Source organism: Paenibacillus polysaccharolyticus (assembly GCF_023714295.1).
Classification (GTDB): domain Bacteria; phylum Bacillota; class Bacilli; order Paenibacillales; family Paenibacillaceae; genus Paenibacillus; species Paenibacillus polysaccharolyticus_A.
Map to the genome: position 1 here is coordinate 115,343 of NZ_JAMAUN010000002.1, position 57,671 is coordinate 173,013.

Consider the following 57,671-nt stretch of genomic DNA (forward strand, 5'->3'; position numbering starts at 1 on the left):
TATTTGAGAGAGAGTAACTGCCGGTATTCAACAGCCTCCAGAGAGTTCATAAAGGCATTAAGCATAGAAGGTACAAAATTAATGTGCGTAATCCCGTAAGTGTAGATGGCTTTGAGAATTGCAAGAGGTTCTTTCTCTTCTCCTTGCTTGAGAATGACCAGGCTTCCTCCTCGATGAAACCATCCAAACAATTCCGCAACAGATACATCAAAGGTTACAGGCGTTTTGAATAAATAAGCATCTGTCTTCTCCAGAGGGTATTTATCCTGAAGATCCGAGATAATGTTGACTACACTCGCATGCTCAATCATGACTCCCTTCGGTTTACCAGTAGTGCCTGATGTATAGATGACATAAGCTAATTGCTTCGAATCGAGGTTCACGTTTATATTTTCGCCGTCACCTGCATAAATCTCAGGGTTGTCAAGATCAACTGCCTCTGCAACTCCGCTTACCTTATCAGCCAGGCTATTTTGCACCAAAACCTTTCGCACCCGGCTATCATCAATCATATAGCTGATGCGTTCTACAGGAAATGCAGGATCAACAGGCATATAAGCACATCCTGCTTTGAGTACCGCTAGAATACTAATAATCATCATGAAGGAGCGTTCGGTCATGATGCCAATGATTTCATCTTGCTCTAAACCTTGCTGCAGCAAAAACGATGCAAGTTTGTTAGACTGTGTATTCAATTCACTATAGGTCATCCGCTCGCCTTCATATATTAGCGCACAAGAATCAGGCGTTTCCCTTACAGCTCGTTCAAACAAAGTTACTAACGTTTCTCCGTGGTCAACCTCTTGCGTAACCAGAGGGGATTGCCAATCTTCGAGAATCTGCAATTTCTCTTCCGGAGTAATGACCTCATAAGAATCCACTGCGCGGGACGGAGCGCTTACTGCCCCTTCCAGAAGTGTTCTATAATGTTTCAGCATCCGTTGCATAGAAGATTGAACATAAAGATCGGTACTGTATTCCAAGACAACCTTCAATTCGCCTTTATCTTCGAAAACTTGCATGGACAAATCAAATTTGGAGGTCTCATTGTAATAAATATCTGCTTCCATCCTTGCTTCTGTATGGGTTACCGGCTCCATAGGTGCATTTTGAAGGACAAACATGGTTTGAAACAGTGGGTGTCTGGACGGATCACGTTCGACATTTAAGTGCTCTATAATCTCTTCAAACTGAATATCCTGATTTCGTTGTGCATCGAGCACCGTTGACTTTACATCTTTTAGAAATTCACGGAATGTGCCCTGGCATGTTAGTCGTAAAGGCAGTGTATTGGTGAAAAATCCAATAAGCGGTTCTACTTCTCTTCGATTCCGATTGGCAAACAAGGAGCCCATCAGGAGTTCATCCTGGTTGGAATAACGCTTGAGAAGTGCTGCGAATCCTGCCAATAAAACCATGTATAATGTGGCCCCTTCTTCCTGAGCCATCCTTTTTAAATGTTCTGTGAGGCCCTTGCCGATCTGAAGCACTTCTACCGTGCCCCGATAGGTTTGGATATCTGGCCGCGGCTTGTCCGTTGGCAAGTCCAGCACAGGAAGCTCGCCTTCTAATTGCTTTTTCCAGTAAGCCATCTGTTTATGATGCTCATCACTTTGAAACCACTCTTCTTGCCAAAGGGCAAAATCGGCATATTGAATCTCCAGCTCTTCTGCCGGGAGAGGATGCCCATCCAGCAGTAAGAAGTAATTATGCGAAAATTCTTGAAGCAATACACCAACAGACCATCCATCCGAGACAATGTGATGAATGGATATAATAAGCGTGCAGTGGTCTTCTCCTGTTCTAATAATCTGGAATCGGCAAACCGGACCATTGACCAGATCAAATGGAAGCATAGATTCCTTTTGAATAAGAGTATCCACAATCTCGCTTAGGGATTCCTCCCCCATTGAAGAGAGATCACGAATTACAGTTTTAATGGATGATTGCGGTTGAATAATCTGAACAGACTGATCCTCATGAACGTCAAAGGTTGTTCTCAAAATGTCATGACGCCGGATAACTTCTTGGAACGCCTGCTCCATATATCCTGTGTGAATACGTCCCTTCACATGAACACATACCGTGTTGTTGTAGAAGGGATTATTGGGCTCGAGCTCATACAGAACCCATTGCCGTTTCTGTGCAGACGACATCTTGACCATTGAACCGCGAACTCTGGAAACAACAGGCGCTACGTTGCCCCGTTGATCGTTATACAGCCTTTCATTCAGGACATCAGAGAGCACCTTCAGTTCAGGAAAGTTAAATAAGTCTTCGAGTTCCACCTGAACATCAATTTCGCTGCGCAGAACCGAGATTAATTGAGTTGCTTGCAATGAATTTCCACCCAGTTCAAAGAAATGGTCATCTATTGTAATATGGGAATCTTTAAGGATTCTTTTCCAGCACATGATAAGGGTTTGGTCCAAATCATTTCTTGGACTGCTCTCTGCTCGCCTAGTGGGCGTTGAAAGCTCTGCCAGCATTCTTAGATCAACTTCTCCGGTTTCATCAAGAGGTATTCGTTCCATCCGTTTGAGTTCAATCACTGCGATTTCCGTCCCTGCCGATGTTGCAGCCAGTTCTTTAAATCCATCGTTCAGAGCGTGTTGATCAAATTCGACCGCGGTCTGAATAAATATGGTGATCTGATGAACGGGATGAAGATCAACATGACTTAGTTCCTGAATTTCCTTCTTCGCACCGTTTAGACCAATGAATTGCACAGGCTCCGCAGATCTCAAGCCAGCCCACAAGGACAAAATTCCGTTCTGTTTATTGATCGGACTGTATCCTCTGCTCCCCAATTGATTTTTTATAATTAAGCCGCTGCCCATCCCCAGCTCATCCCACAAGCTCCAGGAGAAGCAGTAAGCTTGCATATGAGGAGATTGATTCTGATAAGTCGTGAAAATCTCCATAAATTGATTGGCAGAGCAATACGCGCCTACGGTCATTCCGGAACGTAAGGTTCTGGCTGATGACGACGAAATAAACAAGATATCTTTCTTATCCTTCACAAGCTGATGAAGCACCCAAGTACCGTAAACCTTGGCTTCATACATTTCATCCAATTGCTCTTGAGTCTGATCTTCCATGAGATATTCCTGAATAATACCTGCAAGATGAATAATCCCGCTTAGAGATTGCTCATGTTCTGCTTCAAATTCTGCAATCAGGTTCGATATTTGAATATGATCTGTCAGAAGAGCCGTCTCATATCGGATCGTTCCGCCAGCTATTTCTTTATTTTTCAGACCCTCGAAAGCTTCTTTTTTTTGAGGGTCAGTCAGGAGTGTCCTGCCAATAACCAGAATGTTAGCTGCATATTGTTCCAGAAGCTGTTCGCATACAAGCAGACCAATCCCGCCTAATCCACCGGTCACTATGTACAGTCCTTGTTTCTTAAAGGGAAGTTGGCAACTCGCTGTGGTGAGCATATCCATCTTCTCAATGACAGGAATCAAGCGACAGTGATTTCTGTAGGCAACAACCCGGTTTTGATCCTGTGCAACCGACTCTCGGTCCAAAATTTTCATTAATTCCATATTGTCATTGCCTGTTATATCTATTTGCTTAGAATAAACAAAGGGCAATTCATGGGAAATCGTTTTAATTAAGCCTGGAATAGTCGCTTGTTCAAAATGAACGGGCTCATTCTCTGATGCCCCTACTGCCTGGGAGGTCACCATGAAAAGTTGAATATTTCGATCAGCGCATTTTTTCAACGCTTTACTTAAATACAGCAGACTAATACTTGTATCCAGTTGAGCTTCTTTCAGGTCATGAACCGAGCCAATCTCTTTTTTCGGACCTGTGTTCCACAAATGAACAATGCACTCTATCGAGAAGTCTTCTTCCGCTAAGCAATCCATAAGATACTGATAATCGACTGGATTAGCAGGATTGATATAATAATGTCTGGAATCGATTTGGCGGAATTTTTCCCCTTTTAATATCAGAATTCCTTCCTGAAGTGCCAGAGGTGTTTCCTCTAGCGACTTGGCAAAAACAATCGTATTCGCGGCATTCATTCCGCTAGTTTCTGTTTCACCGAGTTCGCAGCTTATCCACTTCTGTCTATAGCTCCAGTCTGGAAGCGTATTTTCATTTCTTAGCAAGATATCAATTTGTTTTTTTGTCGATATGAAATCACCGTTTTGATACTTTTGAATCAACTCATTGCGTTGAATTTTTCCGCTGTTGGTCTTAGGAAACTCAGCTTTAGATAAGGGGACGATGATGGCAGGATAGAGACCAAATTTTCGACTGACGTCATTTTTAATTTTGTCTATCATGTGAGGCAGTTGGGAATTTGAATCTTGATCCGGGACAAAGAATATGGCGAGTTGGTCTACATGGTGTTCATCTGGAATGGCACACGCAGCTACATAGGTAACCTCAATTCCGTCGATCTCCTCTATAGCTGCCTCAATATCGTAATTATAATGATTGTTTCCGTTTATGATGATAACGTCCTTAGCCCTACCAGTAACCGTAAGTCTTCCGTCGATTAAGAATCCCAAGTCCCCGGTTTCAAACCATCCATCAATAAAAGATTCTTGATTAGCCTTGTCATTCTTGTAATAACCGTTCATGATGGTGGGGCTGCTGACTTGCAAACGACCGATATTTCCTTCATTTAGAATGGTATTCGCGCTGTCAACAATTCGTAATGCCACACCCGGGATTGGCGTACCTGATTCTGTAAACACTACATGATTTGGATTGTCGGCGGAAACATGTCGAATTGTACCATTTAGCGAGTTTTTGTCTATGTAATGGATTCCCGAAGAAGTGTCCCGCATTAGAAGATTGGATTCAACAATACCCGATGAAGTTTCTGACATTCCGTAAGCGGGAATAAGCGCATTGCCTGGAAGGTGAAAGGGTTTTAGCAGATTGAGAAAATGGTGTGCTACCTTACCTACAACTGCTTCTCCTCCATTTAAGACATAACGCATCGAAGACAAGTCCCAGTTTCGTTCACCAGCTGTCGCAACGGCATCGTTTAACATAGAGAAGGCAAAGTTGGGTGCCCAAGTCAACGTTGCTCTATGTTTATCTATCCAATCCAGCCAGATTAACGGGTTATTCACAACACTGTCTATATGGCCAATGACTTGCGTACATCCCAGATAAACATCTCTTACATGGAACATTACAATACCGCCAACATGATCCAATGGCATCCAGTTTAGTGAAATATCCTGATGATTAAACTGATTGTGAACGGAAGTAGCAATGGTTCTCCAAATAATTGAACTGTTACGATGCTGTACACATTTGGGTATGCCAGTACTTCCCGAAGTAAGCAGATTGAGAACAAAGCTGTCTGCAGTGGCTTCGAACCAATTCGTGTCAGGAGCGTTTGCTTTTATCTTTTCAAAACAGGCTACTTGCACTGTACTTTCATTCCAGAGAACTTCGAGTTCTGCCAGCTTTGGTTCAAGTTCAAGCTCCGACAATATGACAGGACGGCCAAGTAAACACCACGAATTATAAATTTTCGTCAGCAAAGCATTCATCTCGGAGTAAATAGGTGCTATCGCTATTGGAGTTGGTAAGAATCCGCCCAATACACAAGCCCAGAAGGAAATAATAATTTTTTTGTTGTCTTTAAACTGGAAAATAACCGAATCGCCAGGCTGCAGACCTTGCTCTTTCAATCCATACAGTAAGCACTGAGCTTCATGCAAGAGTTCAGCATAACTATAGAAGTTCTCTAAACCATCTCGGGAAATAAAGGTTATCCCCCGACTTCCATGCATGTTAGCTGCATTTTTCAACAACTGTTGTAAGGTTGCAGGGTGGCTGGGCTCAATATCTAGAGGAGCCCCATAACTAATGGCAGGTTTGTTTAGATTCACGGCTTCTTGTTCAATAACCGCAGACTTGGGAAGGATGCTATCTGGAATGAATGGATTGCGTATCGCTTCAAAGTAACCATCGGGGAAAAGATCGTTAAGGTGCACCGGGGGGATCGAGTGTTCAGTTTCAGTGACTATGATTCCGGATTTCTCAATAAACGGCAGACTATGAATGCTTTTTTCCAGTTCCTTTACAACCTGTTGTATCTCTTTATTAATAGAAGAGTTCATTGTTCACCTCGGTTATAATATTAGTCATGCTTAACCTTTATACTGGAATGAATAATATGGATTACCTGAGATAAATGCTCATCAATAAAAAAATGTCCGCCATCCAAAGTAACTACAGCACAGGTTCCTGTAGTGTACGTCTCCCACGCTTGAACTTCCTCTTCTGTCATGTAATCATGGCTGCCTCTTAAAACCGTTATAGGGCAATGCATTCTATTACAATTGGTATTAAATCGGTAGGTCTCAACCATACGGAAATCAGACCGAATAACAGGTAGGAACATGTCAATCAGTTCACGATTATTAAGAAATTCCTCTGTAACGCCATTGTATTCTTTTATTTTTTCTAAAAAACGATCATCCGGAAGCGTATGAATATCTTCTCTGCGGGTCATAAATAGGTTAATATGTGGTGCTTCTTTACCTGAAAAAAACATATGTCGGGGAAGAAAATTTTCGTGAAACTGCAGTTTCCGATATAACTCGAAAGCAAGTAATGCTCCCATGCTATGGCCAAAAATAGCATAGGGCTCATCCGAGTCCAGTTCTCTTAATAAGTGATTGTAAAGATCCTCCACCGCATCTTGAAAGTTTTGGTACAGAGGTTCTTCGAACCTAGCTCCCCGGCCAGAGAGTTCCAAGGGGATCAAGACCATATCTCGATCCAATTGTCTCTTCCACTTTAAATAGTAAGTTGCTGAACCTCCTGCATACGGTAGGCAGAATAGTTTCACTTGTCTTCTCTCCCCGTCACCAGTGAATGGATACCATTACAAAGACAGATCTCTTTTTTTGAATATAAAGGATGACGCTGCGAAAAAAATAACAGATACAACAATTAACACAATACTTATGGTCACTGTATTATAAGTTCCCTGAATGATTTTCTCAGGCTGATACAAAGTGAATATCGTAAAATATTTCATCCATGAAAGCTGATCAGACAATTTGCTGGCCATATCAAGTCCATAGAAGAATAGCGTAACTCCAAAGCCTGCTCCAAGCGCCGTTTTTTCTTCATTGAAGATACAGGAGAACAGAAAAGAATAAGATCCGATGACAAGAAATATCAGCATGACTATAATATTCAATTCTGTAAAGACACCTAAATTAAATGCATCGTTCTCAACAAATGAAAGCACTCCGAAATACCCGCCGAGGTAAGTGGATAGACACAATATAAAAAGCCCTGTTAGCAGAATTAACGCTTGTGTATTAATCACTCTCATTCTCGTCACTGGAGTCGATAACAAATATGCCATGGATCCTCGATCCACAAATCTGCTGACTAACTGGCAAGCTGTCAGAATCGTGTAAGCCATCAGTATATACAGATAGAGCGAATTAAAAAAATTCATAGCCATATATTCCACGGCATTTGTCATATTTCCCTGAATTCCAAATGCCTCCATAAGACTCGGGGGTAAGCTGTTAATCACATCATTAAATTGCTGCGAATCGGACAACAACGGGAAGCTCATTACGAGTAAGTACAAACAGAGAAAACTGGAGAAAGCACAAGTAAATAGAAACTTCCCATGGCCTTTAATCATCGCTTTATATAAGGAGAAGTTCATGACTTAAGCCTCCTCGTCATAATAATATTTCATAAATGCGTCTTCCAAGCGCTGCCTCGGTATGTCCAAGGATTTAATAGGAAATTGGCTGATTTGCTTCAAAATCTGGCTAATGTCACGATCCACAGAAATAACTGCTTTATTCTCTGAGTGGCTTAGTATAACAAGCCCAGACTGAATAATCGTCTGAAGATCTTCCTGATTGTAAAACTCAATCTCATAACTATTAGCAGCCATCTCACCTTTTAAAAGGGACAGTTCCTGAACTGTTATTATTTTACCTCTACGGATAATAGCAATAGTATCCGCAGTATCCTCTAGTTCACTGAAAATATGAGATGAGATGAGAATGGTTTTCCCTTTACTCTTCTCCTCATGCAACAGATCTACAAAGATTTTTTGCATCAGAGGGTCCAGACCAGAGCTCGGTTCATCAAGAATTATTATCTCCGGATCGTGCATGAAAGCATTAATGATCGCCAGTTTTTGTTTCATCCCTTTTGACATTTTCCGGATGGGTACTCTCATATCCAAATCAAATGTTTCAATTAATTCCTTGCGCCGAGAGGTTGACTTTAACTTCCTCATGCCTGCCATGGCATCCAAAAAACCTGCCGCAGTCATGCCTTCTACAAAAGAGATTTCACCGGGCACATACCCTAATATGCTATGTATCTTGTCTGATTCTTCCCAGCAATCATATCCGTTGATCGTTGCTTTACCGATGTCAGGCTGCATATATCCCATCAAATGACGAATGGTGGTTGATTTCCCAGCTCCATTCGGTCCAAGATAACCAAATATCTGCCCTTTTTCAACCTGGATACTAACATCAAACAAACCTTTCTGATTCGGGAATTTTTTTGTCAAATGATCAATTTGAATCATGCATGCACCGTCCCTTTTAAGTTCATGAGTAAATCAATCAGCCAAAGAAAAGCCTTCATTTTCCACTTTTAACCTTTTACACACCTCCAGTAACTTATTATGGGATATAGTACCTATTTCTGTCAAGAGAACTATCCTTACCCACATCATAGGGTTTGGCATGTTAAACTCATTAAAAAAACACAATACCTTCTGCCGCTTATAGTTCGGTAGGAGGTATTGTGTTCATTTGTAGTCATTGGTGTCTGCACACCATCCGGAGCCAAGGATAGCTCCACGAACGCTCTATTGCCCGTGGCAGCTTTGCCACATTTTTAAGCATATCCGATGGAATTTCAATACGATCTGCTTAGGTCTTCAAGATTAGTTTTCCTGTTTACCCTGTACTGGATAATGTATCATATTGAAGTTCGTTCTTTAGCTCTATAATGTACCTGATAAAATTTCATAAAAACGTTTCTTATCGACTTCTCGGGAACTCTCCACGTTTCCATTAGGGTCAGCTCTAAATGAGATCGCCCCCATCAAAGATTCCACGCCGTAATATCCATTCATCGCATAGAGTCCTTTTAACAGGGATGGAGCATCGGGATAGGTAGTATTTTTCCATGTGATATCCCCCTGTATTTGAAATAAACTTTACAAGAGAACTGTGGAGTCTCCATACTGCACCTCCAACCTTTGAACTATCTCTGTTTATCATAAATGTTTAACCGGGCATTAACATTTTACACTTGGCTAAGGGCGCAAGCGACTCCCTCGCTCCGTTGTTTCTTCCCCTAATAAAGCAAGGTATTATAGAATAAAGAATAGTGATTACGGTTCTTTGCTGCACAGGAGGATACGACATGTTGAAGGAAAAGTTTTCAAAAGAGAACGCCTCTATTTTTCAGAAGCTGGCACTTGGTCTGGTTTTGATGTTCGTACTAATTATACTGATCTTCTGGTGGATCTATCGATTAAATGTAGACGAAATTCAGCGTGAACTACAGAAGAATAAACTGGGCGAAGTACGGTTCATGTCCTCCCAGCTGTCTAATCAATTTGAGCAGGTACTAATGAATGCGCTGACATTATCCGAGGATCAGTCGGTTAGAGGATATACGTATGCTCTCACTTACGGGAATGATTTTGCTAAATACAAAGCCAAACTCGAGCTGATGGAGAAGTTGGCCCTTAACAGTGCTTCAACGGCTTGGAACAATACGATCATTCTGTATTATCCGGATGAGAAGGCTACCGTATCTTCGGACCGTGAATTTTCATTTCAGCCGTTTGTCATGTCCAAAGATCCGCTGGATAAATGGACGTTACATATGAACAAGGATGGTACGGGGTATTATTCGCATCTTACCAAGGGACATCGAGGACCGATGTACATTGAGATCCGAATATCCTTGGAGGTGTTGCAGAAAATGATGTCTGAATATACTTCCGGAACACCAATGCTCTATGATTCGCATTTTAAGACACCAATCCGGGGGGCAGGCTCCTCACAACTTGCGGAAGCGGATGAACAGGTTATTCCACAACTCAGAGATGATAGCGGTTTCTTCGAAATTGCATATCAGGATCAGAATTATTTCATCAGTTATATGAAAGCAAGTATTCTCGATTTGTACTTTATTGATTACCATCTCACTAATCAGCTTCAACAGTCTATTTCACGTAACAATACGTTGTTTGTGCTGGCTCTTGTGGCATTGCTCCTTCTTTCTCTGCTTTATACTCTAGCGCTGCGGAATCAGATCCAACAACCGATTATTCGTCTGCGCAAAGCGATTGATCGTTTTGACCGGGGAGATTTCTCCAGTCGAGTTGATGAAACACAGACTCTTGAGTTTCGAATATTGGGTCGATCGTTTAATAGGATGGCCGAGAATACCCAAACGCTAATAGAGCAGGTGTTGCTTGGAGAGCTTTCGGTGAAAGAGGCCAGGCTAAAGCAGTATCAAGCCCAGATCAATCCACATTTTCTATACAACTGTCTTAATTATATTCGGAGTAAATCCAGTGTCAAAGACTATGAATCCGTGACCGCCATGACCCTGGAACTGGCTGCCTATTGCCGTTATATTCACCGCATTGAAGATATGGATACAACACTTGGTGAAGAGCTTCGGTTTGTGAATCATTACATGTCTATCATACATATGCGAAAAAAAAGTATTACCTGTGAAATCGATGTGCCAAAACAGCTTCTATCCTTTCGTATTCCTCGCATGATCCTGCAACCGCTCGTTGAAAATGGTGTCAAACACGGGATAGAACCTTCCATGCGTCCTGGGAAAATTACAATTCGTGCAGCGCAGGATCAGGAGTTCATACGTATCACGGTTGCAGACAATGGCGTAGGCATGCCGGCAGAACGGCTTGCACTCATTAGCGGGCATATGGATGAATTAACGCGTCCAGAAGAACAGATTGGAACAGGAGTTCGAAATGTGAATCAGCGAATCAAGCTTACATTTGGCAAACGATCAGGCTTGTCCATACAATCTAACTTATATGAAGGTACCACGTACATCATTACTATACATAAGGAGGATATTGCAGATGCATCAGATTTTGTTAGTTGACGATGAATCCTATGTGATTGACGATCTGGAAATCTCATTTCCATGGGACCAATATCGTATTGAGCGTATTCATAAAGCATACTCCGGCATGCAGGCATTATCCATTCTGGAGGAACAAACGGTAGACATTGTGATCACCGATATTTCAATGCCCGTCATGAATGGACTTGAACTGATACGGCAGATCAAGGCGGTGAAACCCAACCTTCCCTGCATTTTGCTTACCGGTTATGCCGAGTTTGAGTATGCCAAAGAAGCGACGAAATATGGTGTTGTCGAGTATTTATTGAAACCGCTGGATGTCGAAAAGCTGGCCTCCTGTCTGGAGCAAACCGTGCTGTCCATTGAAGAGCAACTTCGCAAGGCCTTGTCCTATGAACAAGCTCTGAACTCATTTCGTGAGCACCTGCCTTCGCTGAAGGACAGGTTACTGAATCAACTGATTGAAGGTCATCGTTATTCAGAAGATGTTTTGAACGACAAGTTGGACCATTATCATCTGCCCTTCCAAGCCCAAGATGAAGTACAGCTTGTTCTGGTGCGGCTGGAAGAGCATTTCACCAGGTATACGACGACCAGTCTGCAATTGTTTGAATACGCTGTGACCAACATTGCGTGTGAGTTATTTAATACGGCTTTTCATACCTGGCATTGCAGGGATCATTACGATTATCTGGTCTTTTTGTTAAAGCCCGCTGGACCTGTAGCCAACGAAATTGATACTTCACCAGAGACGAATCACAGTGAGCAGCTTACGAAGCAAAATCAAGATCTCACCCATCTTTCCCTGCAGTTGCATCACAATGTTAATGAATACCTGAAAGGTGGCATTTCGGTTATTCTTAGCCATAAGGGTGCACTCCAGCATGATATCCGTGACATGTACGAGCAGGCAATATCCGCACTTAAAAAGCAAGTAGGCAACGGTACCGGATACTTCCTGCCACTGGAGGAAGGTTATCGTTCCGTCTCCATACGTTCGCTGCATACATTATATGAACCGCCGACCTTTAATCATCTGCTTGAAACTGGACAATGGGACGTATTCACAGAGCGTTTACACCGAATTAAGACCGGGTATAGCGCGCTACCTGAACAAACGGAAGAACATCTGGATGAGATTCAGATTGTATTGTTATCGGCCTTTCATTACATTGCTCACAAAAATCAAGCGTTGTTGTCTGATCTGGTAGGAAACGAATGGGTTCCTCGCGTGCCCTTTCGTTCGGTATCTCAACTTACGGACTGGGCGGATAACATGCTTGAGCGGCTGCGTATAAAGCTGGAAGAACAGTCATTTGATGAGCAACATCATGTCATTCACCAGATCAAGACATTTATTTCTTCTAATCTGCACTCCCTCAGTCTTCAATCGATTGCAGACCATGTATCCTTGCACCCGGTGTACGTCTCCAAACTGTTTAAACAACTTCAAGGCATCAGTTTAAGTGAGTATATTTTAAGTGTGAAAATGGATCTTGCTCTCTACCTGCTTAACCATTCGCAGGATAAGGTATATGAGATTTCGGAAAAAATGGGGTATGCCAACTCCCAATATTTCATCAAGGTGTTTCGTGATAAATTCGGAATGACACCGCAGGAATACCGGGAACAGTAAAGTAGCGGATCGTGAAGACGTTAGTGTAAAGCAAAAAGCAAAAAACCGCGCTTCACGTACAAAGGTAAATGACCCCCTTGTACATGAAGCACGGTTCGTTTTTTATTTTATCGTGTCATACCATGCATTGACTTCTTCCGTGATCTCTTTACCTCCAGAAGTCATATACTGCTCCGCAAAAGTATCAAATTCCTCAATCGGTGCTTGGCCATAAATGATTTTGTTCAATACTTCCTTCTCCAGCTTGGTCAGCATATCGCCTCTGGCAACCTGTGTTTTCGTTGGAACACCCGTGAACATCTGAGGCATTACAATATCTTTTTGATCAATGACAATTTTGGCTGCCTTAATCTGTTCAGGGACTCGGTCCGCCAGGTTTTTCTCATACTGAGTGGTCGGCTCTTTGCCATTCGCAAGATCAGCTAACGTATTCATCATGAGGTTAGGAATGATCGCTCCATCAAAGGTAAGTGTGTATCGGATCGCATCGATCCAGCCGCCCGGAATTTTGTCGCTTTGCTGCTCTTTATATACCTCGCCGTCAGGGGCGATATCATAATCATAGCCTTTCGCGAACCCGTGTACGAATGTTGTACTGTCCGGATTAGCCCAGTGATCAAACAGATAGTTCTGGTATACAAAGAATGCGTCTTTGTGTTCCATATCTTTGTTAATCAGGACAGCACCCGTACTGATTGGTGTTCCGTGGCGTCCCATTTTACCATCAGGACCAGCAGGAAGTGGATAAGCTTTATATTCAGCGCCTGGCACATTTTGCTGCAGATCCGGGATTGGCCAGCCTGTCATCCAGTAAGGACCAACGATAATACCAGACTTGCCGGCAGTGAATGCTTCAGCGGCCTTAGGCTCATCATACAGTCCCGCTTCCTTATCAATATAACCTTTCTGCATCCACTCTTTCATCTTCTCCAGTGCCGGTTTCATCTCGGGTTGGATAGAGCCGTATGCAAGCGAACCGTCTGCTGCTTTATTCCACTGATTCGGCATCGCTCCAAACATGCCAAAGATCCAGCCGGATTCTGCCATCCATGTGTTCAAATTGTTTTTGAACCCTACAGAGAGAGCAACGGTGTCCTTCTTCCCGTTTCCATCCGGGTCTTGATTGACGAAGGCATCCATTACCGTTTCTAATTCATCTAATGTTGTTGGTGCTTTCAGATTCAACTTCTTAAGCCAGTCTTCACGAATGTACATCACGGGATCATTGTTGTAAGCGTTCTCCAGAATAGGGATTGCCATTCGTTTACCATCACGGATGTAGGGATTCCATACATTCGGATCTTCCGCCATCGCTTTTTTATACGTATCCGAGGCATATTGATCGAACAGTTCTCCTGCATCCACGAATTGACCCGATTCAATTAAATCACTAATTAACGTTTGGCTGCCACGGAAAGAGATAATATCCGGCATTTTTTGACCCGATGTGAGCATCAGACGAAGTTTGGTCTGGTAAGCATTATTTTGTTCACTGACCGTCCATAAGTACTTAATATCGATCCCTAGTGTATCGTGAGCCCACTTTGTATGCACGTTATTTTCAATGTTTTCCCCATTTTTGAATTTCAGGCTGCTAGTGATTGGGAATACCGTCGAAATGGTAACCGGTTCAACATACTTACCATTTTCAAACGGTGCGGAATAAAATTCATTACTGTCGCTCGGATTTTTCTGTGATGTAGAATCGTTACTGCACGCTGCGAGTACACCAGATAACATTGTAGCAGCCATCAGAATGCGAAGCGGCTTTTTCCATGTTTTAAACACGTTGTTTCCCCCATATCATATAAAATTAGTTAACCCTGAATTGGGCTTACTCTTTAACAGCACCAAGTACAATCCCTTTAACGAAAAAGCGTTGCAGTAAGGGGTACACCACCAAAATCGGTGCCATGCCAATAAAAATCTGTGCCGCCTTGATCGTCCGTTGTGAGATATTCTCGAGGTCTTCGGGACGCACGGAAACTTTGCTAAAGTCTTGCTGAACGATGATCGTCTGCAAGAACGTTGCGAGTGGATATTTTTCGTGATCCGTCAGGAAAATCAAACCATCGAACCAGGCGTTCCAGTGCCCTACCATGGAGAACAAGGATAGCGTAGCGATGGCTGGCATCGACACTGGCAAAAAGACAGAGATCAATGTACGAAAATAACCCGCACCATCAATAAATGCAGCTTCCTCCAGCTCTTTAGGCACATTGCGGAAGAAATTCAATAACAGGATCATATTCCACACAGATACGGCACCGGGAAGAATAAGCACCCACATCGTATTAAGCAAATTGAGCTTCTGAATAAGAATGTAGAATGGAATTAAGCCTCCACTGAACAGCATCGTAAACACAAAGTACCACGTATAGATATTACGACGTTTGAAGCTTCGGTTTTCCCGGGATAACGGATACGCTGCCAGAATGACAACAATCATGCTGAGAAGTGTACCCAGAACGGTTCGCTGTATGGCAACCCATAGGGAACGGATGAAGTTTTCATTAGCCAATGTTTTCTCATAAGCATCCAAAGTAAATTCAACTGGAAAGAGTCCAACCAGATTCGCATTGGCAGCTGCTTTACCGCTGAAGGAGACCGCTAGAATGTGAATCAACGGGATAATACAGAGTAACGATAATAAAATTAAGAACGCATAGTTAAACACGGTGAAAACTTTGTAGGATTTTGTTTTATGATACATACCGTGAGGTCTCCTTTCTAGAAAATACGGTAATTTGCAAATTTATAAGCTGCACGGTATGCGAGCACGATTAGCACGAATCCGACAACTGATTTGAAGAGTCCAACCGCAGCCGAGAATCCAAACTTTCCATCGATGAGACCTACCCGATACACAAAGGTATCAATGATATCACCCTTATCGTAAACGAGCGGATTATATAGATTGAAAATCTGGTCGAATCCTCCGTTTAAAATATTTCCGAGCGACAATGTGCCTACGACAATCATGATCGGAATCAGGGCAGGAATCGTAATGGACCAGGTTTGTTGCCACCGGCTCGCTCCATCCACTTCAGCAGCTTCATATAGTGCAGGGTTTATACCTGCCAGCGAGGCGAGAAAGATAATCGCGCCGAATCCGAATTCTTTCCAGATATCACTGGTGACCACAACGATTCTAAACCAGGTACCTTCTCCGAGGAAAAAGATTGGTTCCAGGCCAAACACGGCCCCAAGAAACTGATTGATCATACCTTTTGTTGCGAGCATGTCCAGCAGTATTCCGCCAAGAATAACCCATGACAGAAAGTGCGGCAGATAAACGAACGTTTGTATACTCTTCTTGAAGGTTTCCTTCCGTACTTCATTAAGGAGTAAGGCAAAGACCAAGGGTGCAATCAGACCTCCAATCAGTTTCATTCCCGCAATAATTAAAGTGTTCCAGATCACCTGCACATTCTCCGGCATGCTGAACAGAAATTGGAAATGTTCTAGGCCGATCCAGGAAGATTTGGCAAACCCGAGCCAAGGCTTGTAATCCTGAAAAGCAATGACCAATCCGCCCATCGGTATGTACGCAAATATGAACGTCAAGATGACTGCTGGCAGTAGCATAAGATCCAGTGCCAGTGTTCGTTTAAAGCCTTTTTTGCGTTTGGTGCGCCGGGGACTCGGACGAATCACGTCGGCTTGCGTGGGTGTGGTGGCTTTTGCATTACTCATTCGTGTGCTCCCCTTCTTTCTCTATGTTCTGCAGAGATAGGCATCAGACTCTGTTGCATCTCCGTATATTCAGTATAGATTCACCACTCCGAAGTCAACATGATAAAACGATAACTTCGATAACAAATTGTTAATATGACACGTTCGTTGAACGAAAATAACCCTCATGCCTATAGAGCGTTCACTCCACAGGTAAGAAGGTTATTGATTTACAGGTATCATTCATAGTGAACGACTTCACGTATTTAGTATGAAATGTAAGGTTAGTATTTGAATAAAATAGTCTGGAGCACATCTCCATCAATGTTGCCACCGCTTAACACAAGCGCGACATTTCGACCACCGATTCGTTCCCTCTGTTCCATAATCGCAGCAACCACAGTAGCACTTCCTGCTTCAATAATGTATTTTTCTTCTTTGGCCAGAAAACTCACGGCTCGGCCAATCGAATGCTCTGACACGGCAATCAAATCATCAACATAATCTTTAGCCATCTCGTAACTCAGTTTTCCAACCCCACCAAGGAGTGCGTCACAGAGGGATTCCTCGCTAGAGTATTGTTCATATAAGGTATGATCTTCGTAAGATTTAATCATGGCCGGGCAGGCTTCGGTTTGCACTCCAACAATTCGAACGGACGGCTTGATCGATTTGGCAGCCACCGCAATCCCTGTAATCAGGCCCCCACCACCTACGGGAACGACGATCGTATCAATATCCTGGTTTTGTTCTAAGATTTCAATGCCTATCGTGCCTTGTCCACCATAAATTTCCGGATCATCGTAGTAAGGATCAATATACGTTAAATGATGTTCATGAATGTACTTCATCCCGAGCGTATGAGCCTCGTCAAAATCATTACCTAATTTCATCACTTCTGCTCCAAAATAGTTCATTTTATCAATTTTGCTTTGGGCTGTCGTTTCGGGAACGATCACCTTGACGGGATGAATTCCAAGAATAGAAGCACCGTAGCTCACAGCACTACCATGGTTACCTGAAGAAATGGCGGCAACGCCTCTATTCTTTTCTTCCTCAGTTAACGTCATCATTTTGTTTAATGCGCCTCGGATTTTAAAACTCTTCGCTCGCTGGAAAGACTCCAGTTTGAAAAAGTATCTTCTATTCAGATCGCCTAGATAGAACGACTCTTCAAGCGGTGTTTGCTTCAGATGTTTCTGGATGCGGTCATGTGCTTGTAACACATGTTCATAGCTAAAAGTCATTTCTCTTTATCCCCTAGATGTCAATTTTAACGCCGAGATTTTTTTCCTCTGCAGTCTGTAACGCTATTTTCGCTGCGTATATATCCAGAATCGCCATACCTGTAGCATCAAATATGGTGATTTGATCGTTTGAAGTTCTTCCCTTTGTTTTCCCTAAAAAGTAAATCCCCAATCTCACCGCATATATGGTTTTCTGCAATCTTGCCTTCCTTCAGCGGTATTTCAATCTCGCCCACTTGTAGACAGTGCTCCCGATTATCTACATATAATATGGCTTGTGACACCAGGTTGGAGTCAACCTCCTGTTTCCCCGCCATATCTGCACCTATGCAAGAAAGATGTGTGCCTTCTTTTACCCATTCCCTCTTAATGATCGGCGTTCTGGATGATGTGACGGTGATGATAATATCACTGCTTTTTACAGCTTCTTCTAACGATTCTGCTGCTTCAAGCGTAACGTTCTCTATGTTCATACCAAATTCAGATTGAAGTCTGTGAGGTAAGGCGTGCACAAAAGAGTTCAGCTTCTCTTGGTCCCTGGCAGCAACATAAACCGTCTTCAAGTTCGGAAGCACGGATAAGGCACAAGCGATTTGGAAGATCGCCTGATTGCCAGAGCCTACGACAAGGAGAGTTTCAGAATCCTGCCTTGCTAGATATTTTGCGCCGATCGCTCCGGAAGCGCCCGTACGTATGCCAGTAATAAAGGATGCCTCGGTTATTCCTAGTGGTCTGCCTGTTTCGGCATCATAAACGTTTATAAGCCCCGTCAAAGTAGGGAGCTGCTTCGCTTCATTCTCGGCAAACCATGTGATTGTTTTATGTCCAAATACCTTATCACTCTTCAGGTACCCTGATTTGATGTCCATATCTGCCTCGCCTGGAACAAAATCGTAAAAGATTGTCGGCCAAGTCTTCGTGTTTTCTTCACTCCTAGCCTTGTAGACCGTTTCTACTAAATGTATCACCTGAGGTACGTTCAATCCTTGTCTGACATCGTGATCACTTAAAAATCGCATATGGTACTCTCCTCCTTCTTTATCAAAAAAAGCACTGAATCTCATCCCTCCTACATTACATAGGCCCTAGTGGGGATTGAGACTCAATGCTTTTTAACGTTCTTACCCGGGGATAAAAACAAGCATGATATAAAATTTGTAGCTTTATTTTAGCTGAACTTTGTTGAGAATACAACGATTATTCCGTTTTGATATACAAATGAGACTCAGAGTTCAATTCCTTCGCCGGCTTCTAGAACTTTCCCTACTCCACTAGGCAACAGCGCGACAAAGGAATGCGGGTTTTGCTGAATGAACGGAAAGGTATTGAAGTGAATCGGTACTACCTGTTTGGCTTGAAGCCATTCTGCCGCCACAGCCGCGTCTTCGGGTCCCATGGTGTGGTTGTCTCCAATGGGGAGAAAAGCAAGATCAATGGCATGGCGATCACCAATCACTTTCATATCATAAAACAGGCCAGTGTCTCCTGCATGGAACACCGTTTTTCCTTCGGCGGTAAATAAAATTCCGGTTGGCATGCCGGTATACGTAATTTTTTTTGATTTTTTGTTTACATAACTTGAACTATGGAAAGCTTGTGTCAATTTCACTCGCCCGAAGTCAAACGTATACGCACCCCCAATGCTCATGGCATGTGTACGAACGCCTTCCCATCCGAGCAGGTCGGCGAGTTCGGGTGAAGCAATAACCAGTGCATTGTTGCGTTTTGCAATGTCTACGGTATCTCCCACATGATCGCCGTGCCCGTGTGTCAGCAGAATAACGTCTGTTTCTATGGTGGATGGATTAAGATCGGTATGTGCGTTTCCGGTAATAAAAGGGTCAATTAAAATGATAGTGCCTTGCGTTTCGATCTTTACTACAGAATGTCCGTGGTAAGTTACTTTCATGACTAAATCCTCCTTGAATCAAGATACCCATCCTGCAAATGACGGATGAACCGAAAAATGCGTGATGGGTACAATGAGATGCGATACAAGTTGACGTATTGTAATTCCTGTTTTTACATCGTTATTTTATATCTAGCATTAAAATGTTAGTGCTATGCTACGCGCTTGTTCAATGCCTTCGGCTTTGATCTGTGGTGCACGTTCTCCTGCTGTGGATACACCCTCGATAAACAGATGCTGAACGTCTGTGATGCCTACAAAATGAAGTACTGTTTCCAGATGACGGTTGCCATTCTCACGATCCGCTACAGGACCTGATGAGTATACTCCGCCACTTGCCTGAATGTGGAACGCTTTTTTGTTTTGTAGCAGGCCAACTGGACCGTTTTCGGTATATTTGAATGTTTTGGCTCTGACACAAAAGGAATCGATATAAGCTTTCATTACGGGAGGATAAGAAAAGTTCCACATGGGTGTCACAAAAACATATTTGTCTGCAGCCACGAATTCTTCGAGAAGTTCATTCAATTGAGTTACTTTTTGTTGCTGTATTTCAGTCAATTGATTGAATGTACCGCCTGTTTGCAGTTTGCCCCAAGCATCCAATACGTCTGCATCGATGTGTGGGATATTGCGTTGATACAGATCTACGTGCACGACCTCATCTTGAGGGTGACTTTCACGATAAGCTTGTACGAATTGCTCGCCAGCCGAAAGACTATACGATATCTCGGGGTTGCCGGGATGAGCTGTTACATATAGTAAAGTTGACATAGTTATGACTTCCTCTCTTATATACGGAATGAATGCATTGCTACAGATCTAGACAATAAACGAAGCAATTCCATTGCCGTATGACCAGTTTTCTTTGGTAACTTCAATCAGATTAATGAATAGATCTTCTTTTCGAATCCCCACCTTCTGATGTAACTCTTCAGCGAGCGCTTCATAAAACTCCTTTTTCATTTCGTCAGGACGACCCAGGTTCAAGGTGACCTGAATGATTAGGAAACCCTCACTTCTTTCGATATCCAGACAAGTTGGATCAAAGCTGAAATTTTCTCGATCCAGTTCTTCAATAATCAGAAAACGATCATTTGCGGGCACATGCAGTTTATCCACGATGGTTTGTAAAACAACTTCCTTGAGCTGCGTTTTCTCTTCGTTTGAACGACCTTTCAATGCGACAATGCGAGTTAAAGGCATCGGTGTTACCTCCTTAGTTAATTGGTGTTGATATGACTTATTTTATCTGCTACAATCCAGAACACGAATGTACATGAGTTCGTGTTTGTTCGTGTGCTCAGGTTGCTTAGACTATGAAATTCAGGTGATGTCATGGAAAACGATAAATATACAAACGATTGGCCCCATGAATGGATTAAAAAAATTCGTACAAGGCCTTCTCGGAAAGGCACTTTTAAAAAAATGCGGCAAGTGGATTTGGCCAAGCGAGCTGGCGTAGATCCAAGGACGGTACAGCAATGGGAGAATGGGGATCGTCTGCCCAGTATCGGAAGCCTGAAGCAGATCATTCAGGCTTTTTGGGAAGAAGGACTTTTTCTAGAGGATGCTGCTATAGAGGAAGCTACAATGTTATGGAATACCGTCAAGCGATTCTCGGAAGCGCGTTCGGCGTCAGGTCGTGAATTTGCAGATTTTGATCAAACTTGGTTCAACACCCTCATGGCAAGTGAAACTGTGCAACCTGAGGCTGTGAAAGAAGTGTCCACAACACCGTTCAAGGCAGCAGTACGATTACGCAATCGACCCTCCACCTTTGTCGGACGACAACATTCCAGAGAAGTGCTGACTGAGAAATTGATTGATCATGCTCTGATTTCTATCATCGGACCTGGTGGGATTGGCAAAACGTCTTTTGCTACCGAAGTGGCTTCCACACTCACAGCTCGTTTTTGGCAAGGAATATATATGTTTGAATTTGGTACAATCCATGATGCACATGACGTATATCCTTTGCTTTTATCTACATTGGGGCTGACCACCCAGGGGAAGATGTCGGATGAAGCTGTGATCATTGAAGCGATACGTCATTATGAGCTGCTGTTTATTTTTGATAACTGTGAACATATCATTGATACAATTGCTGAGGTAGCGGAATTCCTTTTGATGGAAACACCAGACCTACGAATAATAACCACCAGTCGAGAGCCTCTTAATATCACTGAAGAATTGGTTTATCGCCTTCCTCCACTCTCTTATCCTGCGGAGGAGGACTTATCGGATGTACATACTGAATCAGAATGGATGAGTTATGAAGCGATCCAGCTGTTTGTGGAACGAGCCAGCGTTCTGGTTCCGCACTTTGTGCCTACGCTTTCACATTTGAAGCAAATCGGTGCAATTTGCCGGAAAATTGAGGGCATACCTCTAGCGATTGAGCTTACGGTAGCACGAATGAACATGTTGAGCTTAGGACAGATTGAAGAACGTCTCACTCAGCAGCTTACCCTTTTGACTTCAGGTAAACGAACCGCCGGTCCTCGGCACCATACACTGCGTTCAACCATTGATTGGAGTTATCATCTGCTGACGGGCAAGGAACGTCATTTGCTCCAAAGGTTAAATGTATTTGCGGGCGGTTTCACGCTGGAGGCAGCAGAGGCAATCTGCATATGTGAACCGGATCTGTCTGGCCAGAAAGACCCTATTACGGTCGAAGATATGCTCGATCTTTTATCGGGCCTGGTTAACAAGTCTCTTGTCTCCACCGGGATTGATTCGCACCATGGCTCCATTCGTTACTCTTTGCTGGAGGCAATCAAGGAATATGCCACAGATAAATGGAACGAACAATCTGATGATGAAAAACGTAGTACTCTCTCTATGCGACATATGGAATATTACAAAGGCTATTTGATTCAGGCTGAAGCCTGCTTCAGAACCATTGAACGAGAGCGCAGTATCGAATCTGTGAGAACGGAATACGCCAACTTAAGTGCTGCACTTCAATGGTGTTATGCTCATGTTTACTCACGTGCATCGGGTCTTCATCTGGCGGCCCATCTGTATGGGTTCTGGCTTCACGAGGGCAGATTGAAGGATGGATTGTTCTGGCTGGAACGATTTTTGCATGTAGAAGAATCAAACGATGGTTCTGCAACGGATTGTGCCAAAGCATGGCACGGGTTAGGCATCATTCAATTTGTTCAAGGGAACATCCAATCGGGAATGGACGCTGCAACACGCAGTGTGGAGCTAGCCCTTGAACAACAAGACAATTCCCTGTCTGCCTCTTCCCTTCGCTTGCTTGCTTTTATCTACATTCGGCAGAACGATCTTCAAAAAGCGGAGGCAATGGCACAACAGAGCGTAGAATTGGCAAGAAGTATCAATGACTCTTGGAATCTTGCTTCTTCACTGCATGCATACGGCAAAATTCGTTTGGAACAGCAACGTTATACAGAGGCTTCCAACTTGCTGGAAGAGAGCGTGCGTCTTTTTCAAATGGTAAAGGACCCATGGGAACTATCTGGCCCGTACGAATGTCTCGGGTATTCCTCGTTGAAACGCGGGGCAATGAATCAAGCGGTTGAATATTTCAAGAAATGTATCGCTGCAAGTCAGATCTACCGCGGTTCCTGGGTTCTTTCTCGTGGAGTTGAGGGTTTGGGAATAACATTATGTGCTCGGGGAGCATTAATGGAAGCCGCATTATTACTCGGCGCTGCCGATAAAGGACGTCAGTCCTACGGCGGGGATAAACAACCGAACTTTCCTGAAGAATATTTGGAATGTGTGGGAGCCATCCGTCAAGGTTTACATGAGCATGAATGGCAGACTTGGTGGAATAAAGGAACCGACATGAACCCAGAGAGAGTCCTAGCCTATGCGCTCGAAGTGTAGGCTCTTGCTACGCAAAAGATGATCCCGTTTAAGTCGCTTTTAAAGCGGCTTTTTAACTCATGACGGACGTTTACGTTTCATGCGAAAAATAAGATCATTCGAGGTTCTTTTCTCCACTATCCTTTTCCGTATATTATCTTTTACGCCGAGCCGTTCTTTCGATTGCATCAACAACGGTTTTGAACAGTTGCTGGTGCAAATCATGGCCCATGCCTTCAAGTAACATCAATTCTGCACCGTTGATAACTTCCGCCGTATCTCTACCGCAAGCGGGAACAAACATCGGATCATCCACACCATGAATCACTAAGGCTGGAACCTTAACTTTTGCCAGTCGCGCCCGTCGATCACCTGAAACCGCAATCGCAGCAATCTGTCGCCCAACACTGCCCGAATCATAAGCTCGCTGTATTTCCTCTCGAATGAGCGAACGATACTCTTCTTCCTCAAACGGGTGACCTGTACCGGCAATACGTTTGGCAAAAGCTACGCTGTGAGCCAAATATCCCTCTTCATCCTCCATCGGATTCGGTGCTGGCCCAGTCATTAGCGCCATAACTTCCGGAGATGTTGGTGGGAGCTCAGGATTACCTGTAGTTGACATCATAGAAGTAAGCGAGAGGATACGCTCCGGATATTGGATGCTCACAAGCTGAGCAATCATGCCGCCCATCGAACGACCAACGACATGTGCTTTTTCGATCCCTAAGGCATCTAACAATGCAACTGTATCGTCAGCCATTGCATCAAGGGTATATGGAAGATCAGGAAGCTTTCCCGACATGAGTGTTTGGGCAAGTGCTTTGAAATCTAATGTTGCATGATTGCTAAAATGTGTTGATAACCCCGTATCTCGATTATCAAAACGAATCACTCGAAATCCTCGTGCTGCTAACATCTCACAGAATGGAACCGTCCAACGAATCATCTGTGTGCCAAGCCCTGCAATTAATAGAATGGTTTCATTTTTTTCGCTGCCATAACTGTCATAGGCAAGATCGATATCGTTTACTCTTAACATATTCATCATCATGTTCTCCTCTATTCCTGCGTGAATGCATTACCGGCCAAAGACTTAATATAGTCTCTGATATCGGGTGTCCACTCTTTAATCGATTCGTAAAAACGATTTTCATCCGCGGCATACAGAGCTCTCAAAGCCTCTTCGTATTGAGGGAAATCCCCCGCCATTGCTGTCATGAAATGATATGTTACTTCCTGCGCCGCACGAACTTGATTTCCGTTCTCCCCTGAACGGCGGGCCTCATCAATCAGTTTCCGCAGGGTTACCGAAGCGCCACCGGGTTGAGCTTTAAGCCAATCCCACTGCCTGGGCAGCAAAGTAACTTCACCAGATACAACGCCTAGTTTGGGGCGGCCGGCTCTGCGGACGGGTCGTTCATTTTCTTCCGTATCCTTTATTCGTCCCGGTTTACGGTTAAGGCGGTCTAATACATCCTCTAAGCTTCTGCGAAAATCAGTATCGATCGGTTTTCCGGTAGAATCGTCAAAAATAAGCAAATCAACAATTTCACTCTCTTCCAATTTTTCTTTTACGACTTTAACAACGTCTTGTAATGTGCCTTTGGCGAAATGTTTTCTGCCTACAAAGGCAGTGCAACGGATTGGGAAAGATGAATCTTGCATGTTACCCCTCCTTTAATGATCTTCTTCACTTATTATACCCGGGTAAAAACAAATAATCAATATTACCCGGGTATAATATATATTTGAACTTGTTTTTTTTCATGAAAAAATCCCCTCACAGCAAAAGAGTGACTATTTCACTGGCTGCCGTAGGAGAGCGTATTGCATTGTAAAAAATATAATACTGTTAAAATTCCAATAAAAATATAAAATAACTGCCGGCAAATATTGCCGGCAGTTATGATTTTAGTCCGTAGTATGCTTCTCTTCATATTCGCTTGATAATTCTTTGAGCGATCTGATTTTACCATGAGGATGCTGTTCTTGCTTACGTGACTTCCAAGCAGCTTCCTGCCTTCTCTTCTGGCGAGCCATATAAGATCTCCTCCTCAGGAAATGAGAATGGTACTACTTCTGTAGGATGTCATAAACAAGTCACTTTCATTCATACAAGCTCCTTATACTGTATAATGGAGCCTTCCTTTGGCTGTTATTTTGCGTATAAAGCGTTCATGTTTCCGTTCTTCACTTGAGTTTGCTCCTTTGTTTACGGATACCTGTAATATGGAAGCCGGTTCTCTTCGATGGACTATTCTCGTCAATTTGCTCCTTCTGCTCGCGTTGCTCCGTATTTGCCGCAGATGATGTCTTTTTGCGCTTACGTTGCACAATGATATCACTCAGAGCGATCAAAGAGATCAACAGTAAACTAATAAAGAAGCCTGGCCGGCTTAAACCATGAAAAAGAGTTCCTGTTATCGCCATGCTGATCAGCGCCAATCCAGTCCAGCGTTTGATGACATCTATGGTGCGAGATTTCAGCAAACGACCTGCGGAGAGTAAGATAAACAGCCAGTTATACATCAGCATTAACCCAGCGGCAGTAGTAACGTATTCATAGACTTTACCGGGAAGCAGTAGCGACATAATAATGGTACCAATCAAACCACATCCAATCAGACACAAGGCTAACAGGGGATATTTTCTCTTCCATTTCTTTGAAAATAACTTTGGCGCATCCCCCTCTTGTGCCAGTGTAATCATCATGGACGTCACCGCATAGAGCGATGCGGTCATCGTAGAGAAACCGGCCACAATCAGGACGCCGTTGAACAAGTGCGGTACAAAAGCGAGGTGATCACTACTCAGCGCAAGTACAAACGGACTTTCCTTCGGATTAAAAGCAGACAGCGGCACCATCGTTAACGCAAGACCAATGGAAACGACATACACTGCAGACAGTGAAATAAGCATGACTTTACCTGCCTTAGGTGCATCCTCCGGCTTTTCCAAGCGGTATGACATGATACCGAGCACTTCAATACCTCCATACGCATAGAACGCAAACAGGAATGCAGACCATAATCCGACCGCCCCTTTCGGAAAAATGGAAGTCATGTCCATCGGTACCTTATGTGCATATTTGGTGCCGCCAATCCAGCCAGCAAGCAAGGCGATCGCCAGAACAAGAAACATGATGATAGCCGCTATTTTAATGACAGCGAGTACATTTTCAACCCGGTCGAATCCCTTGTTTCCAAAAAACACAATACATAAACCGACGATTCCATACCCCGCTGCAAATATCCAGAGTGGCACGCCAGGGAACCAGAAACGCGAAAAGATAGAAAGTGCGGTCAACTGACTCCCCATAATGAGAAGCTCTGAAAACCAATAGACCCAACCACTCGCAAAACCTGCCCATGCGCCATATGCCTTCTTCGCATAAGAACGAAACGATCCTTGCTCCGGATTGTCCGAAGTCATGCGTGCCAATGCATCAAAAACAACATATGTACCTAACGCAGCAAGTGCATAAGCAATTACTACAGCGGGTCCCCCGATGGTAATAGCCAGACTTGAACCGAGAAAATAACCCGTTCCTATGGTGCCCGCAACGCCCAGCAGACTAAGTTGCCACCATTTCAATTTCTTTTCATCCGATGATTTGCTTGAAGCCTGGCTCATTTCGTCAATCCTTTCCACTCTTGATAATCGTCGCAACAGGTAGCATTCCCCAAATAGAGCAAAACATCTCCTTGAATATTTCCTCTAACCTCTCAGCATAATACTCAGGTAAATTCAAACATATAGGAGGCACCATCATGAACCAATTTTCGCAATCACAACAGATTACGCAACTTGCCCAACAACTGACGCAACAAACACAACAAGCTTCCATGCAATATCAACAGTTGCTGAGACAAGAGCAAAGCAATGCTCAACAATTGGAACAACTGGCCCAGCGTGAGCAACAAGCAGCGCATATTATTCAAACGGCACTGCAAGGACATCAGACAGCAATTCAGCAGTTGCAACAGATTTCGAACCTTGCTCAGCAGCTTGCCAATACTTCTTCACAGCATGTATCCTATATCGATCAACCGTACAATACGCCTAACACGACAATCCAAGGCCAAAGTCAGTCATTCGGCAATTTCTCCAATCAACATCGCCAATAGGTTAAGTTTTGGCAAGAAATTGCAAATAACAAGGAGCTCAATACTGAGCTCCTTGTTTGCGTTTCTGCTTAAATTTATTGCTTATAAGAAGAGAGACCCTATAGGCTCTTTCTTCTATTCTTTGTTTGTATTTTGTTTCTCATATCAGAGTCTACGCTATTCGATCATTCCTCTTGCAACTTAAGCGTTTAAATCTTGTGTACCTGGGCTATGTTCATTTGGCAGCTCTGGCATATATGGAAGTGGATGGCCTTGAGGTGGGTCTATAACTTGGAGCTCTCCCCCATTGCGGCTTGGCGTTTGCCCACTGAAAATTTCAGCTATACGTGTATTATCCAAACGGAAATTGAATTGTGCGTTGTGGAAGCCCATATCGACATATTTCCGGCACTCCGGATATTTGTTAATGTCATAATTCGGAATCGGGAATATCCCGCCCCAATCTACACCCAGTGTTTCCAGCGCTTTCGCAAATGCATTCTGATGGGCATTATCCCGAACGATCAGAAAGGCGAGCGTCTCACGGAATGCTTTATTGGTGCTCATCTCATATATTCTTGATTTTTGCAGAACACCAGTGGATTCAAGCACAATGTTATCTAACAGATTACTAATAAGATTTCCATGGTCATATACGTAATTGCCCAGCCACGGATTGCCGGCAGCATCTACAGGTAAGGAACTCTGTGCTCCCATAATGTAATGATGCGGATTGGCATGTTTGATCGCTTCATCCAGTGGAGCACCGTCTACTCCGGCATTTCCAACCCCATCTGCTCCTGCTCCGGTTAGCAACTGGTTAATGGTTTGCTGTACAAGCTCAATATGGCTCAACTCCTCCAAAAACACGCCGCGGATCAAATCTTTATATTGTGTTGCTTTTCCGCGGAAATTGCTGCTTTGGAAAAAAAACTGCATCATGGTTCGCATCTCACCGAACTGACCACCGAGCGTTTCCTGTAGTACCTTAGCTGCTGCTGGATCGGGTTTGTCCGGTACAATCAGATTGATCAGGTCTTCACGATAGAAAAACATGGTAGGCCTCCATTCTATAGTTGCTTGCGTCCCTAGTATCCTGTGAAATTGTTGATTCTATGTACTTTCATAATTAGTAATCTTTAGGGTATCAAAAAAGAATGCCAGAGCAACAGCTCTGCCTCTAGTTTTTTGCCCTCTTCAACAATGTTCTCTTTAATGTTTACTTTTATAAATGGACAGTCACCATTTTGCTTGCAGGCGATATCCTATAAGTAAAAGGAGGCTTACTGATGTCGCTACTGTTTTCTTCTACTGATATGGAAAATGGTGAGCTCCCGCTGGAACTATGGCAGAGGGATGCTTATCGTTTGTTCTCTGCCAAGATGAGTGACCGAGAGGTCAGATTTCCCTGCATTCCTGCAACCCAGGCATACGCACTAGGTCATCTTCGATATGGATTTGTCTTTCAATCCAAACGTCTTCCTCTTGCGGAGCAATTATCAGCTATTGTAACGGAATATGGAGCTTCTTCACGTTCCTTCGGAGATTATTCATCATTGGTCATTTTTTTTGAAAATGAAAAGGAACCTAAAGATGTGCTCTCTTATGAACAATCATTCTGGAACCTGCTAAGTGAGATGCGAACACTCGATACCAAATCATGGCCAGCAGATATCCCGGAAGACCCCGAAAATCCATTATGGGAGTACTGTTATAACGATGAACGGTATTTCGTTTATTGCGGTACACCAGCTCACATCTCAAGACAAAGTCGCCATTTTCCTTATCTCATGCTAGCTATGACGCCTCGCTGGGTCCTTGATTTATGGAATGAGCAGCCTCAGCGGGCTGCAGCCATCGGGCCGAGAATTCGAGCAAGGCTTGCTGCCTACGACGCGATTCCCGCACATCCTGAATTGAAGCAATATGGGGCAGAAGGAAACCTGGAGTATAAACAGTATTTTCTACGAGATGATGATACGGCTCCATCCAAATGCCCTTTTCTACACTCTTTATTGCAACAGCCACAAGCAAAAAAATAACAGCAATCGCATTCTAAACAAGCTCTCCTTCGAATAAGCTGTATACGAGCCGGATTCCGTGAGGAGAGCTTTTCTTTTTTAAATCCCATTCCATGTGAAAGAGGTACATAGACTGCTAGAACAAATATTTTTTTTAAAGTGGACAAGCTTTTGTTCTTCCAGCAGCCCATTTTCTCAGAAAGGATATGATTATGGAGATTTATGTGAAATTCATTCTGATTGGACTTGCTATTGCTATGCCCGTAGGCGCAATCACGGTAGAGATGACCAAGCAGGGACTGCGTAATGGATTCCTCCATGGCTGGGCCGTTGGTCTAGGTGGCATGACACTGGATATGGCTTTAATTATTGCTATGTATTTTGGATTTGCTACACTGTTATCCGTTCCGTTCGTTCAGATACCGCTATGGCTGGCTGGTGCAGGATTTTTGGCTTATTTGGGGTATGACTCCATCCGTAATTCAGAGGTCAACCTCATGACAACAGATCGAAAGACGTCTCCAACTAAACCCTCCTTTTGGCGCACTTATCGTAATGGTTTACTGGTTGCGATCTCCCCAGGGAATTTAATGTTTTGGGTTTCTGTGTTTGGTGTGGTTTTATCCGACTCTTATCAATCGGCAGGCAAACTAAGTTTTATCATTGCGGCAATTGGAATATTATGTGGCATTCTGCTACATGATCTTGGTCTGCTCACCATCGTATCCATCACACGTAAAATGATGAGTGCCAAGATGGTACAGCTCGTTTCGAGCCTGGCCGGAGTTCTTCTGATTGGCTTTGCGTTTTACTTTTTGTATAAGTTTGCCACCGCACTGTGGCAAGTTATTTTTTAAATTTACTACCTATGGCTTCTATGCCATACGTCGCCTGTTATCCGTAACTGCGCACGAATTGCATAGACAACATAAAAAGCTGCTCTTTTATAGAAAAAGAGCAGCTTTTTATTGACGTTCACCACAGCTTGTGGAACTTCGTTAATACGTCACTCGGAGTTGATTGGAGTGGGATGGGATGATGTATAGCAATATAACAATGGAGCACATTTGATTTTCTTATTGTGAATTTTTCACATAATGAAATTTTATAATTTTAGTACAAATCTAAACAATTCCTCCAGTTGTTCATCGACCTCGTACAGTAAATTCATCAGTTGATCTGCGTAAGGCCCAATTGCGGCCCTGCTCTCACTAAAATGGTGCCATTCCAATGTAACTGGCACGGGAACATGCCATACTAAACCTTCCCAGAGAGTATCGATACTTTCGAAATGAGCAGGCTGTAACGAAAATTCGGTCCGAAGTGTACGCTGCAACTCCTCTATACTTCCTATGTTTTTACCATCAATTATTACTTTTTTCATGATCGTGTTCTCCTGCATCCAGTTTGTTTAATGATCTTGATCGACTTTACGCCGATTGGCGATAAACAGAGCAGCAACCATAACCAAAATGGCCATAGACCACCAGAACGTCGACATCGCTTGATCATGGTCAATGATAATTAACCGGATTACCGCTGTGATTCCAATATAAATAAAGTACCGAAGAGGGAAATGAAAATTAGACTTGAAGTACTTTACAATTAAGGCGATAAATTCGAAATACAAAAAGAAAACGAGCAATTCGGATAACATTTCATAATAACTATCCTGACGAGTTACAAAAGACTGGTACACAATTTGAACGATATACCATGTCTCGCTGATTAGAAGCGCGCTTAAAGCCAAGGCCAGAAAGAACAGGCAGATATTCAAAAGCGCTTGTAGAATGTGTGGCGTTTTTTGGAATTTCGTAATTAAATCTTTCATTTGTCATGTCCCCTATTTCAATACGTGATGTCAACTAACTGTTGCTTCATATGTTTTCTTCCTCGGAAGAGATACGTTTTGGCTGTATTTTCAGGGATTTCATTCAATACACTGATATCTTTGACGGTCATCTCCAAGTAGTACCGCTGATAGACGTAGTGCCTCCATTTACCTGGAATCTGATAAAATGCATCATTGATCCGACGTTTGCGCTCGGAAGAAGTCTCGTTCTGAATCAGCCTTTCTTCTGGGCCTAGTTCATGGGACATTAGATCAGATGTGGCATCTAGAGATCTATTTGTATCCTCTACATATAACGAGGTTGTGGCAAGACTCTGTCTCTTTTTCTTGCGCAAAACGTCCAGACATACATTTCTGCCAATAGTATAAATCCAGTTTACGACATTCTTTTGGCTGTTCATTTGTTCGATATGCGTATATACCCGCAGGAATGTCTCCTGCACGATATCATCTCGATCCTGTGGGTCACGGAAATAACGCGAAGCTAATCTCCATACCATCGATTGATAAGTGGCCATAAGTGAGGTGAAAGTGGATTGGGTTGCCAACAAGGCACCTTTCATAGGTTTCTCTATCGGGTTCATTCTGATTCCTCCACAGATGTAGTTAAACCCCTTGTGTTTTTTATTAAAATTAAAATTTCATTCTAGCACTACAGTTAGATCCTTGATTTGCTAAACCTCAACACAACACTATAATGTACGCCATCTTGATTCCTGATAAACTGCCCCTGCATGAGACTCATCATTCGGCTTATGATCTTCTCTCCCAGTCCTGTACTTTCCGGAGAAACCTCAGCACTTTTAATCGTGTTGCTTAATTGAATTTCAAAACTCTCTTCGTTAGAGTTAAACGTGATGAGGATTTCATTCTTCGGTTCGGCATACTTCAATAGATTGGACAAAATATTATCGAAGACGCGTCCGATTTGCTCCAAATTTACCGTGATATAAACTTGAGGGAGTTCTCCAATAATGCGGACTTTGAAATGCTCCTGCCGCAGAATGCTGATTTGATCGGATATCAGATCATAGATGGCTTCTTGGACAGCAATGCTTTCCAGATCTGTTTCATCCTCTTTATCTAGAAGAAAATAATCAAACAAATTATCCGACAACTTTTTGAGTTGGATTGCTTTGCCGTATGCATTGGTAATATAACGACTATGTTCCGTGCGTTGTTCCCCACGTTCTTTCTTGGCAAACTCCAAATACATAATTAAAGATGTCAGCGGCGTACGCATATCATGGGACATTTCAGTGACAAGACTGCGGCTCTCCGCTTGTAAAGCTTCAATGGCGTTCAATTTATCCAAAAAGGCTTTACGAAGTTCCTCAATACTCTCAGCGATCATCGCTATTTCGTCATGCCCCCGAATCGTCATCTCATATTCCAGTTCTCCGCCTTCAAGAATGTGGATCTCCTCATGAATTTTTCTCAAATAAGCGAGGCTTCGACGAATGCCTAGCAGTACAATCAACAGAAAAATCAGCGTGGCACTGACTAGTTCCAGAGTAAAGGCGATATCATAATATCGGGATGAGAAAAAACCGTCTACGGTTACTCTCCCCTCCCCATCACTGAACTTAACCGAAAATGAGTGTTTCTGAGCGTACAACGTTTCCTCCTCTATCCCATATCCATACTCATCTTCCGCTGAGTAATTCGAATCATATTGCAATAGCTGGTCTTTGTAGATCGTAAGCATAATGTAGTTCTCTTTTTTAACCCATTCCCCAAATGCCTTGCGATCGGTTGAAGATAGATGATTCGCCTCAACATATTTGCTAAACTTTGCAATGGATTTGGAAGATTCACTTTCATAGTACGCATTGGAGTTAAGGTATCTGTCAATCAGCCCATTAGTAACCTTCTGCATCGTCAGAAAAACCAAGCCACTTACCGTAGCCGCGAGCAAAATGATTAAGGCCAATTTTTTGGTCAGCGTAAATTTACGGTGTGCCAAAACGGTATCCTCTCCCCCATTCAGTAAGGATATAAACCGGTTGCGCCGGATTATCCTCGATCTTTGCACGTAACTTACGAATGTGAACCATCACTGTATTGTTCGAACAGTAAAAATAGGGTTGTTCCCATACACTCTCGTAAATATTTTGTGCGGAAAATATTTTGCTGCGTTTGCTCATTAAGAGCTTCAGGATGCGATACTCGAGATCGGAAAGCTTGAGCTGCTTTCCATCTTTGGACACATCATTAAAATGCTCATTGACTTTTAGTTTACCTCCAACGAGAAACAAATCCCCGCTCTCTTTTTTTTCCTTGTAAATCTTATATCTTCGCAGTTGAGCAATGACCCTGGCATGGAGCTCCTCTTCTGAAAATGGCTTGGTCATGTAATCATCCCCGCCTGCAAGAAGACCTTCCGTTTTGTCCAGCGTGCTCGACTTCGCCGTTAGAAACAGAATGGGAACGTTGGAATACGTTCTGATCTGCGTGCATGTTTCGATCCCCGAGATTCCTGGCATCATGATATCCAAAATGATCAAATCCAGACCGTCATCCACTAGCTGCAGCGCATCTTGCCCGTCTCTGGCTCTTAACACTTCATAATTTGCCCGTCTAAGGGACTCTTCTAATAAATCCCCAATATCCTGATCATCCTCGACGACTAATATCCGATGGGTCATGTCTTACTCTCCTCATGATTCCTGATGTTATTTAAGTGTCCTCACTATATATCGTCCATAAGAAACACTTACGTAATAAGATAAATCACAAATCTTAACCATTTATGAAAGCAAATACGCGTCACAAATTCGTCATAAATTCCAGAAAATATAGCTCCCTTTCAGAAACTGTTAAGAATCAATCATTATCGTTATTCAAGGTAAGCATGGAAAGGACGCACAACCATGACAGGGCTCGCTGGAGAAAGATACTGAACATAACAATGAAAAGGAGAAATGGTATGAAAGAAAAAAAAGAGAACTTTGCACAACCGCTTAGTCTGAAGGAACGTGTCCATTTTCTAGATATCGTTCGTGGATTTGCTATGCTCGGTATTATTATTGTGAATTACTTTTTGATCGTAGACTCGGTGAAGGGATTTGATATGAATTCAAGCGATCTAGTCCACAACCTAGTTTCCACATTCGCCGAAGGAAAATTCATTACGTTATTTTCTTTTCTGTTTGGTGTTGGATTTATGATTTTTATGGATCGGGCTATACAACGAGTAGAACATCCCCGAAAGCTTTTTGCCCGCAGGTTAATGATTCTATTCTGTATCGGTTTATTGCACATCACCTTTATATGGGTTGGCGATATTTTGACTTTTTACGCCGTGGCCGGATTTCTACTATTCGCGTTCTATGCTCGCACGCCAAAAACGATATTACGCTGGATTATCGCCCTTATATCGATCCAATTTCTAGCTTCCGTGTTTATGATGGTCTATAATGCGATGAAAACTACATCTTCGGACATGCCAATTGATTTCGATTTCACATTAACCAGTCATACCAGCCTTACCTATTGGGACTCCTTGATAGCAAGATGGGCAGACATGGGTATCATGGCAGCTAGTTCGTTTTCTACAGTTTTCTCTATGTTCCTCATGTTCCTGATCGGTATGTATTTTATAAAGATGGACTTCTTCACGAACATGGAAGCAAAGCAATCGACCTGGAAACGAATCTGGCTCATCAGTTTGGCGGCATTTATACTCACTCAGTTAAGCACCATGCTGAATACACTTATTTCAGGTGAAAATACATTTTTGATGGAGCTTTTCATGGTTCTGGCTCAACAGGGGAACTTAACGGGAAGCATGTTTTATATGAGCAGTCTCGCAATGCTGTTTTTGTATATTCCCGCACTCCGAAAAGCATTGATGGTATTTACGAAAGTTGGACGTATGTCGCTGACCTGTTACCTCCTTCATTCCATCATTGGAACCGTGCTTCTGCTCCCATATGGAGTTGGAATGGCTATCTCTATAAAACCTATTGGTACACTTATGCTTAGTATTGCTGTATATGTTGTACTCGTGATTTTTGCCTCGCTATGGCTAACACGCTTCAATATCGGGCCAATGGAATCGATCTGGCGCAAGCTTACCTATGGTAAGGTTAACCCTGTTTCCAAAACAATTCCGGCCACGCTCGTTCAGCCATTGAACAGTGATTTGCGTCAATAAACGTTATTGAATTTAAGTATTTTGGGTAAATCCTCTCCACACCCCAAGCCCCTTCGAGGGCTTTTTCTATCTTACCGAGAAAAAGCATTTGCTATAAACACGGACATGCGTCACTATTATCGTCACTTTTGATCCATGATTTTTTTGGTACGTGTTATATGCTTTTAATGATGTTCTGTTGTGAATTTTTCATATATTAAAAATATAAGATAATCTTGTGGAATGTGTTAGTCATTCGCGCCTGCCTTTCTCCCCGCTTACTCTCCTTTAAACAAAAAAACTGCCCACAAAGGCAGTTTTTCAGTAATCAAAATCCTCACAACACATGATTAAATGATAAGGTAATCTGTAATCATAACCCGGACTAGATACGACCTGTCCAGTCGGGTCGCGCTACGTCCTTCCACCTTGCACGAATGGCATCGTATAACTCCTGCTCAAGCGGCCCCTTCGCTACCAGATCCGCATTTTGCTGCCAACGATCAGGTTTGGCGGTACCTACAATGGCGGTATGCACGCCTTCAGTGCTCAGCGTAAATCGCAATGCGATGTCCACCACTTGTTGTGCTTCCTCAGTCAAAAAGTCATATTTCAGCTCATTTAACCGTTTCCAATAATGATAAGCGTAATCCTCTTTTGTCGCTGCATCATACATCCATGCTACGTTGGCAATCGGCCTTTTGGCGATGATCCCCATATTTCTTTTTCGCGCCTCTGGCAAAGTCAGTTCAATCGCTTCCTGGTCAGCAATATTTAGTGATGTCTCCAGGCTGTCAAATGCCCCTGTCTGAATGGCGTATAGTGCATCTGTCGTATCTCCGCTATATCCGATAAAACGAGTTTTACCAGCCTCTTTCGCTCGCTGCAATACTTCGATTACATCTCCCCTCCGTAGTACATCTTCCGAACAGCTGTGCAGATGCACGACATCCACATAGTCTGTTTTCAAGCGTTTGAGACTACGGTCGATGGTCTGGGCGAGCACTTTGGCATCCCAGTCGGGTCCATCTACACCTGCTGCATGTCCACATTTGGTGAACAAAAAGTACTCCTGGCGGCGATGTCCCAGCACATCACCGATTTTCTCTTCACTGTCTCCATAACATTCCGCGGTATCAATCATATTCAAGCCAGCATCCAAAGCACGATTCAGCAACACTTCTACGTCTGCTTTGGACGCATCCCGAATCTCAGAGCCTCCAAAACCAAGTGTACTGACTTTCATTCCGGTATTTCCGTAATTACGAAGTTCCATCATGATCCTCCTCCAAATCAGGTTTGTCGCTTAAACAAGGCAAGATAATACGAAGAGACTTTTGTATGTACTTTATCGAAGCAAATACATATTTACCTCTCTCCACGTTTGCGTCTTTTCATGTCGTTTCATATGTTATTACCCGTTTAGTCACAAGACGGCACATTTTCTTGAACTTCTATCTAAACCGCCACGGAAACTTCTAGAAACCGTAGATAGACATGCCACCATCAACCAATAAAGTCTGACCTGTTATGTATCCGGCTGCTTCCGAAGCAAGAAAAACAACAGGCCCAACCACTTCTTGTAACTCTCCTACACGTCCAAGTGGTGTGCGGCTAATAATTTCTTGCAAATACTGCGCATCATCAAGCAACTTCTCGGTCAGTGGCGTGCGAAAATACCAGGGTCCAACCGAGTTCACGCGAATACCGTACTTACCCCACTCCAGCGCCAGCACCTTCGTCATATGGATTAAGGCCGCTTTGGTAGAACCATATACGACACCTGTTCGCAATGCGGTATGTCCGCCTACCGATGAGATGTTAATCATTTTTCCATCCCCATACTGCTTCATATGCTGACCTGCCAATTGTGAAGCGAAAAAAGCCGATTTGAGGTTTGTTTGCATGATGGTTTCCCACTGATCCTCCGTTACTTCCAGCGCTGGCGTCCGAATGTTCATACCTGCGTTGTTTACGAGAATATGAATACGTCCCATCTCTGAAATCGCCTGCCGAAAAATCTCTGCCAGCTGTTCCTTAGAAGTGACGTCTGCGCAGAGTGCCAATGCTTTACGTCCTGTCTGTTCAACAATAGTTGCAGCTGTCTCTTCAATCTCCTTCATGGTGCGGGATACAAGCACAACATTGCTTCCTGATTCCGCTAGACCGATGGCAAGCGCTTTTCCAATGCCTCTGCCTGCCCCTGTGACTAGTGCTGTTTGTCCTTCGAGATGAAATGCTGGTGCGGTCATGTTAAACCTCCTTTGTTGTACTATAAAGCTTCAGTTTACAGACATGTTTACAACATCAGGTAACAAAATACTGACTGGGATTGCCCAGTTCCGGGTGGAATTTTTCCCGAAAACGCCCTCCCGTATAATCCCCAATGATTTTGCGCCAGAATGCTTGCGCGATCACATTGTTCCGAACCTGTGTCACTTTCCACCGCCCAGGGAAACGTCTAAATAATTCGTAAGCGGCATTGGTTCCAACGCCGCCGCGTCTGTATTTTTGCATAACAAAAAATTCAGTCAAATAATAGTCATTATCCTTGCTCCCGGGATCTAACTTCTCCACAAGCGCAAACCCCGCTGGAACCCCATCACTCGTGATCAAAAAAGGAAATTTGCGCTCCTTCTCCGTCCAGAACGCATCCAATCCCGGATATTCTGGAAAAATACCATCCTGATCTACATCAATATTCAGATATTTCGTAAAATCATAGAGATAAAATTGCATAAGATGCCGAATTACTTGACTGCGTTCGCGGGGAACCAGCTCAATCTGCATATTCATTTGGTTCGCCTCCTCTAGTCTGTATGTATACATACTGTAAACCTTTATAAGATGAAGGGCAACAAAGTGACAAATCCTAGCCTGTGCATCCTCACGCCTGAACGTTACTCTCAGCATAATCAAACAAGATGACTACATGCAAATTATGGTACACTTAATATACTTGTAGAAAAAATTTTCACATGGAGGTGCCGAACTTGACCAACGTGCAAAAAGAGATTGACCGACGCAAACTTGATGAAAAACTGCCTTCCATGCCCTGGTTTGTTCAGCAATTCATTGACTATAAACTGCCTGATCTGTCTCCGTCTACACTGCTGGAATATTTGAGAGATTATGATACATTTTTCAGTTGGTTGCGCGCAGAAGAGTTGTCCCAAGCCGAGTCGAACCAAGGGATAACATTGACTGAACTGGAAGTGCTGCGTATGGATTCAGTTACTGCGTACCGACTATTCCTGACTACGAGGCGTGAGGGAACGAATTCAAGAATTACGGTTTCACGTAAGCTTTCTTCCCTGCGGTCGCTATTTCATTATTTAAGCCAGATTGCAGAAGATGAAGACTTCTATCCCTTACTTAAACGTAATATCATGGCCAAGATCGAGATCAAACGTACCCATAAACCGAAAGACACTGCCGCGAAACTCAAAGGCAAGATTTTGGAAGAGAATGAATTACTCGAATTTATCGGTTACATTCTTGAAGGTTACGCTACAGATATGCAAAAGAACAAACAAGCTCTTTACTCACATGAGCTGAACAAAGAACGAGATGCCTGTATAGCCAGCCTTATTCTCAACTCCGGTTTACGTGTATCTGAAGTGGTTAACCTGAATGTGGATGACCTCGATCTGGGTAACAAGCTGCTCTATGTTTACCGAAAAGGTAACAACGACGAAACATACAAAACGCCCGTATATTTCAGAGAACAAGCCAAAGATGAACTGGCAGCTTACATGAATCTGCGTCAATCACGTTACCGTACACCCAAACGAGAAAAAGCACTCTTTATTGCACTCCGTAACGGGGAATCCGAAGGCAGTCGAATGACTAAACGTGCAATTCAGGCTATGATCATGAAGTACGCTAAATGTTTTGGCAAACCGTATCTTACCGTTCACAAATTACGCCATTCTTTTGCCACCGACTATTATTTGCAAAATGATATCTACAAAACAAAAGAGCAACTAGGTCACGCTTCTACTGAAACAACCGAAATTTACGCGCATCTGACCGATAAAACGATGTCCGAGGCCATCGAACGTCGCGTGGATGACAACGTTTAAAGCCAGCTAGACTCATATTGTATGTTAAACTTATGCTACGTCTCGATAAATGTATTATTACAAAAGTCTCGCAGACAATTGCACATGTGGTTGACCACTCTTGTCATGAAACAGTGTCCATGTGTTATAAGCGATGAGAAATAGGATCAAAACAAAATGAAGTAACAGGCCATCGAAGAAGAAAAAGGTTTAATTCAGGAAGCTGTTTGAAAGCTGCTTGAAGCTTGATGATGGTTAAACCATTTGACCGATGGCCCTGCCGTTTCGTTTGTGCGTAATGATTTTTTAGAAGTATTGATCAAAAATCAGTTCAATCGGGCGTTATAACTGTTATATATTAAAATGGTTTATCTTCAATCGAAGTTTCGTTTTCGTCATATTTGACATTGGTCAATTGTAACTGAAGCAAAGCCTCCACAATGACTTCACGTTCATGGAAGAGGAAACTGGCCATAGCTTTTTTGCTTATATGCTGGTCCTTTTCAATATGAACATTTAACATTTCCGCTTCTTTCAATAACTCCGGCGCCCAAAAAACAACGCCAACCACCTGCTGAAGCTTACGCACCAAGGTCCGGTCATCGGCTTCACGCACCATCACCAATTTGGGATACGGAGCATTTTTGAAACCTTCAATCACAATCCAGTCATAGTCTGAGAACTGACTTAACATATCGTCAAGCCGGGTGTTGTGCTGCTTGATGATCGCCGTTCTTTTCTCAGACATCACCGCAACAGCTGTCGCACCCGCCTTGCCAAACTGAAACGAGTCCGTACCTTCCTGGTCCATCTCAAAATGGTCATGCCCATCGTGCTTAATCGCAGCCACCTTCAATCCCTTTGAAGCAAGTCCGGCGATTAATGCAGCTGTCATTGTTGTTTTACCTGTATTTTTATATCCTACAACTTGAATGACCTTTGGCTCCGAAGTAGTCTTGTTTTCCATCCCTCTACCTTAGTTGCCCAGTTGGAAGTTTGAGAATTGTGACCTGTTCCCCTGCAGCTATACCCTTTTTATCAGGCGGAATCACAATGAGGCAGTCACTGTCTTTAATGGTAATCATGACACTTGACTCATCCACACGGGATGCAGCTGGAGACGCAAATACTCTTCCGTCTCGGATGATCGTACGTCCACGTACAAAACGAGTGAAATTGTTTACTTTTGCGTAACCATCCTCCAAAATTACATTCCATTCTTCCAAATAAGGATGGGCATCCGCCTGCATCGCACGAAGTGTTGGACGAACAAACAGATTAAATCCAACAAAACACGCACCCGGATTACCTGATAATGCAAATAACAGCTTGTCCTTATATACAGCAGCCGTAGTTACACTGCCTGGACGCATCGTGACTTTGTTAAAGAGAAGTTGCATCTGCTCCTCCAGCACAAGTTCGCCCATAATATCGTAGTCCCCAACGGACACGCCACCTGTTGTTACAACGATATCATTGTCCCTGATCGCTTCCTCCAGTTTCGCCCTGGCTGTATTCACATCGTCTGCGATGGCTCCGTACATGACTGGCTCTCCCCCTGCTTCAACAACCAAAGAGCGTAACATATAGCTGTTGCTGTTGCGGATTCGACCAGGTTGTAACGGCTCATGAACTTCAAGCAACTCCGTTCCTGTAGCAAAAATAGCCACCCTCGGACGTTCAAAGACCGGCACTTCTGCCACACCAAACGTCGCCAGCACCGATTGTTCGCCTGCCCCGATTACAGTACCGGCTTCAATCAGTTGTTGCCCCTCCTGCACTTCAAGTCCGATGGGAGTAATGTTGGCCCCAGACTGGATCTGACGTTTTAAAGCAATCCAGCGCTCACCTTCTTCTTGTTTGCTTTCCGTCATCTCCATCATAACGACGGCATCAGCACCATCCGGTACTTGAGCACCGGTCATGATTCTTGCTGCCGTTCCAGGTGTAATATGATGTTCTGGTGTATATCCGCACGGGATTTCATCAATAACGCGTAACCACACTTGATGATCACTAGCAGCTGACTCAGTATCTGTACTTTGAATCGCGAAACCATCCATACCTGATCTGCGAAAAAAGGGATACGCATGGGGCGCTTCAATCGCCTTAGCAAGTGTGCGCCCATGTGAATCAGCAAGAGGCACATGTTCAATCCGGCCAGCAGATACCTGAGCAGCAATTCTGCTCTGTGCTTCCGGCACTTGTACAGCCGTACGATGGAATTTAGCAGTGTTCATATCATATGAATGGGAACTTTGTTTCATAGTAGCATTCCTCCTGAAGTCTTTTCTCATTTAAGAAAGTGTAGCCCGAATATACGCCGATGACAAGTCGATTGCTCACTGAATCAGAACAGAAAAAATGTATGTTTGATTAGGCCTGAGCAAACAACATGAAATTCCACGCCATTGCACATAATAGCATTCGATAACGGGAGGTGATTACGGTGAATCATTATTGTGAATTATGCGGGAGAGAACCTATTGAGACAACAGTTCATCATTTAACGCCAAAGGAAATGGGCGGTAGCTTTATGCCCACAGCCAATCTATGTATTCCTTGCCACAAACAAATTCACTCGTTATATACCAATCGAGACCTCGTCACGCTGGGACTGACCAATCTGCATTCTCTGCGGACAGATGAACGGATCATTCCTTACCTGCGATGGATACGTAAACAGCCTGCTTCTACGATCCCTCGTGTTCGTAAGTCCCATAACGTTCGCAAATCATAAAAAAAAATAACAGTAACAAGGTGTTCACTGCCGCATTCGCCAGTCTCACCACGTTACTGTTATTTCGTCCTGTATAATAATGATTATCCTTTAAATCACAGTCATTCCTTAAATCAAAACGACCAGGCTCGTTGATAGGTTACCTTCTCCTCATAATCCTGCCGCCACCGACCCTGGTCTTTGGCTTTTTGTAGGATTTTTTTGGTGAATCAAACAAACCTCCCAAGCCTCCGCTACTTTTGTTGCGATCGATGCTTCCTCTACTTTGATCTTTTTTACGGTCAAACAAACCGCTGCCAGAACCAACACTTGTGTCCTTATCACTGCCACGCCGTGTAATAGAGCCTTTTCGCTCGACGGTAATAGGCGGTGCCAGCTTTTTATCATTGCTCGTTGGCGCTCGATAGGATCCCGCACTCGGTTTGTACGTATCCCGTTCCGTGTATCCCCTATAGTTGCCTGAACCGCGTCCACCAAAAGTATCAAACAAATTCCCGATTAACGTTGCCGTCAGATACCCTTGTAAGAAGGAAGAGCTATAGTTCTGACGAACATATTCCTTGGAATCGACTTCGACAAGCGTATCCTCTGGTTTCTTGGGATCTTGCTGCAGGTGATAATATTGGTCTTGATACACCAGGAACATACGCTCTGCATTTTCTGCCGAAATCTGGTCGGGTTTTCGTTGATCGGACAGATCCTTTGCTACTTCAGGAACTGAGCGATCTGCAGCCCGATACACATAAGACGTGGATTGACCGCTGCCACTTACCGATTCGAGAGGATATGTATCCTGTACGGAAGGAGCTGCACCACACGCAGACAGCAGAGACATCACAAGGCTGAGGACCAGCATTAATTTTAATCCATGTGCCAAGCGTTTTTTCATTGGAACCTCTCCTAGTTCGAACGAATCACTTTGATATCCGCAGGAAGAATGGACTCACCCTCGTAAAGGTTAAACCTTCTGTCTTGCCATTCCACACGAAGAAGTTTGTTATCATCCGATTGATACTGCCACACAAGCTGCTCACCAGCCTGACCATAAGGTGTTCTGCCCACAGTCTGAACCATACCTCCGTATTCTTCCTCCAAATGATACACATGATCATCCAGTTCAAGAATGGTTGGCACTTCATCAGGAGCATCCAGTCTCCCATCAATAGGTGTGTACAGGGCGTAACGTGTGATCTCACGCTCCTCCACATGTAAATATCGGAATGAACTACCATCCTGCAGCGTTAATACAACTGCGTTACGAGCCCGATTCTGTACCCTGCCAACCACTTCATAGGTGACCAGAGACACTTCACAGATATCACCAGGGGCAAGCTGGAGCATCGTTTTTTCCGCTTTCGGAGGCTCGGGCTTTGTTAGTATTCCTTTAATACGTTTCCATACACTCATGCCAATTACTCCTGTTCCTTATCTTATCGGCTTACAAGCACGCTGCAATAATCAATGCGCCTACGATATGCAAAGCGCCGGAGAACAAACCATACCCCGTCTTACCTTGCTGTATTCCCGTATCCAGATCCAATGTGGCCCATTTGCGAATCATAAAGTGAACGACACTTTCCAGAATCAATAAAATGATGAAAGATACAACGGAAACAAGCAACGCTTCCCCCAAATGTCCTGCTGTTGAGATAGATGTTGCAAGCACGTAACCTTGCGCAAATAATTTCATCACCATCCGGGTGGTGACCGCCATATTGCCAGCCTTGACTTCAGCAAAATCCTTGTATTTCGTAAAAAGTGAATCTACATACATCAGTACAAACAGCAAAACCGAACCTGAAACTGTCCAGACCAGCATCGCCAAAATGTTCAAATCCATTTACACAGCCTCCACTTATCAACATGATCCGCATTTAAAAGCGAAGGAGAAACGCTGTTCTCCTCCGCTGGTTAACCCTGCTGAACGCCAAGGTGTTAGTTTTTATTCTCGTACTGTTTCATAAGTGCAGCAAGTTCATCCTCAACAGCCGCATCCTTACCAAGTTTCTCGAATTCCTCGTCAAGTGATTTGCCTTTGGAGGACATTTCGTTGCTTGCTTCAGCTTGAGCTTCCATCTGCATCATTTTCTCTTCCATGCGTTTCATGCCTGCACTTGCGGTGTCTGCGCTAAATCCATTCAGCGCTTTATTGATTTCAGTTTGGGCTTTGGCTGCGTTATAACGAGCAACCAGCGTTTCGCGCTTATTTTTCATCTGTGTCAATTGTTTGCGCATCTCATCGAGTTTGCCACGAAGATTGTCTGCGGACGCTTTGTTTTGATCGTAGCTGGCTTTGTATTCCACCATTTTCTCTTCCGCTGCTTTCTTCTCTTCCAAAGCGCGACGAGCAAGGTCCATGTTCTGTGCACGAGCTGCCGTGTGAGCCTGCTCTTCACGTTTCTTCACAAGTGCTTCCTGCTCCTCGAACAATTGCTTGAACTTCTTCTCGATTGCGATTTGTGCGGCTACTGCTTTCTCAGCATCTTCCAGATCCTCTTGCATGTCACGGATATATTGATCCGTCATCTTGATTGGATCTTCAGCTTTGTCGATAATCGCATTGATGTTAGACATGGTCAGGTCACGTAATCTTTTAAAAATGGACATTAGGTTATTCCTCCCAGTGGATTGTGCATTGTATATAAAGATACATACGTTACAATCTGCAACTCGTTTCAATTTTACAAAAAAAAAATTAAAACTTGATGACAACCTCTAAATATAAGGAGGATTACCTCTGAAGTTTATGCTTATCCAGGCACGTGTCGTTTATCCTATAAGATGACCGATTACCAAAACATTACTCTGACTTCTTATTTAAATGTTCATCCACAAGCCTCTCGGCAGTCATTACGATCTCATCGATCTGTACTCGTGTAATGCTATCAAAATGGATGCCCATTATAACAGTTACCGTAACTTTCAGTTGCAAGGCCGCCTTGCGGGCTAGCCGCTCACATAACTCTTGTTCCTTATGTCCCGGGATATGGACCGTCGTTCCACTAACCCGATCATGGTCAACATAGAACGTAGCTACAGCCCCGATATGAACTTTACCCCCTGTAACGAGAAATACCTTGTCCTGCCCTGCGTCAAAAACCTCTAAACGAATGGATTTCAAATCATATGTACTCATCGTCTCTCCACCTATCCTTCTCTATATGTTATATATGGTGGAATTATGGCTTTCATGCCCTGATGATGCAATGAAACTTCTCACACACGCATAAAAGAAACAGGTAACGGGCATACCATAGAGAACGCAATTTTGGAAAAAGGAGGCCGTTAACATGCGAATACGCCTCGTCATGCTCGCACTCGTTACTATTATATGCTCTGGGGTTTATACAGCTCCTTTAGCCCCTGCGCCTGTGTCTGCTACTTCATCTGAGGAACCTTCTTCAACCCTCAGTGATACACCGGCGTCTGGGTCAGATGTTAAAGAAGAACAGTTGACTCTAGGTCAACTTCGTCAGAAATACGCGGATACGTTCAAAACCAATGGCCCTTCCACCAAACAAGTTGCGCTGACTTTTGATGATGTACCTGATCCAAGATTTACACCACAGGTACTTGATGTATTAAAAAAATATAAGGTTCGTGCTACTTTTTTTGTTGTTGGCAGCCGTGCGGAGAAACACCCGGACTTGGTAAAACGGATGGTGAAAGAAGGACATATCGTTGGCAATCACAGCTACAATCATCCTGAATTCAGCAAATTATCAATGACTGCCTTTCGCAAACAAATATTACATACCGGTGATATCACTCACCGCCTGACGGGGTATACGCCCAAAATGATTCGTCCTCCGTACGGGGACATTAACGAAGAACAGTTGAGATGGGCTGCAAAACAGCATTACAGCATCGTGAATTGGAATGTGGATTCGCTCGATTGGAAGGGACTAGACAAGGAAAAGGTAAAACATAATATTCTCACCGCGGTGAAACCTGGTTCCATCGTATTACAACATGCTGGCGGCGGTACAGGTTCGAACCTGAAAGGTACAGTAGAGGCTTTGCCTGAGGTTATTGAGGAATTGCGAAACCGAGGATATGAATTAGTTACATTGGACGAGATGCTTAAACTGCCAAAAGAGAAACAATAATTGAAAGAACAGGGTGTCCCTCTACGTCGTCATGAATTATGCCTATCATGATTACGCAAGAAAGAACACCCTGTTTATTAATGCTCAATTCAACTTATGACCTCACATCCATAAATGAGAGGGTTTAAGCCTTATTTTAAAATGTACAACTCAATATCCTGAAAACCAAACGAACTAACGAACTGTTTGCTTCCAGGGATAAAGATGTCAATACGATTTCCCTTGATCGCGCTACCTGCATCCAAAGCCGTTGCTACGAAAGCCTGTTTCGGCAATCCAGGGTGTGCATGCCCTGTCACTAGTACCTTGGTTCCAAAAGGGATAACCTTGGGATCCACTGCGATTGTGCCGAGTTCGAGCGGGTTGCCAAAATAATCAACGGGACCCCATCCACCATTCTCGGAAGCATCTGCGGAATACGCTGTTGCTTTAACACTAAGCGTTTTGCTGTAGTCGAATGTTTTCCCCCAAGCCTGTACCACTTTATTATCTGTATTCACGTCCAGGCTTGCAGCAGTCACCGTTTTTTCCTGCGACTTCGCTTGAACTGGTGCCGCTTCTACTTTGTTTTCGTTACCTGGGATTGTAATTTTCAAACCACCATAGATGTTATAAGGTGAGATGTCTTTATTCGTTTTAATTAATGTGTTCATATCAACGCCGTATTGCTTGGATAAGGTGAAGAAGGTATCCCCTTCTTTGGCCACATGAACGGAATCCGCGTGAGCCGGAACGGCTTGAATGAATAGAATGGATGTCAGTAGTGCGATGGCAGTTTTGGCTATACGTTTCTTGTTATACATGGTCTTCCTCCCTCATGATGCCTGCGAAGTTAGTTGTCGGATTCGGATGGAGGAGCCCACCCTATAGGCTGTACGTGACATGCTGAAGCATTATGTATTCCTAATTCACCCCAAGCAGCATATTTCTCAAATCATTAACTATGTCTGCATTGTTACGTCCCCCGCACTTCCGCTTCGGAAGTTTCGGCAGTCTTGAATATATCACAAATTTGTAACCTTAAGCTGTAGTAAATGTTTCCATTTGGCGTTTTAATTCATTTTACAGGTAACAGAAAAGTTACTTTTTCAGCTCTACCTTTTCTGCAAACAACAAAAAAAGCGTCACCGGATCTTTCGATCCGATAACGCCGTTATTCATTTGATTCTATATACGGAATGGCATGAATTAAAGTACTTTTGCAAGAAAGTCTCGTGTACGCGGATGTTTTGGCGCCCCAAACACTTCATCCGGGGTACCTTCCTCAACGATGACGCCGCCGTCCATAAACAGAATGCGGTCTCCCACCTCACGCGCAAAACCCATCTCATGCGTTACAATGACCATCGTCATTCCGCCTTCAGCAAGACGTTTCATGACTTCCAATACCTCTCCGACCATCTCCGGATCAAGGGCCGATGTAGGCTCGTCAAACAGCATCACATGCGGCTGCATCGCGAGTGCTCTCGCAATGGCAATCCGTTGCTTTTGACCACCGGACAGCTGGTTAGGATATACATCTTTTTTGTCCGCCAAACCCACTGTCTTCAGGAGATCCTCGGCAATTTTGTTGGCCTCATCCGTGGATTGTTTCTTCACCTTGATTGGAGCAATCGTAATGTTTTGCTGCACCGTTTTATGAGGGAACAGATTAAAATGCTGGAACACCATGCCCATCTTCTCACGTGTAGCATTGATGTTATGCTTCGGATCGGTAATCGAAACACCTTCGAAATCGATCTGTCCCGATGATGGCTGTTCCAACAGGTTCAGACAACGCAGAAATGTACTTTTACCCGAACCGGAAGGACCAATAACTACAACGACCTCACCTTTGCCGATCGTTACGTCGATGCCTTTCAGGACATCATTTTTACCATATGATTTGTGTAATTGCCTAACGTCTATCACTTGCACCCAACTTCCTTTCCAATCGTCCGAGCAGCTTGGACAGAATAAATGTCATCACAAAGTAAATCGCTGCCGCAATAATGAACGGGTTCAGACCCTGGAATGTGAGATTTTTGACTACACTTGCTTGATACATAATATCCACCATACCGATGACCGAAATAATGGATGATTCTTTAATAATCGTTACGAACTCGTTACCGATGGCTGGCAAAACGGCCTTGAAGGCCTGTGGCAGAATAATGTAACGCATCGCTGCGCCTCTGCCCATACCCAATGAACGGGCTGCTTCCAGTTGACCACGATCAACGCCTTGAATACCGGCACGGAAAATCTCGGCGAGATACGCACCGCTGTTAATGGAAAGCGTCATAATCCCTGCTTGAAGTGCTGAGAAGTTAATGCCAAAAGTTAGCGACACCCCGTAATAGATAATCATAAGTTGTACCAGCATTGGCGTCCCGCGGATCACCTCTACATAAGTTGTACCAATCCAGCGAAGAATCGCCATATTATGAAGACGGAACAGGCAAATAATCAGACCGATGATGACCCCGAATATTACGCCTAGCGCTGACAACAGGAGCGTGTAACCGATACCTGTTGCATATAAGCCTTTGTATTCCCAGAACAATTGAAAAATGTTTTGAGATTTATTGACTTTGTCAGCCATCAGGAGACTTGCTTCTGTAACCATCTGGTTGATCTTGTCTTCGCTTTTCAAGCGGTCCAAGGTTTTGTTTACAGAGGCTAATAACTCCGTATTGCCCTTACGAATCCCGACAGCGGCTTCAGCCTGTTCTTCGTCAGGAACTGCTGCCGCAAGACCGATAATGTCATCCAGGTAACCAGCGGCTACGGTATCTTCTACAATAGCTGCGTCAACGCGTTTCGTTTGCAGTTGTAGCACGATGTCGGAGATTTTATCCAGTGAAGTCAGCTTTGCACCAGGAATCTTCTGTCCGATGGTTTCTTGAATGGATCCCTTTTGCACGCCAATCTTGACATTTTCCAGTGATTTCATGTCCGGATATTTGTCTTTGTCGACATTACGAACCATAATCACTTGTTTGGATTTGTAATACGTATCTGAGAAATCAATGCTTTTCTTACGCTCATCTGTCGGCGTCATGCCTGAGACGACCAAGTCTACACGACCACTCTGAAGTGCGGGCAAAAGTCCGTCGAAGCCCATATCCTCGATAACGAGTTCAGCTCCAAGATCCGCCGCAATTTCTTTGGCAATCGCAATATCAAATCCGACGATTTCGTCTTTACCATTGATGACTTTGTGGAACTCATACGGTGCAAAATCGGCACTTGTACCGAGCACCAGTTTTTTACCGCCTGAGCTGTTGTCTGTCGTTCCACTCGCCAGCGCCGCAGGTGCAGCCGCCGTCAGAAAAAGAAGGAACGTTAACAACATTACGGTATAACGACTTATTAATTTCAACCTTGTTCTCCCCTTACAATGCTATAATTACGATTACATACTGATTCGTCAGTCATGTTGATGACTGAGTCATTATAAAGTACAATGCATGATTATGCAATGCATTTTCAAGATCAAATCTTGACTTGTTTCTGAAAAAATACTGCAAACATGTTATACTCATGGAGTTATTTTCATTTTTGCCTAAGGAGTTTAGCCATGACAACAAATAAAACCCAAATTTTTAACGTTATTGATCAATATGCTTCCCGTTTCAAAGACATTTCATCATATATCGGAGCTCATCCTGAACTTGGAAATGAGGAATATCTTGCTTCTGCCCGCTTGAAGGAAGAATTGTCTTATCATGAGTTCAAAGTACAAGCTCCGATTCTCGGACTGGAAACAGCTTTCATCGGTACTTATGCTTCGAGCAAGCCAGGCCCGACCATTGCCCTATTATGTGAATATGATGCTTTGCCCGAAATTGGTCATGCTTGCGGACATCACCTGATCTGCATGATGAGTCTTGGCGCAGCCGTTGGCCTGAAAGCCATTGTGGACGAAGTCGGCGGAACGATCAAGGTGTTTGGTACACCTGCAGAGGAGACACGCGGGGCTAAAGTTCCAATGGCGGAAGCGGGGTTATTCGACGACTGTGATGTCGCACTGATGGCCCATCCATTCTATGCTTATGAAAAATCAGGCAGCTCCCTTGCAATCGATGCCGTACAGTTCGAGTTCCATGGTAAATCCTCACATGCGGCAGCCAGCCCACATGAAGGTATTAATGCCCTCGATGCGGTTATCCAAACATTCACCGGAATTAATGCGTTTAGACAGCAGGTGAAAAGCACCGTCCGTATTCACGGCATCATAAATAGCGGCGGACAAGCAGCTAACATTATCCCGGACTATGCATCTGCTCAGTTTTACGTGCGTGCCGCCACACGCAAAGAACTGAACGTTCTAACCGAACGTGTCGTTCAGATTGCACAAGGCGCTGCACTTCAGACCGGATGTAAACTCGTGACATCCAACTACGAAACATCCTATGATGAGATGGTTACAAATGAGACCTTCTCTGACGCGTTCAGTCAGAATTTAATGGAACTCGGCATTCCACAGGAAGAAATCGTCAGTGGAAACGACCATGGTTCGATGGATATCGGTAATGTTTCCCTGAGATGCCCGGCGATTCATCCTTATATCCGTGTCGTTGATGAAGTTCATACCCTGCACTCCGTTGAATTCCGTGATTTGGCGTTGCAAGAACGCGCGCTGGACGGCATGATTTTGGGAGCCAAAGCGCTCGCCGCTACAGCTTATGATGTTCTAAGCAAGCCTGAACTGTTGCAAGCCATCCGTAAGGAATTTGACCAAATTACTCGCTAAGTGATTCCGGAGTAACAACAAAAGCCGCAGTTATTAAACTGCGGCACTCCATACGATAATCGAAATAAAACCTTACTCTTAGATCACACCTGAATTCGACGATAAATATCCATATATTCTTCAGCCGATACATCCCAGCTGTATTCCCCGCTCATTGCATTTTTCACAATTTTTTTCCAATCAGTCGGTTTACGATAGAACTCTTCTGCACGGCGAATGGTATTCATCATGTCATGTGCGTTAAAACTTGTAAATGAGAAGCCGTTACCTTCTCCTGTGAACTCATTGTAAGCTTGAACCGTATCGTTTAATCCCCCTGTTTCCCTTACCAGTGGTACACTGCCATAACGCAATGCCAGCAACTGGCTAATTCCGCACGGCTCAAATTTGGATGGCATCAGGAAGATGTCACTGCCCGCATAGAAACGACGAGATAATCCGTCATTGAATGTAATCTGTGCTGACATTTTTAGTGGATACCGGTTAGCCGCCTCTCTGAACCAATGTTCATAAGCTGAATCTCCAGTCCCCAGCACGGCGAATTGAATGTCATCGTAGTAGAGCAGTTCATCCAGAACCCGACATACCAGATCAAGTCCTTTGGAATCAACGAGCCTGGTCACCATGACCATCAGGGGTGCATCTGGACGCACCGGAAGTCCCAGTTCTTTTTGCAATTCAATTTTATTTTCGATTTTTTTGGACAAGCTTGATCTGTATTTGACTGCAATTTTATTGTCCGTTGCCGGGTTATAACTTTTGGTATCAATGCCGTTCACAATACCGCTAAAGCGATCACCAAGCGAACTTAGTAATCCGTCCAGTCCATACCCATAATAAGATGTCTGCACTTCTCTGGCATAGGTTGGGCTCACCGTTGTCACATGATCAGAATACACAATACCTGATTTTAAGAAATTGACATTCCCATAATATTCGGCGCCTTCCATCGTAAAATACCGATCATCAAGCTCCAAAATTTCGCTGAACAACTGGTGTGGAAATACACCTTGATACAACAAATTATGTATGGTGAATACCGTTCGGATTTCACTATAGAACGCATCATGGGCATAGTGAGCCTTGAGCAACAACGGAATCATACCTGCATGCCAGTCATGTGTGTGTAGAACGTCTGGTTTAAAATCCAGCTGTGGAAGCACCTCGAGTACAGCGCGGTTGAAAAATGCAAATCGCTCGCCATCATCCATGTACCCATAAACGCCATCCCGTGCAAAATAATACTCATTGTCAATAAAATAAACTGGAATTCCTTCATACTCCAGCATCTCAATGCCACAATAGGCTCTACGCCAACCAAGCGGAACATCCGTCACGAGCACGGGTTTCATAGCTTCTTTGTATTCTTCAGGTATCCCTTTATATTTCGGCAAAATCACGCGTACATCGGCTCCGTTATTTTTCAACGCTTGCGGCAGAGCACCGATAACGTCAGCCAGACCTCCCGTTTTGATAAACGGATGGGCCTCTGCTGCTGCAAATAAAATATTCATGCTTTTGTCCCCCTATTCGGTTTAAGCGTGCTGTTCCCTTTTTTTTCTGTATTTTTTTCAGTCTTTTTTCTTGATTTCACGGAAGCGCTACCTTCGGCGATGGGCTCCGTTTTCCGGCGTGTATTCTTTTTTAAAATAACGATACTTAGCGGTGGTAAGTCCAGTTCCAGGCTGTTTGCATGCCCGTGAAATGGAATCTTTTCCGTAGGGATCAGCATATCATTAATTATCCCTGAACCACCGTAATCCGAATGATCACTATTTAATATTTCGGTATACATACCGGGACGCATGACGCCAATCCGGTAACGCTCCCTTTTGACAGGCTGAAAGTTAATGAGCACAAGGAGTGTATCCGCAGGTTTTTTTCCTTTGCGTACATATGAAATGACACTTTGGCCCTGGTCATCCGGAGTGATCCACTCATAACCGTCAAAGGAATGATCAAGCTCCCACAAAGCTTTTTCACGGACGTACAACTCAGATAGCTCGCGCTCGAACTTGTGCAGGTTGCGGTGACTATCATAGTCCAGCAAAAACCAGTCCAACTGATCTTCATCTTTCCATTCGATGAACTGTCCAAACTCTCCACCCATGAACAACAGCTTTTTGCCTGGAAATGTCATGAAATAACCGAGAAACGCGCGCATACCCGCAAATTTTTGCTCATAACTTCCTGGCATTTTATTCAAAAGGGACTTTTTACCATGCACTACCTCGTCATGAGACAGAGGAAGCACATAATTTTCAGAAAAGGAGTATACCACCGGAAATGTCAGCAAATGATGTTTGGAAGCACGTTCATGAAAATCAGATTCCATGTAGTCTAACGTATCATTCATCCAGCCCATGTTCCACTTATAGTTAAAACCCAGACCACCTTTGTCCACTGGCATGGTAACCATTGGCCATGCACTGGATTCTTCAGCCATCATTAAAGCATAAGGATAGTATTCGAAAACAGTTGTGTTCAACTGTTGTAAAAAAGCGACAGCTTCTTTATTCTCCAGGCCACCTTCATCGTTCGTACGATATTGACCTGGCTGCTTTTCAAAATCAAGACGAAGCATACTCGTCACCGCATCAACACGAAGTCCATCAAAATGATACATTTCCATCCAGTACAGTGCGTTCGAAATAAGGAATGAGCGAACCTCAGGTTTGGAATAATCAAAACTAAGGGTTCCCCAGCCCGGCTTCTCGGCTAACATTGGATCTGCGTACTCGAACAAAGGTGTACCATCAAACAAACGTAGGCCATGCGCATCTTTGGCAAAATGAGCTGGCACCCAATCCAGTAATACACCAATACCCGCCTGATGTAGTGTATCCACCAGATACATCAGATCTTTGGGTTGCCCGTAGCGACTTGTAGGTGCGTAAAAACCCGTATTTTGGTATCCCCATGACAGGTCATATGGATGCTCACTAAGGGGCATCATTTCAACGTGGGTATAATTCATCTCAAGCAAATAAGGAACGAGCAAATCCGCCATCTCACGATAACTATACAGGCTCCCATCGCCCTTGCGCTTCCAGGTACCCAGATGCATTTCATAAATATGTAAAGGTTTGTTGTACATTGAGCGTTGTTTACGCCTCCATGCACCGTCATTCCATTTGTAACCTTCAATGGAACTTGTGATTGACGCCGTTCGAGGACGAACTTCTGCCTCAAATGCATACGGATCTGCTTTGAGAATTTCAGTCCCATCTTCCGTTAAAATGCGAAATTTGTATAAAGTACCTTCTTCAATTCCCGGAATAAAACGACTCCAAAATCCAGATTCGGGTATCTTATATAAAGGTTCCTTTTCCCCTTGCCATCCATTACGGTCCAGAGCCAGTCCCACTTCTACGGCATTGGGTGCCCATACGGTAAAACGGAATCCTTGACGGTGATCGCGAGTCTCAGGATGCGCGCCCAACATTCGATAACTGTGATGAAGATTACCTTCATGAAATAAATAAATAAGATCAGATAACTTATCCGGTTGTACCAACGGTTCAATAGCCAAGGGATCACCTTCTTTTCTCCAGAAAATAGATATAACGTTAACCATTACCCCATTCTAGCCAAGTTGAAAAGAAAAATGCGTTGTTTTAAAAAATGATGTATTTTTTCAGAATTTTTACAATAGCTATCGTTTCAGAGGCTTCGCTTTCGTTTACTAATGTACTACACTGCACAAATATTTTGGGAGGGAAACGATCATGTTTAATAAAGATTGCATCGCTATGCTGTTGGCGGGAGGAGAAGGAAAGCGATTAGCTCCTTTAACCTCGAGGATTGCAAAACCCGCTGTACCGTTTGGCGGGCATTACCGGATTATCGATTTTCCTCTCAGTAACTGCGTTAACTCAGGGATCGACACTGTAGGTGTTCTGACGCAGTACCAGGCGGAATCATTGCACGAACATATTGGTCAAGGAGAGCCATGGACACCTGGCAATTCGAATGAGACCGGAATCTCCTTGCTTCCATCTTATCATACAGGAAATGACGAATACTTGGGAACTGCGGATGCCATATATAAAAATATGGACTATATTGACCAGCAAAACCCCGAAAATGTTCTAATTTTGTCGGGTGACCATATTTATCATATGAATTATCGCGAGATGCTCAAGGAACACAAGGCTAACAATGCCCTCGCTACGATTTCTGTCATGGAAGTGCCTTGGGACGAAGCCCATCGCTTCGGAATTATGGCAGCAGATGAAAATATGCGCGTGACCGAATTTGCCGAAAAACCGGCCGAACCTAAAAGTAACTTGGCCTCGATGGGCATTTACATGTTCAATTGGCAATATCTGAAACGTCACTTGCTTGAAGATGCTGCGAATCCAAATTCCAGTCATGACTTCGGGAAAGATGTCATTCCACAGATGTTAAACGAAACTAATTCGCTTTATGTATATAACTTCAATGGTTATTGGAAAGATGTCGGTACGGTGAAAAGTCTTTGGGATGCGCATATGGATCTGTTATATAACGAAGAAAACTGGAGCTTGCAACGTGAAGATTGGCCTATGTTCACCCGCGAATGGCGCTCCAAACCAAGCGCGATCAAAGCGAGACAAAATCAGATGCAGCATCTGGCTTCCATGGTTCACGACTCTTGCGCTATTGAAGGCCGGGCTGAACGCTCCGTGATTTTCTGCGGTGCCGAAGTTGGCAAAGGCTCTGAAGTGCTTGACAGTGTCATTATGCCTAATGCACGCGTAGGCCGCGGTGTTCATATCGAACGCGCAATTATCGGCGAGGGAGCCATTATCAAAGATGGTGCCATTGTTAAAGGTACAGCCGATGAAATTGTGGTCGTTGGCCCGAATGAGATTGTCGCACCTAAACCAGCCGTACGCACGCAACCTGTACGTATGCTCAAAGAAGTGTATGAAAAAAGTGGTCGTCTCCGTGCTGGTGAATTATCCTCATAAATTCTTTAAGATGTACCTTAAATGTAAAAAGGCGAGCCATAATGGCTCGCCTTTCTGGTTTCGCTGTATAAGATGTCATCGTCTGCTACCACCGTACGTGTGATAATGACGAACTAGCGCTTCTCGCCCTCAGTTGATGAGTCATGAGCCTGTATCTGATCATTCTGGTCTGGCTCCGAAGTTGTATTTGCCGGTTTCTCCGGTGTTCCAGCTTCGATCAGTGCTACCTCATCCGTTATATCTTGTTCAACTGAAGCTATCTCCTGATTAAGCATAGGTAAGGATACGGTCACCGTTGTCCCTGAACCAAGCTCACTTTGCATCGTAATGGTGCCCTCATGCAGTTCCACAAGCTCCTGAGTAATAGCAAGACCAAGTCCCGTGCCTCCATTTTGGTGGTTTACTTGGAAGAAACGATCCCTTACCTTAATCAAATGTTCCTCACTGATCCCAATTCCTGTATCCTGCACAACAGCCACAATCTGACCATTCTCTTCTTTGACCGTAAGGAATATCCACGAGTTCTCATGTGAGAACTTGATCGCGTTGTCCACAATGTTTAAGAACACCTGCTTCAAACGATTCCCATCGCCATATACATTGTAGGCGCGTGTTTCGTCCGTCTCTAACTTCAGATGTACCTGCTTTTGTTCAGCTTTGGCCCATACGTTCAGCATGGTCTCTTGCACAACCTCACGAATATTAACTGTGCCTTTCACAAGCTTCATCTGGTTCTGTTGCAGTTTGGAGAAATCAAGCATCTCCTCTACCAACCCGATTAGCCGCTCTGTTTCCTTCGCGATAATCCCCATACCAATACGTGTTTCTTCCGGATCGTATCCACCTGAATCAAGCGTTTCACTCCAACCCTTAATACTGGTCAGTGGTGTACGCAGTTCATGGGAAATGGACGAAATAAAATCGTCTTTAATCTGGTTACTACGTACAATTTCGTGGGCCATGAAGTTAAGCGTTGACGCTAGTTCGCCCAGTTCATGCTTATAATTCCCTTTGACTCTGACATCCAGCCGTCCTTTCGCCATCTGAGCAGATACCGCTGTGATACTGTTAATAGGCCTTACAATGGAGTTGGCCATTCCAATACTGATAATTAACACGATGGCAAGTACACCAACGCCTACTGCAATAGCCAGTAACCCCATGACAAGTAATTTAGAGTTTACGGATTCGAGCGAAGTCAGATAACGTACAATGTACGTATTTTCACCACCAAGGTCGAATTTGTTGGCAACTGCCATAACCGATTCTCCCGTGTTGGGTTGTCTGCCAATCCATCGTCCCATATCCCCGTTCAAAGCCTGCATAACGTCGCTCGTTTGTAACATCGCTCGATCTGACTCAAAGGCCGTCGAACTCGCCAGCACGCGGCCGTTCAGATCCAGAATCTCCAGTTCAGTATTGTCTAATGCAAGTCGAACAAGGAGTCTGGACAAGTTGTTGTTGCCGTCTTCTCCATTACTAGCTCTGGCTATTGGCTCAAG

Annotated in this window: 51 protein-coding genes and 1 riboswitch (2 of these 52 running past the window's edge); of the genes, 12 read left to right on the forward strand and 39 right to left on the reverse strand. The window is 43.8% G+C overall.

What is annotated here, in order from left to right:
• The 4 genes in view from M3629_RS09235 to M3629_RS09250 are tightly spaced (at most 36 nt apart) and all read right to left on the reverse strand, a layout consistent with a single transcriptional unit that may run on beyond the window.
• Positions 1–6,104 carry the 5' portion of a non-ribosomal peptide synthetase gene (locus M3629_RS09235; protein ID WP_251505020.1) on the reverse strand. Its footprint begins 4,021 nt before the window's first position, so only the first 6,104 of its 10,125 coding nucleotides appear in the window; it begins with the start codon at positions 6,102–6,104; the stop codon falls past the left edge of the window.
• 20 nt (positions 6,105–6,124) lie between these two features.
• Positions 6,125–6,838, reverse strand: a complete 714-nt coding sequence (locus tag M3629_RS09240; protein WP_251505023.1) for a thioesterase II family protein — start codon at positions 6,836–6,838, stop codon at positions 6,125–6,127.
• Between the two features lie 36 nt (positions 6,839–6,874).
• Positions 6,875–7,681 (reverse strand): ABC transporter permease subunit, encoded by an 807-nt coding sequence (locus M3629_RS09245; RefSeq protein ID WP_251505025.1) that lies wholly within the window; start codon positions 7,679–7,681, stop codon positions 6,875–6,877.
• 3 nt (positions 7,682–7,684) lie between these two features.
• Positions 7,685–8,569, reverse strand: a complete 885-nt coding sequence (locus tag M3629_RS09250; RefSeq protein WP_251505027.1) for an ABC transporter ATP-binding protein — start codon at positions 8,567–8,569, stop codon at positions 7,685–7,687.
• Positions 8,570–9,417: 848 nt separating this feature from the next.
• On the opposite strand from M3629_RS09250, the gene M3629_RS09255 reads away from it, so the two are divergent.
• Positions 9,418–11,148 (forward strand): sensor histidine kinase, encoded by a 1,731-nt coding sequence (locus M3629_RS09255; RefSeq protein ID WP_251505029.1) that lies wholly within the window; start codon positions 9,418–9,420, stop codon positions 11,146–11,148.
• The gene (locus tag M3629_RS09260) at positions 11,126–12,766 is read left to right on the forward strand and encodes a response regulator (RefSeq protein WP_251505031.1); all 1,641 of its coding nucleotides are present in this window, start codon (positions 11,126–11,128) and stop codon (positions 12,764–12,766) included. The genes M3629_RS09255 and M3629_RS09260 overlap by 23 nt, the downstream gene beginning before the upstream one ends.
• A gap of 102 nt (positions 12,767–12,868) precedes the next feature.
• Here the strand turns inward: M3629_RS09260 and M3629_RS09265 are convergent, their stop codons facing one another.
• The 9 genes from M3629_RS09265 to M3629_RS09305 form a co-directional block, all read right to left on the reverse strand.
• A complete protein-coding gene (locus M3629_RS09265; RefSeq protein WP_251505805.1) occupies positions 12,869–14,518 on the reverse strand; it encodes an extracellular solute-binding protein in 1,650 nt (549 codons plus the stop codon).
• A gap of 82 nt (positions 14,519–14,600) precedes the next feature.
• Entirely contained in the window at positions 14,601–15,479 is an 879-nt protein-coding gene (locus M3629_RS09270; RefSeq protein ID WP_251505033.1) for a carbohydrate ABC transporter permease, read from the reverse strand.
• Positions 15,480–15,496: 17 nt separating this feature from the next.
• Positions 15,497–16,354: an ABC transporter permease gene (locus tag M3629_RS09275; protein WP_244159223.1), complete on the reverse strand. Its 858-nt coding sequence runs from the start codon at positions 16,352–16,354 to the stop codon at positions 15,497–15,499.
• A gap of 371 nt (positions 16,355–16,725) precedes the next feature.
• Positions 16,726–17,688: a threonine ammonia-lyase gene (locus tag M3629_RS09280; protein WP_251505036.1), complete on the reverse strand. Its 963-nt coding sequence runs from the start codon at positions 17,686–17,688 to the stop codon at positions 16,726–16,728.
• Between the two features lie 13 nt (positions 17,689–17,701).
• Entirely contained in the window at positions 17,702–17,785 is an 84-nt protein-coding gene (locus tag M3629_RS28640) for a hypothetical protein (RefSeq protein ID WP_353056742.1), read from the reverse strand.
• A 10-nt stretch (positions 17,786–17,795) separates the two neighbouring features.
• Entirely contained in the window at positions 17,796–18,707 is a 912-nt protein-coding gene (locus M3629_RS09290; RefSeq protein WP_251505042.1) for an ornithine cyclodeaminase family protein, read from the reverse strand.
• A 206-nt stretch (positions 18,708–18,913) separates the two neighbouring features.
• Positions 18,914–19,597 (reverse strand): metal-dependent hydrolase, encoded by a 684-nt coding sequence (locus M3629_RS09295; protein WP_251505045.1) that lies wholly within the window; start codon positions 19,595–19,597, stop codon positions 18,914–18,916.
• A gap of 138 nt (positions 19,598–19,735) precedes the next feature.
• The gene (locus M3629_RS09300; protein ID WP_251505048.1) at positions 19,736–20,371 is read right to left on the reverse strand and encodes an FMN-dependent NADH-azoreductase; all 636 of its coding nucleotides are present in this window, start codon (positions 20,369–20,371) and stop codon (positions 19,736–19,738) included.
• 48 nt (positions 20,372–20,419) lie between these two features.
• Positions 20,420–20,803, reverse strand: a complete 384-nt coding sequence (locus tag M3629_RS09305) for a tautomerase family protein (RefSeq protein WP_251505051.1) — start codon at positions 20,801–20,803, stop codon at positions 20,420–20,422.
• A 132-nt stretch (positions 20,804–20,935) separates the two neighbouring features.
• Here M3629_RS09305 and M3629_RS09310 point away from each other — a divergent pair, with 132 nt between their 5' ends.
• Positions 20,936–23,464, forward strand: coding sequence for a tetratricopeptide repeat protein (locus M3629_RS09310; RefSeq protein ID WP_251505054.1), 2,529 nt, complete (start codon positions 20,936–20,938; stop codon positions 23,462–23,464).
• Between the two features lie 133 nt (positions 23,465–23,597).
• On the opposite strand, the gene M3629_RS09315 is transcribed toward M3629_RS09310, so the two are convergent.
• The 4 genes from M3629_RS09315 to M3629_RS09330 form a co-directional block, all read right to left on the reverse strand.
• On the reverse strand, positions 23,598–24,491 hold the full coding sequence (locus M3629_RS09315) for an alpha/beta fold hydrolase (RefSeq protein WP_251505057.1): 894 nt from the start codon (positions 24,489–24,491) through the stop codon (positions 23,598–23,600).
• Positions 24,492–24,505: 14 nt separating this feature from the next.
• The gene (locus M3629_RS09320) at positions 24,506–25,111 is read right to left on the reverse strand and encodes a DUF2239 family protein (protein ID WP_251505060.1); all 606 of its coding nucleotides are present in this window, start codon (positions 25,109–25,111) and stop codon (positions 24,506–24,508) included.
• Between the two features lie 246 nt (positions 25,112–25,357).
• Positions 25,358–25,486 (reverse strand): DUF6254 family protein, encoded by a 129-nt coding sequence (locus tag M3629_RS09325; protein ID WP_251505063.1) that lies wholly within the window; start codon positions 25,484–25,486, stop codon positions 25,358–25,360.
• A gap of 150 nt (positions 25,487–25,636) precedes the next feature.
• A complete protein-coding gene (locus M3629_RS09330; protein WP_251505066.1) occupies positions 25,637–27,079 on the reverse strand; it encodes an amino acid permease in 1,443 nt (480 codons plus the stop codon).
• Between the two features lie 137 nt (positions 27,080–27,216).
• On the opposite strand from M3629_RS09330, the gene M3629_RS09335 reads away from it, so the two are divergent.
• On the forward strand, positions 27,217–27,573 hold the full coding sequence (locus tag M3629_RS09335; RefSeq protein ID WP_251505069.1) for an AMP-dependent synthetase and ligase: 357 nt from the start codon (positions 27,217–27,219) through the stop codon (positions 27,571–27,573).
• 180 nt (positions 27,574–27,753) lie between these two features.
• Here M3629_RS09335 and M3629_RS09340 read toward each other — a convergent pair whose 3' ends face one another.
• Positions 27,754–28,608 carry a manganese catalase family protein gene (locus M3629_RS09340; RefSeq protein WP_251505073.1) on the reverse strand — a complete coding sequence of 285 codons (855 nt, stop codon included), beginning with the start codon at positions 28,606–28,608 and terminating at the stop codon, positions 27,754–27,756.
• A 233-nt stretch (positions 28,609–28,841) separates the two neighbouring features.
• Between M3629_RS09340 and M3629_RS09345 the strand changes: the two genes are divergently transcribed.
• Both M3629_RS09345 and M3629_RS09350 read left to right on the forward strand, forming a co-directional pair.
• Complete coding sequence (locus M3629_RS09345) at positions 28,842–29,594, forward strand: YqcI/YcgG family protein (RefSeq protein WP_251505076.1); 753 nt, start codon at positions 28,842–28,844, stop codon at positions 29,592–29,594.
• 191 nt (positions 29,595–29,785) lie between these two features.
• Positions 29,786–30,430: a LysE family transporter gene (locus M3629_RS09350; protein ID WP_251505078.1), complete on the forward strand. Its 645-nt coding sequence runs from the start codon at positions 29,786–29,788 to the stop codon at positions 30,428–30,430.
• A gap of 248 nt (positions 30,431–30,678) precedes the next feature.
• Here the strand turns inward: M3629_RS09350 and M3629_RS09355 are convergent, their stop codons facing one another.
• The 5 genes from M3629_RS09355 to M3629_RS09375 form a co-directional block, all read right to left on the reverse strand.
• Positions 30,679–30,957, reverse strand: a complete 279-nt coding sequence (locus M3629_RS09355; protein WP_251505080.1) for a barstar family protein — start codon at positions 30,955–30,957, stop codon at positions 30,679–30,681.
• Positions 30,958–30,984: 27 nt separating this feature from the next.
• Entirely contained in the window at positions 30,985–31,404 is a 420-nt protein-coding gene (gene psiE, locus M3629_RS09360; protein WP_251505082.1) for a phosphate-starvation-inducible protein PsiE, read from the reverse strand.
• A gap of 17 nt (positions 31,405–31,421) precedes the next feature.
• Entirely contained in the window at positions 31,422–32,009 is a 588-nt protein-coding gene (locus tag M3629_RS09365; RefSeq protein WP_251505084.1) for an RNA polymerase sigma factor, read from the reverse strand.
• 74 nt (positions 32,010–32,083) lie between these two features.
• Positions 32,084–33,391, reverse strand: a complete 1,308-nt coding sequence (locus M3629_RS09370; protein WP_251505086.1) for a HAMP domain-containing sensor histidine kinase — start codon at positions 33,389–33,391, stop codon at positions 32,084–32,086.
• The gene (locus M3629_RS09375; RefSeq protein ID WP_251505087.1) at positions 33,378–34,073 is read right to left on the reverse strand and encodes a response regulator transcription factor; all 696 of its coding nucleotides are present in this window, start codon (positions 34,071–34,073) and stop codon (positions 33,378–33,380) included. The genes M3629_RS09370 and M3629_RS09375 overlap by 14 nt, the downstream gene beginning before the upstream one ends.
• Before the next feature lie 281 nt (positions 34,074–34,354).
• Between M3629_RS09375 and M3629_RS09380 the strand changes: the two genes are divergently transcribed.
• The gene (locus M3629_RS09380) at positions 34,355–35,584 is read left to right on the forward strand and encodes a DUF418 domain-containing protein (protein ID WP_251505098.1); all 1,230 of its coding nucleotides are present in this window, start codon (positions 34,355–34,357) and stop codon (positions 35,582–35,584) included.
• A 364-nt stretch (positions 35,585–35,948) separates the two neighbouring features.
• Here the strand turns inward: M3629_RS09380 and M3629_RS09385 are convergent, their stop codons facing one another.
• The 3 genes from M3629_RS09385 to M3629_RS09395 all read right to left on the reverse strand — a co-directional run bounded on the left by M3629_RS09385 (position 35,949) and on the right by M3629_RS09395 (position 38,359).
• Entirely contained in the window at positions 35,949–36,839 is an 891-nt protein-coding gene (locus M3629_RS09385) for an aldo/keto reductase (protein ID WP_251505807.1), read from the reverse strand.
• A gap of 202 nt (positions 36,840–37,041) precedes the next feature.
• Positions 37,042–37,815, reverse strand: a complete 774-nt coding sequence (locus M3629_RS09390; RefSeq protein ID WP_251505105.1) for an SDR family NAD(P)-dependent oxidoreductase — start codon at positions 37,813–37,815, stop codon at positions 37,042–37,044.
• Between the two features lie 55 nt (positions 37,816–37,870).
• Positions 37,871–38,359, reverse strand: coding sequence for a GNAT family N-acetyltransferase (locus M3629_RS09395; protein WP_251505107.1), 489 nt, complete (start codon positions 38,357–38,359; stop codon positions 37,871–37,873).
• Positions 38,360–38,541: 182 nt separating this feature from the next.
• On the opposite strand from M3629_RS09395, the gene xerS reads away from it, so the two are divergent.
• Positions 38,542–39,648, forward strand: coding sequence for a tyrosine recombinase XerS (xerS, locus tag M3629_RS09400; protein WP_251505111.1), 1,107 nt, complete (start codon positions 38,542–38,544; stop codon positions 39,646–39,648).
• A 337-nt stretch (positions 39,649–39,985) separates the two neighbouring features.
• Here the strand turns inward: xerS and mobB are convergent, their stop codons facing one another.
• Together mobB and M3629_RS09410 are read right to left on the reverse strand one after the other, a co-directional pair.
• Complete coding sequence (mobB, locus tag M3629_RS09405) at positions 39,986–40,594, reverse strand: molybdopterin-guanine dinucleotide biosynthesis protein B (RefSeq protein WP_251505114.1); 609 nt, start codon at positions 40,592–40,594, stop codon at positions 39,986–39,988.
• Between the two features lie 4 nt (positions 40,595–40,598).
• Positions 40,599–41,894 (reverse strand): molybdopterin molybdotransferase MoeA, encoded by a 1,296-nt coding sequence (locus tag M3629_RS09410; RefSeq protein WP_251505117.1) that lies wholly within the window; start codon positions 41,892–41,894, stop codon positions 40,599–40,601.
• Between the two features lie 182 nt (positions 41,895–42,076).
• Here M3629_RS09410 and M3629_RS09415 point away from each other — a divergent pair, with 182 nt between their 5' ends.
• A complete protein-coding gene (locus tag M3629_RS09415) occupies positions 42,077–42,367 on the forward strand; it encodes an HNH endonuclease (RefSeq protein ID WP_251505121.1) in 291 nt (96 codons plus the stop codon).
• Positions 42,368–42,506: 139 nt separating this feature from the next.
• Here the strand turns inward: M3629_RS09415 and M3629_RS09420 are convergent, their stop codons facing one another.
• From M3629_RS09420 to M3629_RS09440, 5 genes are all read right to left on the reverse strand, one after another.
• A complete protein-coding gene (locus M3629_RS09420) occupies positions 42,507–43,256 on the reverse strand; it encodes a DUF4247 domain-containing protein (protein WP_251505125.1) in 750 nt (249 codons plus the stop codon).
• 11 nt (positions 43,257–43,267) lie between these two features.
• On the reverse strand, positions 43,268–43,774 hold the full coding sequence (locus M3629_RS09425; RefSeq protein WP_145331492.1) for a DUF4178 domain-containing protein: 507 nt from the start codon (positions 43,772–43,774) through the stop codon (positions 43,268–43,270).
• Between the two features lie 31 nt (positions 43,775–43,805).
• Entirely contained in the window at positions 43,806–44,207 is a 402-nt protein-coding gene (locus tag M3629_RS09430) for a DUF350 domain-containing protein (protein WP_169481008.1), read from the reverse strand.
• Positions 44,208–44,302: 95 nt separating this feature from the next.
• On the reverse strand, positions 44,303–44,974 hold the full coding sequence (locus tag M3629_RS09435) for a PspA/IM30 family protein (protein WP_251505128.1): 672 nt from the start codon (positions 44,972–44,974) through the stop codon (positions 44,303–44,305).
• Positions 44,975–45,167: 193 nt separating this feature from the next.
• A complete protein-coding gene (locus M3629_RS09440; RefSeq protein WP_251505131.1) occupies positions 45,168–45,503 on the reverse strand; it encodes a hypothetical protein in 336 nt (111 codons plus the stop codon).
• A 154-nt stretch (positions 45,504–45,657) separates the two neighbouring features.
• On the opposite strand from M3629_RS09440, the gene M3629_RS09445 reads away from it, so the two are divergent.
• A complete protein-coding gene (locus M3629_RS09445; RefSeq protein ID WP_251505134.1) occupies positions 45,658–46,476 on the forward strand; it encodes a polysaccharide deacetylase family protein in 819 nt (272 codons plus the stop codon).
• A 131-nt stretch (positions 46,477–46,607) separates the two neighbouring features.
• Here M3629_RS09445 and M3629_RS09450 read toward each other — a convergent pair whose 3' ends face one another.
• From M3629_RS09450 to M3629_RS09460, 3 genes are all read right to left on the reverse strand, one after another.
• The gene (locus M3629_RS09450; protein ID WP_251505136.1) at positions 46,608–47,279 is read right to left on the reverse strand and encodes a 3D domain-containing protein; all 672 of its coding nucleotides are present in this window, start codon (positions 47,277–47,279) and stop codon (positions 46,608–46,610) included.
• Between the two features lie 2 nt (positions 47,280–47,281).
• Positions 47,282–47,478, reverse strand: a riboswitch (cyclic di-AMP (ydaO/yuaA leader).
• A 186-nt stretch (positions 47,479–47,664) separates the two neighbouring features.
• Positions 47,665–48,387, reverse strand: a complete 723-nt coding sequence (locus M3629_RS09455; RefSeq protein WP_123065699.1) for an amino acid ABC transporter ATP-binding protein — start codon at positions 48,385–48,387, stop codon at positions 47,665–47,667.
• Positions 48,374–49,840: an ABC transporter substrate-binding protein/permease gene (locus M3629_RS09460; RefSeq protein ID WP_154890429.1), complete on the reverse strand. Its 1,467-nt coding sequence runs from the start codon at positions 49,838–49,840 to the stop codon at positions 48,374–48,376. Before M3629_RS09460 ends, M3629_RS09455 begins: the two co-directional genes overlap by 14 nt.
• Before the next feature lie 198 nt (positions 49,841–50,038).
• Between M3629_RS09460 and M3629_RS09465 the strand changes: the two genes are divergently transcribed.
• The gene (locus M3629_RS09465) at positions 50,039–51,214 is read left to right on the forward strand and encodes a M20 family metallopeptidase (RefSeq protein ID WP_251505139.1); all 1,176 of its coding nucleotides are present in this window, start codon (positions 50,039–50,041) and stop codon (positions 51,212–51,214) included.
• An 83-nt stretch (positions 51,215–51,297) separates the two neighbouring features.
• Here M3629_RS09465 and glgA read toward each other — a convergent pair whose 3' ends face one another.
• A complete protein-coding gene (glgA, locus tag M3629_RS09470) occupies positions 51,298–52,728 on the reverse strand; it encodes a glycogen synthase GlgA (protein ID WP_251505142.1) in 1,431 nt (476 codons plus the stop codon).
• Positions 52,725–54,746, reverse strand: a complete 2,022-nt coding sequence (glgB, locus tag M3629_RS09475) for a 1,4-alpha-glucan branching protein GlgB (protein ID WP_285888485.1) — start codon at positions 54,744–54,746, stop codon at positions 52,725–52,727. Before glgB ends, glgA begins: the two co-directional genes overlap by 4 nt.
• Positions 54,747–54,942: 196 nt before the next feature.
• Between glgB and M3629_RS09480 the strand changes: the two genes are divergently transcribed.
• Positions 54,943–56,169, forward strand: a complete 1,227-nt coding sequence (locus M3629_RS09480; protein WP_285888488.1) for a glucose-1-phosphate adenylyltransferase — start codon at positions 54,943–54,945, stop codon at positions 56,167–56,169.
• A 113-nt stretch (positions 56,170–56,282) separates the two neighbouring features.
• Here the strand turns inward: M3629_RS09480 and M3629_RS09485 are convergent, their stop codons facing one another.
• Positions 56,283–57,671 carry the 3' portion of a sensor histidine kinase gene (locus tag M3629_RS09485; RefSeq protein ID WP_251505144.1) on the reverse strand. It continues 165 nt past the right edge of the window, so only the last 1,389 of its 1,554 coding nucleotides appear in the window; its start codon lies off the right edge, out of view — the gene reads right to left on this strand; the stop codon is at positions 56,283–56,285.

What these genes read in the sequence shown, in the direction of transcription:
- M3629_RS09340 (WP_251505073.1), bottom strand. Translation starts at nt 28,608, where the DNA reads ATGTTTTTCTATCGTGAAGACCTGATCAATCTGATTGTACCGGACAAA.
- M3629_RS09320 (WP_251505060.1), bottom strand. Translation starts at nt 25,111, where the DNA reads ATGCAAGATTCATCTTTCCCAATCCGTTGCACTGCCTTTGTAGGCAGA.
- M3629_RS09345 (WP_251505076.1), top strand. Translation starts at nt 28,842, where the DNA reads ATGTCGCTACTGTTTTCTTCTACTGATATGGAAAATGGTGAGCTCCCG.
- M3629_RS09280 (WP_251505036.1), bottom strand. Translation starts at nt 17,688, where the DNA reads ATGACTTTTAGCTATGAACATGTGTTACAAGCACATGACCGCATCCAG.
- M3629_RS28640 (WP_353056742.1), bottom strand. Translation starts at nt 17,785, where the DNA reads ATGGCGATTCTGGATATATACGCAGCGAAAATAGCGTTACAGACTGCA.
- M3629_RS09355 (WP_251505080.1), bottom strand. Translation starts at nt 30,957, where the DNA reads ATGAAAAAAGTAATAATTGATGGTAAAAACATAGGAAGTATAGAGGAG.
- M3629_RS09435 (WP_251505128.1), bottom strand. Translation starts at nt 44,974, where the DNA reads ATGTCCATTTTTAAAAGATTACGTGACCTGACCATGTCTAACATCAAT.
- M3629_RS09395 (WP_251505107.1), bottom strand. Translation starts at nt 38,359, where the DNA reads ATGAATATGCAGATTGAGCTGGTTCCCCGCGAACGCAGTCAAGTAATT.
- M3629_RS09480 (WP_285888488.1), top strand. Translation starts at nt 54,943, where the DNA reads ATGTTTAATAAAGATTGCATCGCTATGCTGTTGGCGGGAGGAGAAGGA.
- M3629_RS09440 (WP_251505131.1), bottom strand. Translation starts at nt 45,503, where the DNA reads ATGAGTACATATGATTTGAAATCCATTCGTTTAGAGGTTTTTGACGCA.
- M3629_RS09330 (WP_251505066.1), bottom strand. Translation starts at nt 27,079, where the DNA reads ATGAGCCAGGCTTCAAGCAAATCATCGGATGAAAAGAAATTGAAATGG.
- M3629_RS09305 (WP_251505051.1), bottom strand. Translation starts at nt 20,803, where the DNA reads ATGCCTTTAACTCGCATTGTCGCATTGAAAGGTCGTTCAAACGAAGAG.
- M3629_RS09335 (WP_251505069.1), top strand. Translation starts at nt 27,217, where the DNA reads ATGAACCAATTTTCGCAATCACAACAGATTACGCAACTTGCCCAACAA.
- M3629_RS09295 (WP_251505045.1), bottom strand. Translation starts at nt 19,597, where the DNA reads ATGAAAGTAACTTACCACGGACATTCTGTAGTAAAGATCGAAACGCAA.
- mobB (WP_251505114.1), bottom strand. Translation starts at nt 40,594, where the DNA reads ATGGAAAACAAGACTACTTCGGAGCCAAAGGTCATTCAAGTTGTAGGA.
- M3629_RS09385 (WP_251505807.1), bottom strand. Translation starts at nt 36,839, where the DNA reads ATGGAACTTCGTAATTACGGAAATACCGGAATGAAAGTCAGTACACTT.
- M3629_RS09420 (WP_251505125.1), bottom strand. Translation starts at nt 43,256, where the DNA reads ATGAAAAAACGCTTGGCACATGGATTAAAATTAATGCTGGTCCTCAGC.
- M3629_RS09410 (WP_251505117.1), bottom strand. Translation starts at nt 41,894, where the DNA reads ATGAAACAAAGTTCCCATTCATATGATATGAACACTGCTAAATTCCAT.
- M3629_RS09315 (WP_251505057.1), bottom strand. Translation starts at nt 24,491, where the DNA reads ATGAATATGTTAAGAGTAAACGATATCGATCTTGCCTATGACAGTTAT.
- xerS (WP_251505111.1), top strand. Translation starts at nt 38,542, where the DNA reads ATGGAGGTGCCGAACTTGACCAACGTGCAAAAAGAGATTGACCGACGC.
- M3629_RS09260 (WP_251505031.1), top strand. Translation starts at nt 11,126, where the DNA reads ATGCATCAGATTTTGTTAGTTGACGATGAATCCTATGTGATTGACGAT.
- M3629_RS09270 (WP_251505033.1), bottom strand. Translation starts at nt 15,479, where the DNA reads ATGTATCATAAAACAAAATCCTACAAAGTTTTCACCGTGTTTAACTAT.
- M3629_RS09365 (WP_251505084.1), bottom strand. Translation starts at nt 32,009, where the DNA reads ATGAACCCGATAGAGAAACCTATGAAAGGTGCCTTGTTGGCAACCCAA.
- M3629_RS09300 (WP_251505048.1), bottom strand. Translation starts at nt 20,371, where the DNA reads ATGTCAACTTTACTATATGTAACAGCTCATCCCGGCAACCCCGAGATA.
- M3629_RS09265 (WP_251505805.1), bottom strand. Translation starts at nt 14,518, where the DNA reads ATGGCTGCTACAATGTTATCTGGTGTACTCGCAGCGTGCAGTAACGAT.
- M3629_RS09465 (WP_251505139.1), top strand. Translation starts at nt 50,039, where the DNA reads ATGACAACAAATAAAACCCAAATTTTTAACGTTATTGATCAATATGCT.
- M3629_RS09275 (WP_244159223.1), bottom strand. Translation starts at nt 16,354, where the DNA reads ATGCTACTGCCAGCAGTCATCTTGACGTTCATATTTGCGTACATACCG.
- psiE (WP_251505082.1), bottom strand. Translation starts at nt 31,404, where the DNA reads ATGAAAGATTTAATTACGAAATTCCAAAAAACGCCACACATTCTACAA.
- M3629_RS09390 (WP_251505105.1), bottom strand. Translation starts at nt 37,815, where the DNA reads ATGACCGCACCAGCATTTCATCTCGAAGGACAAACAGCACTAGTCACA.
- M3629_RS09255 (WP_251505029.1), top strand. Translation starts at nt 9,418, where the DNA reads ATGTTGAAGGAAAAGTTTTCAAAAGAGAACGCCTCTATTTTTCAGAAG.
- M3629_RS09250 (WP_251505027.1), bottom strand. Translation starts at nt 8,569, where the DNA reads ATGATTCAAATTGATCATTTGACAAAAAAATTCCCGAATCAGAAAGGT.
- glgA (WP_251505142.1), bottom strand. Translation starts at nt 52,728, where the DNA reads ATGAATATTTTATTTGCAGCAGCAGAGGCCCATCCGTTTATCAAAACG.
- M3629_RS09245 (WP_251505025.1), bottom strand. Translation starts at nt 7,681, where the DNA reads ATGAACTTCTCCTTATATAAAGCGATGATTAAAGGCCATGGGAAGTTT.
- M3629_RS09430 (WP_169481008.1), bottom strand. Translation starts at nt 44,207, where the DNA reads ATGGATTTGAACATTTTGGCGATGCTGGTCTGGACAGTTTCAGGTTCG.
- M3629_RS09450 (WP_251505136.1), bottom strand. Translation starts at nt 47,279, where the DNA reads ATGTATAACAAGAAACGTATAGCCAAAACTGCCATCGCACTACTGACA.
- M3629_RS09310 (WP_251505054.1), top strand. Translation starts at nt 20,936, where the DNA reads ATGGAAAACGATAAATATACAAACGATTGGCCCCATGAATGGATTAAA.
- M3629_RS09325 (WP_251505063.1), bottom strand. Translation starts at nt 25,486, where the DNA reads ATGGCTCGCCAGAAGAGAAGGCAGGAAGCTGCTTGGAAGTCACGTAAG.
- M3629_RS09380 (WP_251505098.1), top strand. Translation starts at nt 34,355, where the DNA reads ATGAAAGAAAAAAAAGAGAACTTTGCACAACCGCTTAGTCTGAAGGAA.
- M3629_RS09350 (WP_251505078.1), top strand. Translation starts at nt 29,786, where the DNA reads ATGGAGATTTATGTGAAATTCATTCTGATTGGACTTGCTATTGCTATG.
- M3629_RS09290 (WP_251505042.1), bottom strand. Translation starts at nt 18,707, where the DNA reads ATGCGATTTTTAAGTGATCACGATGTCAGACAAGGATTGAACGTACCT.
- M3629_RS09375 (WP_251505087.1), bottom strand. Translation starts at nt 34,073, where the DNA reads ATGACCCATCGGATATTAGTCGTCGAGGATGATCAGGATATTGGGGAT.
- M3629_RS09425 (WP_145331492.1), bottom strand. Translation starts at nt 43,774, where the DNA reads ATGAGTGTATGGAAACGTATTAAAGGAATACTAACAAAGCCCGAGCCT.
- M3629_RS09445 (WP_251505134.1), top strand. Translation starts at nt 45,658, where the DNA reads ATGCGAATACGCCTCGTCATGCTCGCACTCGTTACTATTATATGCTCT.